At 44.2% G+C, this 44,212-nt stretch carries 42 protein-coding genes, 1 tRNA gene, 2 rRNA genes, 1 other RNA gene and 2 riboswitches; of the genes, 13 read left to right on the top strand and 33 right to left on the bottom strand.

Features of this window, described 5'->3' with window-relative positions:
• The 15 genes from UQ64_RS13070 to rpoE all read right to left on the bottom strand — a co-directional run.
• A 16S ribosomal RNA gene (locus tag UQ64_RS13070) occupies window positions 1-194 on the bottom strand; the annotation flags it as partial.
• Window positions 195-494: 300 nt separating this feature from the next.
• The gene (locus tag UQ64_RS13065) at window positions 495-752 is read right to left on the bottom strand and encodes a pro-sigmaK processing inhibitor BofA family protein (protein WP_425339594.1); all 258 of its coding nucleotides are present in this window, start codon (window positions 750-752) and stop codon (window positions 495-497) included.
• 41 nt (window positions 753-793) lie between these two features.
• The gene (locus UQ64_RS13060; RefSeq protein WP_060623906.1) at window positions 794-1,045 is read right to left on the bottom strand and encodes a DUF2508 family protein; all 252 of its coding nucleotides are present in this window, start codon (window positions 1,043-1,045) and stop codon (window positions 794-796) included.
• Between the two features lie 136 nt (window positions 1,046-1,181).
• Window positions 1,182-1,781 carry a recombination mediator RecR gene (gene recR / locus UQ64_RS13055; protein ID WP_042123249.1) on the bottom strand — a complete coding sequence of 200 codons (600 nt, stop codon included), beginning with the start codon at window positions 1,779-1,781 and terminating at the stop codon, window positions 1,182-1,184.
• Window positions 1,782-1,819: 38 nt separating this feature from the next.
• Entirely contained in the window at window positions 1,820-2,131 is a 312-nt protein-coding gene (locus tag UQ64_RS13050; RefSeq protein ID WP_036679924.1) for a YbaB/EbfC family nucleoid-associated protein, read from the bottom strand.
• A 48-nt stretch (window positions 2,132-2,179) separates the two neighbouring features.
• Window positions 2,180-3,943: a DNA polymerase III subunit gamma/tau gene (gene dnaX / locus UQ64_RS13045; protein ID WP_060623905.1), complete on the bottom strand. Its 1,764-nt coding sequence runs from the start codon at window positions 3,941-3,943 to the stop codon at window positions 2,180-2,182.
• Between the two features lie 137 nt (window positions 3,944-4,080).
• An RNA gene (gene ffs, locus UQ64_RS13040) (signal recognition particle sRNA large type) lies at window positions 4,081-4,349 on the bottom strand.
• 117 nt (window positions 4,350-4,466) lie between these two features.
• Window positions 4,467-4,664: a 50S ribosomal protein L31 gene (gene rpmE, locus UQ64_RS13035; protein WP_042123239.1), complete on the bottom strand. Its 198-nt coding sequence runs from the start codon at window positions 4,662-4,664 to the stop codon at window positions 4,467-4,469.
• 131 nt (window positions 4,665-4,795) lie between these two features.
• Window positions 4,796-6,073 carry a radical SAM family protein gene (locus UQ64_RS13030; RefSeq protein WP_060623904.1) on the bottom strand — a complete coding sequence of 426 codons (1,278 nt, stop codon included), beginning with the start codon at window positions 6,071-6,073 and terminating at the stop codon, window positions 4,796-4,798.
• A 25-nt stretch (window positions 6,074-6,098) separates the two neighbouring features.
• A complete protein-coding gene (gene rho, locus UQ64_RS13025) occupies window positions 6,099-7,451 on the bottom strand; it encodes a transcription termination factor Rho (protein ID WP_042123234.1) in 1,353 nt (450 codons plus the stop codon).
• Window positions 7,452-7,614: 163 nt separating this feature from the next.
• The gene (locus UQ64_RS13020) at window positions 7,615-8,868 is read right to left on the bottom strand and encodes a UDP-N-acetylglucosamine 1-carboxyvinyltransferase (RefSeq protein WP_060623903.1); all 1,254 of its coding nucleotides are present in this window, start codon (window positions 8,866-8,868) and stop codon (window positions 7,615-7,617) included.
• 188 nt (window positions 8,869-9,056) lie between these two features.
• On the bottom strand, window positions 9,057-9,911 hold the full coding sequence (fba, locus tag UQ64_RS13015; RefSeq protein WP_060623902.1) for a class II fructose-1,6-bisphosphate aldolase: 855 nt from the start codon (window positions 9,909-9,911) through the stop codon (window positions 9,057-9,059).
• A 209-nt stretch (window positions 9,912-10,120) separates the two neighbouring features.
• Window positions 10,121-10,507 (bottom strand): response regulator, encoded by a 387-nt coding sequence (locus UQ64_RS13010; RefSeq protein ID WP_060623901.1) that lies wholly within the window; start codon window positions 10,505-10,507, stop codon window positions 10,121-10,123.
• A 291-nt stretch (window positions 10,508-10,798) separates the two neighbouring features.
• Entirely contained in the window at window positions 10,799-12,406 is a 1,608-nt protein-coding gene (locus tag UQ64_RS13005; RefSeq protein WP_042183974.1) for a CTP synthase, read from the bottom strand.
• 326 nt (window positions 12,407-12,732) lie between these two features.
• The gene (gene rpoE / locus UQ64_RS13000; protein ID WP_060623900.1) at window positions 12,733-13,284 is read right to left on the bottom strand and encodes a DNA-directed RNA polymerase subunit delta; all 552 of its coding nucleotides are present in this window, start codon (window positions 13,282-13,284) and stop codon (window positions 12,733-12,735) included.
• A gap of 459 nt (window positions 13,285-13,743) precedes the next feature.
• On the opposite strand from rpoE, the gene UQ64_RS12995 reads away from it, so the two are divergent.
• Entirely contained in the window at window positions 13,744-14,913 is a 1,170-nt protein-coding gene (locus tag UQ64_RS12995; RefSeq protein WP_060623899.1) for a S8 family peptidase, read from the top strand.
• Window positions 14,914-15,040: 127 nt separating this feature from the next.
• On the opposite strand, the gene argS is transcribed toward UQ64_RS12995, so the two are convergent.
• The 3 genes from argS to UQ64_RS12980 all read right to left on the bottom strand — a co-directional run bounded on the left by argS (window position 15,041) and on the right by UQ64_RS12980 (window position 18,677).
• On the bottom strand, window positions 15,041-16,726 hold the full coding sequence (argS, locus tag UQ64_RS12990; protein WP_060623898.1) for an arginine--tRNA ligase: 1,686 nt from the start codon (window positions 16,724-16,726) through the stop codon (window positions 15,041-15,043).
• Window positions 16,723-17,166 (bottom strand): YwiB family protein, encoded by a 444-nt coding sequence (locus UQ64_RS12985; RefSeq protein ID WP_060623897.1) that lies wholly within the window; start codon window positions 17,164-17,166, stop codon window positions 16,723-16,725. Before UQ64_RS12985 ends, argS begins: the two co-directional genes overlap by 4 nt.
• A gap of 326 nt (window positions 17,167-17,492) precedes the next feature.
• On the bottom strand, window positions 17,493-18,677 hold the full coding sequence (locus UQ64_RS12980; RefSeq protein ID WP_060623896.1) for a beta propeller repeat protein: 1,185 nt from the start codon (window positions 18,675-18,677) through the stop codon (window positions 17,493-17,495).
• Window positions 18,678-18,901: 224 nt separating this feature from the next.
• On the opposite strand from UQ64_RS12980, the gene UQ64_RS12975 reads away from it, so the two are divergent.
• Window positions 18,902-20,962 (top strand): transglycosylase domain-containing protein, encoded by a 2,061-nt coding sequence (locus tag UQ64_RS12975; RefSeq protein WP_060623895.1) that lies wholly within the window; start codon window positions 18,902-18,904, stop codon window positions 20,960-20,962.
• Window positions 20,963-21,164: 202 nt separating this feature from the next.
• On the top strand, window positions 21,165-21,638 hold the full coding sequence (locus UQ64_RS12970) for an AbrB/MazE/SpoVT family DNA-binding domain-containing protein (RefSeq protein WP_060623894.1): 474 nt from the start codon (window positions 21,165-21,167) through the stop codon (window positions 21,636-21,638).
• 103 nt (window positions 21,639-21,741) lie between these two features.
• Here UQ64_RS12970 and UQ64_RS12965 read toward each other — a convergent pair whose 3' ends face one another.
• Window positions 21,742-22,248: a YwhD family protein gene (locus UQ64_RS12965; RefSeq protein ID WP_042183958.1), complete on the bottom strand. Its 507-nt coding sequence runs from the start codon at window positions 22,246-22,248 to the stop codon at window positions 21,742-21,744.
• Window positions 22,249-22,351: 103 nt separating this feature from the next.
• Between UQ64_RS12965 and UQ64_RS12960 the strand changes: the two genes are divergently transcribed.
• The 6 genes from UQ64_RS12960 to UQ64_RS12935 all read left to right on the top strand — a co-directional run bounded on the left by UQ64_RS12960 (window position 22,352) and on the right by UQ64_RS12935 (window position 28,294).
• The gene (locus UQ64_RS12960; protein ID WP_060623893.1) at window positions 22,352-24,358 is read left to right on the top strand and encodes a M1 family metallopeptidase; all 2,007 of its coding nucleotides are present in this window, start codon (window positions 22,352-22,354) and stop codon (window positions 24,356-24,358) included.
• An 11-nt stretch (window positions 24,359-24,369) separates the two neighbouring features.
• Window positions 24,370-25,200: a hypothetical protein gene (locus tag UQ64_RS12955; RefSeq protein WP_156417539.1), complete on the top strand. Its 831-nt coding sequence runs from the start codon at window positions 24,370-24,372 to the stop codon at window positions 25,198-25,200.
• A gap of 214 nt (window positions 25,201-25,414) precedes the next feature.
• Window positions 25,415-25,553: riboswitch (cyclic di-AMP (ydaO/yuaA leader) on the top strand.
• Window positions 25,554-25,606: 53 nt separating this feature from the next.
• Window positions 25,607-26,035 (top strand): C40 family peptidase, encoded by a 429-nt coding sequence (locus UQ64_RS12950; RefSeq protein WP_060623911.1) that lies wholly within the window; start codon window positions 25,607-25,609, stop codon window positions 26,033-26,035.
• A 357-nt stretch (window positions 26,036-26,392) separates the two neighbouring features.
• Window positions 26,393-26,534, top strand: a riboswitch (cyclic di-AMP (ydaO/yuaA leader).
• Between the two features lie 5 nt (window positions 26,535-26,539).
• A complete protein-coding gene (locus UQ64_RS12945) occupies window positions 26,540-27,031 on the top strand; it encodes a C40 family peptidase (protein ID WP_060623891.1) in 492 nt (163 codons plus the stop codon).
• A gap of 293 nt (window positions 27,032-27,324) precedes the next feature.
• Window positions 27,325-27,810, top strand: a complete 486-nt coding sequence (locus tag UQ64_RS12940) for a GNAT family N-acetyltransferase (RefSeq protein WP_060623890.1) — start codon at window positions 27,325-27,327, stop codon at window positions 27,808-27,810.
• 127 nt (window positions 27,811-27,937) lie between these two features.
• On the top strand, window positions 27,938-28,294 hold the full coding sequence (locus UQ64_RS12935; protein ID WP_060623889.1) for a c-type cytochrome: 357 nt from the start codon (window positions 27,938-27,940) through the stop codon (window positions 28,292-28,294).
• Window positions 28,295-28,375: 81 nt separating this feature from the next.
• Here the strand turns inward: UQ64_RS12935 and UQ64_RS12930 are convergent, their stop codons facing one another.
• Both UQ64_RS12930 and UQ64_RS12925 read right to left on the bottom strand, forming a co-directional pair.
• Window positions 28,376-28,663: a 4a-hydroxytetrahydrobiopterin dehydratase gene (locus tag UQ64_RS12930; RefSeq protein WP_060623888.1), complete on the bottom strand. Its 288-nt coding sequence runs from the start codon at window positions 28,661-28,663 to the stop codon at window positions 28,376-28,378.
• Between the two features lie 229 nt (window positions 28,664-28,892).
• Window positions 28,893-29,186 carry a hypothetical protein gene (locus tag UQ64_RS12925; RefSeq protein ID WP_060623910.1) on the bottom strand — a complete coding sequence of 98 codons (294 nt, stop codon included), beginning with the start codon at window positions 29,184-29,186 and terminating at the stop codon, window positions 28,893-28,895.
• A gap of 206 nt (window positions 29,187-29,392) precedes the next feature.
• Between UQ64_RS12925 and motA the strand changes: the two genes are divergently transcribed.
• Window positions 29,393-30,196, top strand: a complete 804-nt coding sequence (motA, locus tag UQ64_RS12920) for a flagellar motor stator protein MotA (protein WP_042123206.1) — start codon at window positions 29,393-29,395, stop codon at window positions 30,194-30,196.
• Window positions 30,180-30,995 carry a flagellar motor protein MotB gene (motB, locus tag UQ64_RS12915; protein WP_060623887.1) on the top strand — a complete coding sequence of 272 codons (816 nt, stop codon included), beginning with the start codon at window positions 30,180-30,182 and terminating at the stop codon, window positions 30,993-30,995. The genes motA and motB overlap by 17 nt, the downstream gene beginning before the upstream one ends.
• A gap of 106 nt (window positions 30,996-31,101) precedes the next feature.
• Here motB and rluF read toward each other — a convergent pair whose 3' ends face one another.
• Window positions 31,102-31,803, bottom strand: coding sequence for a 23S rRNA pseudouridine(2604) synthase RluF (gene rluF, locus UQ64_RS12910; RefSeq protein ID WP_060623909.1), 702 nt, complete (start codon window positions 31,801-31,803; stop codon window positions 31,102-31,104).
• A complete protein-coding gene (locus UQ64_RS12905; protein WP_060623886.1) occupies window positions 31,793-34,120 on the bottom strand; it encodes a sensor histidine kinase in 2,328 nt (775 codons plus the stop codon). The genes rluF and UQ64_RS12905 overlap by 11 nt, the downstream gene beginning before the upstream one ends.
• Before the next feature lie 432 nt (window positions 34,121-34,552).
• On the opposite strand from UQ64_RS12905, the gene tadA reads away from it, so the two are divergent.
• A complete protein-coding gene (gene tadA / locus UQ64_RS12900; RefSeq protein ID WP_156417540.1) occupies window positions 34,553-35,038 on the top strand; it encodes a tRNA adenosine(34) deaminase TadA in 486 nt (161 codons plus the stop codon).
• A gap of 1 nt (window position 35,039) precedes the next feature.
• Window positions 35,040-35,609, top strand: coding sequence for a GNAT family N-acetyltransferase (locus UQ64_RS12895; protein WP_060623884.1), 570 nt, complete (start codon window positions 35,040-35,042; stop codon window positions 35,607-35,609).
• Between the two features lie 107 nt (window positions 35,610-35,716).
• Here UQ64_RS12895 and UQ64_RS12890 read toward each other — a convergent pair whose 3' ends face one another.
• From UQ64_RS12890 to rrf, 10 genes are all read right to left on the bottom strand, one after another.
• Window positions 35,717-36,808, bottom strand: a complete 1,092-nt coding sequence (locus UQ64_RS12890) for a hypothetical protein (protein WP_060623883.1) — start codon at window positions 36,806-36,808, stop codon at window positions 35,717-35,719.
• Window positions 36,809-36,910: 102 nt separating this feature from the next.
• A complete protein-coding gene (locus UQ64_RS12885; RefSeq protein ID WP_060623882.1) occupies window positions 36,911-37,063 on the bottom strand; it encodes a small acid-soluble spore protein P in 153 nt (50 codons plus the stop codon).
• 12 nt (window positions 37,064-37,075) lie between these two features.
• Complete coding sequence (locus tag UQ64_RS12880; RefSeq protein WP_060623881.1) at window positions 37,076-37,417, bottom strand: hypothetical protein; 342 nt, start codon at window positions 37,415-37,417, stop codon at window positions 37,076-37,078.
• Between the two features lie 173 nt (window positions 37,418-37,590).
• Window positions 37,591-37,679, bottom strand: a tRNA-Ser gene (locus UQ64_RS12875).
• A 68-nt stretch (window positions 37,680-37,747) separates the two neighbouring features.
• On the bottom strand, window positions 37,748-39,034 hold the full coding sequence (gene serS, locus UQ64_RS12870; protein ID WP_060623880.1) for a serine--tRNA ligase: 1,287 nt from the start codon (window positions 39,032-39,034) through the stop codon (window positions 37,748-37,750).
• Between the two features lie 73 nt (window positions 39,035-39,107).
• Window positions 39,108-39,704, bottom strand: coding sequence for a pyridoxal 5'-phosphate synthase glutaminase subunit PdxT (gene pdxT / locus UQ64_RS12865; RefSeq protein ID WP_060623879.1), 597 nt, complete (start codon window positions 39,702-39,704; stop codon window positions 39,108-39,110).
• Window positions 39,705-39,723: 19 nt separating this feature from the next.
• Window positions 39,724-40,605 (bottom strand): pyridoxal 5'-phosphate synthase lyase subunit PdxS, encoded by an 882-nt coding sequence (gene pdxS / locus UQ64_RS12860; protein ID WP_042123186.1) that lies wholly within the window; start codon window positions 40,603-40,605, stop codon window positions 39,724-39,726.
• Between the two features lie 111 nt (window positions 40,606-40,716).
• Window positions 40,717-42,063, bottom strand: a complete 1,347-nt coding sequence (locus UQ64_RS12855; protein ID WP_060623908.1) for a D-alanyl-D-alanine carboxypeptidase family protein — start codon at window positions 42,061-42,063, stop codon at window positions 40,717-40,719.
• A gap of 161 nt (window positions 42,064-42,224) precedes the next feature.
• Window positions 42,225-43,682: an IMP dehydrogenase gene (guaB, locus tag UQ64_RS12850; protein ID WP_060623878.1), complete on the bottom strand. Its 1,458-nt coding sequence runs from the start codon at window positions 43,680-43,682 to the stop codon at window positions 42,225-42,227.
• A 434-nt stretch (window positions 43,683-44,116) separates the two neighbouring features.
• Window positions 44,117-44,212, bottom strand: a 5S ribosomal RNA gene (gene rrf / locus UQ64_RS12845); the annotation flags it as partial.

Below are 44,212 nucleotides of genomic sequence, written 5' to 3'. Positions count from 1 at the left end.
AGAAAGAAATTATCCGGTATTAGCTACCGTTTCCGGTAGTTATCCCAGTCTAAGGGGCAGGTTGCCTACGTGTTACTCACCCGTCCGCCGCTAAGTTATTTTGAAAGCAAGCTTTCAAAATAACTCCGCTCGACTTGCATGTATTAGGCACGCCGCCAGCGTTCGTCCTGAGCCAGGATCAAACTCTCCAATTAGTATTGAAAAGAGCGATATGCTCATTTTGAAACATCTGACGAGAAAATTAATTCTCTATTTTGGATTTCACTTTCGTGATTTCCTACTCACTCGTTGTTCAGTTTTCAAAGATCAATGTCTCATCTTTCGTCGTCGTTGCTTGTCAGCAGCGACCTTTATAATATATCACAGCACCTTTGTTTTCGTCAAGCGTTTTTTTAATTTCTTTTTTCGCTTACCGTTTCAGCAAGTTGTCAATCAACATCTTGTCCAAAGGGGCGAGACTTAATGTATCATATTTTTCAAACCTACGTCAAGCATTAAAACAAAATTATTCTTAATCCTATTAACATTACCACTCCCGGAAGACCAAGAACCGTTACTGCGCCTATGGTTGCCGGATTCAATGGAATATGAACCTGTGTGATCAAGCCTGAGAAATTGACAACATATATTGCGAGCGCAGCCAGTACCAAATGAACTCCGAACAGACTAAGCCAGCCAAAGCCAAGTTTTTTCCGAAATACAATTATACTCAGCAACACAACCGATATGACCAGTACTCCTATAGCTAACATTCTTAGCATATTGATCCCTCCTATTTCCTTTTGACTAGCGCCTACATCTGACTGCTATTTAATCCAATACTCTTTGCATGCTTGAGATGTATCTGATATTTACGCTCTGCTGCCTCCAGAATATAAATAGCGTAATCAATTTGATCTTGACCCAACGCTTCATCAAACATTAGGTACGCTCTCTCCCACTCCGATTGCGCCTTACGAACCTCCAGCAACGTTTCCCAGCCCTCCGTATCTTTTCTACTCTGTTCTTCGTCTGTCCCCCGCCAAAATGATCTCCACCATCCCATTACCCATTCCTCCTTAGAATAATTTCGATGCAAAATTACATCTCGTTATTCTCATTCATATCGGGATAGGGACAAACTTAGAACAAAAAAAGGAGGCCCAAGGGGCCTCCTTTTGAAAAACACGACTTTAGAGCTACTAGAATAGCTCACGACGACCTTCCAACGCTTTGGACAAGGTAACCTCGTCGGCATATTCAAGATCGCCACCAACAGGCAAGCCATGGGCTATTCTGGTGATTTTAATCTCAAAAGGCCGAACTAGACGAGAAATATACATCGCCGTTGCCTCACCCTCAATGTTGGGATTGGTCGCCATGATAAGCTCACTTACTCTTTCATCACTCAGGCGAGTCAATAATTCCTTCAAGCGAATATCATCAGGGCCTATACCTTCCATAGGTGAAATTGCACCCTGAAGAACATGATAATACCCATTAAACTCTTTGGTGCGTTCTATTGCCACCAAATCTTTAGAGTCTTGGATCACACAGATCACTGAAGGATCTCTGGTTTTGTCCTGACATATCTTACAGGGGTCCGTATCCGTAATATTACAGCAGACGGAGCAATAATGAAGATTACGTTTGACGCTTACTAGCGCTTTAGCAAAATCGATAACGTCATCCTCTTTCATGTTAAGCACATGAAAAGCTAACCGGGCGGCTGTCTTCGGCCCTATCCCGGGCAAGCGCGTAAAAGCATCGATCAGCTTGGCTAGCGGTTCGGGATAATACAAATTAATTATTCTCCTTTAGACGAAAGTGGAATGAGTGATTAGAACAAGCCTGGGATCTTCATTCCGCCAGTAAATTTACCCATATCATTGTTCGCAAGCTCTTCAGCTTGAGTCAAAGCATCATTAACCGCAGTGATTACTAAATCCTGCAGCATTTCAACATCTTCCGGATCAACAGCTTCTGGCTTAATTTGAATAGAAAGCAACTTCTTGTGACCATTCACTTGAACTGTAACTACACCGCCACCAGATGAGCCCTCAATTACTTTGCCACCTAGCTCTTCTTGAGCTTTAAGCATTTGCTCCTGCATTTTCTTAACTTGCTTCATCATTTGGTTCATATTATTCATACATCGTCTCTCCTTTGGAATGCGCAAATTTGCGCTAGTATGTTTACATTACTCTTTTATGACAACAAGGTCTTCTCCAAAAAGCTGGATAGCCTCATCAATCCATGGTTCAGATTTCGCTTCTGCAGTGTCATGTTCATGCTCTAGCCGTAATTCTTCTTTGCTAGGCTGTCCCACTGACTTCTGAGCAGCTTCGTTCCAATCGCGCTGCATTATAGTAACCAATCTATAAGGTTTACCAAGACGTGCTGCAAGCACATTCTCAATGACCTGTCTATTTGCTGGCTTCTCCGTTGTATCGCGATGAATCGTGTTCTTGAATGCAACAAGCACCGCATCGTCCATTACAGATACAGGCTCACCGTCTACAAACCACGCATGAACCGTTACCTTCTCCTCTTTTACCCCTTGCAAGACAAGACTCCACTGTTTGTAGATAGCTGCAAAATCCGGACTATCCTTACCAGCAATAAACTTATCTACATTTGGAGGCATTTTGGAGGGTGCAGAGATTCTCGGTGCAGAGCTTGGAGCTGAATTTGATTTCGCAGAAGAAGCACCATCTCGCCCACCTCCGGAAATACCACCGGACTGCAATGCCTGTTCCAGCTTTTTCTCCAGCGCAACAATCTGTCTCTTGAGCAGATCCAGTTCACCAGAGTGGACTGCAGGAGCATTCGCCCCTGATCCAGCCTGCAATGCACCTAACGGAGTCTCACTTTCCTCTTGCTGCAAGCTACAAAGCTTCATCAGCGCAACCTCAAACAACGTCTGCGGATGAGTAGCATACTTCATTTCACCTAGGTACTTATTAAGTGTATCTACGATCTGAAACAGACGATCCCGAGAAAATGCGGTGGCCATATCTTTAAATTCGGCGGGATTAAGCACTCGCTCAGTCAGTTGATCGGCCCCGGGTACCATCTTAATCATCAATAAATCACGGAAATAATACATAAGATTCTCTAGACATTTATCAGCACTCTTACCTTCATGCATAAGCTGTTCAACAAGCTCCAGTAGAAGACCCATATCACCTTCCAAAATGGCAGTGGCAAGACGTGCAAATTGCTCAGAAGGTATCCCTCCGGTCATCCCTAGCACTTGTTCATACGTAACTTTGCCATCTGTAAAAGATGAAATCTGATCCAGCAAACTCACTGCATCGCGCATTCCCCCATCAGAAAGGCGGGCAATATACTGCAATGCGTTAACATCGGCTGTAATCCCTTCCTTCTCACAGATAGCGCTTAGATGTGCTGTCTGCTCTTCCAAAGCTACTCTACGGAAGTCAAAGCGCTGACAACGAGAGATGATCGTCGCTGGCAATTTATGAGGCTCCGTAGTCGCAAGGATGAACATTACATGTGAAGGCGGTTCTTCCAATGTCTTTAATAGCGCATTAAATGCTTCTGTTGTCAGCATATGCACTTCATCAATAATATACACTTTACGGCGCACCTCGGTAGGTGCATATTTCACCTTGTCCCGGAGGTCGCGAATCTCTTCTACGCCCCGGTTAGATGCCGCGTCTATTTCCTGCACATCCATCACATTACCCGCAGTGATTCGCAAGCAAGAAGGACACTCGTTGCAAGGCTCCGGACCTGGCCCACGTTCACAATTGACCGCTTTCGCTAAAACTTTAGCAGCACTTGTCTTACCAGTTCCCCGCGGACCACTGAACAGATAGGCATGCGAAACCCGCTGTTCACGAATTGCGTTCTGCAGCGTTTGGATAATGTGCTGTTGTCCAACCATGTCTTGAAACGACTGCGGCCGCCAAGCACGGTACAGCGCGATATGTTCCACTATGCATTACCCTCTCTTAGGCTGCCTCTTTCCCGGCATTTGTCGCAAATTTATTATACTATATTCATCGGCTATTGACCAAAAACAAAAAGCATCTTTGCTTGTGGCAAAGATGCTGTTATAAACAGAATTATAAACCGTGCACCTGTTATTGATGACTACGATCCAAGCGGCAACCCTACATGACTGCTCGAGCTAGGCCACCCTCCGGCACAAGAGTAAACTTACTTATGGCTGCTTCCTTCCGGACCTGACCAGGTTCATAAGCACTCATTGCGGAGGACCCAACCGTCAACACAGCCCGTAGGAACCAAGGCCTCACATCGATAGCACCTCTAACAGGAATTCAACCTCGCTACAGCGGATTGCGAGTTACAGGGCACCGCTACCTCCCCGTCTAGCACGGCGAACTTAAGTATAGCTTACGCTCGGACAAAAATCAACTCCAAGACATAAAATGAGCCCCTCAGCGAGAAAGCTGGGGGCTCGATCTAACCATTAAGCCGCTAAGCGACTATTCCAATTAGATACCGTATTTCTTCTTGAATTTATCAACGCGACCGCCGGCATCCAGGAACTTCTGCTTGCCAGTGAAGAAAGGATGGCAGCTGGAGCAAATTTCAACACGAAGCTCTTGTTTAACAGAGCCAGCTTCGAAAGAGTTGCCACATGCGCAGGTTACCTTAGTTAAGTTATACTTTGGTTGAATTGCTGCTTGCATTTTGAATTTCACCTCTCATGCCCTAAGCCTCATGCGGACCCAGAGTTATATGATTACACTGTGGTATTTTAGCACGAAAAATTCAATTGATCAATATGTTTCATTGGTAATTCATTGGTACATTTACTCTATTAAACGTTGAGCTGCCGTTGCTTTACCCGAGCCATATTTGCTGGTGGTACATGCGTGTAAGAACCAATAACAACATCCGGCAATTCGTCCCGGAAAATTTCCAGCATCGTCTTCATGCCGAGAATTTCACCCTTAGCAGGAGGAATTAACTCCAGATAACTCTCTGGATCAATGTTCAGATTACGCATCTGAATAAGCTTCAAATCCGTACGTCTTACAAACTCCACCATCGCCTCAATCTCTTCTTCGCGATCAGTTACTCCAGGGAAAATCAGATAGTTGATCGATGTGTAAACACCCTGCGAGGCAGCATATTTCAAAGACTTCTCTACATTAGCCAATGTGTAGCCACGTGGTTTGTAATAAGCATTGTAATGATCATCTAGAGCACTGATCGTGCTGACACGCATCAGATCCAGCCCAGCATCGACAATTCCACGAATATGATCGCTTAAGCCAGCATTGGTGTTGATATTGATGTAGCCCATGTCAGTAATCGAGCGTACTTCACGAATTGCTTCTATAATAAGTTTTGCCTGCGTAGAAGGTTCCCCTTCACAGCCTTGTCCAAAACTGATAATCGATTCAGGGGTCTTCAAATGCTCCAGCATAACTTGTGAAATTTCATTGACGGTTGGTCGGAAATTCATCCGAGTCTGTGGAGACACAAAACCACTATCATCAGGTTGCTCAGAAATACAGCCAAAACATCCAGCATTACATGAATAAGAGACAGGTACACCGCCCTCCCAACGCCCTAAAAAGGTATTGGAGGAAGTGAGGCATTCATAACCAAGCGCACAGTTAGAAAGATGCTCATAGAGACGGTTATCAGGATATTTGGCGGTCAATTCGCCAACGCTTACCTCAAGATCCTGTTTATCACAGTTCAGCGGATTCCACTTCTCCGGATTATCGGTTGGGTCCGCCGCTACATAGAACCCGCCATCCTTCCACACAACAGCTGAATACCCAAATAAAGGAAGCTTGTAAGACTTGTCTGTCTTCACATAGCCAGGAAGACATAAGCGAGTATAGCCCTGAGGCAGCAGCACTCCTACAGCCTGTGATCCTTCTGGCAGCGACATCATTTCACCGGTCTCAGGATCCATGCCCACCGCCCGTGTACTAGGCAAGCCCACAAGAGTAGCACCCTCAGGTAGCGGAATCAACTCTTCCTCCAGCATTTCAACGATCATATCCCCACTACGGGCTAGCCCGTACAGTTCAGGATGATCATATACGTTTCCTTGCCCGTCGGCATATACCAAATACATGTTAGTCTCCTCTTATTATCAATTCTCAAGTTGTAGGCACTGAAGAAGTCTTCGCACGTGTTGTGCGACGAGCAGCCGTACCACTGTTGGACGTTCCCCCGCTACTTGCTGTTCCATTTGGCGATTGTTTAGCTCCGGCAACGTCAAATGATGCTAAGAATTCAGCATTAGTCTTTGTATCACGCAGCTTTTTGATGAATCCCTCTACAAAATCATAGGATTCATTCATGTTTTTGCGAATCGCCCAGATCGTATCGAGTTCTTCTTTGCTCAAGAGTACTTCTTCACGGCGTGTACCTGAACGACGAATATCAATAGCAGGGAATATACGGCGTTCCGCCAATTTGCGGTCCAAATGAAGCTCCATATTACCGGTACCCTTAAACTCTTCATAAATAATATCATCCATACGTGATCCGGTATCAATTAAAGCAGTTGCTAAAATAGTCAGTGAACCGCCTTCTTCCACATTACGTGCAGAGCCAAAAAACCGCTTCGGCCGATGAAAGGCTGCTGGGTCAATCCCCCCACTAAGTGTACGTCCAGATGGTGGAACCACAAGATTATACGCACGCGCCAGACGGGTAATGCTATCTAAAAGAATAACTACATCCTTCTTGTGCTCAACTAAACGAAGAGCCCTTTGCAACACAAGTTCGGCCACTTTAATATGATTCTCTGGAAGCTCATCAAACGTCGATGCAACCACTTCGCCTTTTACAGAACGTTGCATATCGGTTACTTCTTCTGGACGTTCATCTATTAGCAATACAAAGAGCTCAATTTCAGGATTATTAGTGGAAATACTATTGGCAATTTCTTTCAAGAGGAGCGTTTTTCCTGCTTTAGGAGGTGCTACAATCAAACCCCGCTGCCCCAAACCTACAGGAGCGAGCAAATCCATTATTCGGGTAGACAAATGAGTAGGGGATGTTTCAAGCGGTAGCTTGTCTTGCGGATAAAGTGGTGTTAATGCTGGAAAATGAAGTCGCTCCGCTGCGCTAGCAGGGTTCTCACCATTAACGGCATTGACTTGAAGCAGTCCAAAATATCGTTCATTTTCTTTCGGTGTCCGGCATTTCCCAGACACAAGATCTCCGCTTCTGAGATCAAACTTCCGAATTTGTGAGGCTGAGATATAAATATCTTCAGCGCTGGGCAAATAGTTAATCGGCCTTAGAAATCCATAGCCCTCGGGTAGAATTTCCAGTACGCCTTCCATAAACATAAGACCGCTTTGCTCTGCCTGTGCCCGAAGGATCGCAAAGATCAGTTCCCGTTTCTTCAGCTGTCCGTAGTAAGGAATCTGGTATTTCTTGGCCAGCTTATACAACTCGGTCAGCTTCATTTCTTCCAAATCGGAAATTTGAAGATCCATGTAATAACCACCTATTCAATTTTTAAATGAGTTCCCCTAGTCTATCTACTAGGCAAAATGATGAGTCTATTAAAATGCCCATTAAGATATTAATACCCATTTTGGAAGGATATATGCGGTAAATAAGCAAAATAAAACTCCTTCCAAACGGGATATCCTAATTTTATTCGTTCTCACGCCAAACATGAGCACCAAGTTGTCGAAGGTTGCTCACTAAATTATCATAACCACGGTCAATATATTCTACGCCGGTCACCTCGGTGATTCCATCCCCTACCGTCAACCCAGCAATGACAAGAGCAGCACCTGCCCGTAAATCAGTCGCTTTCACTTTTGCAGCGTTAAGTTTACCACCCTCAATAATTGCAGAACGGCCTTCAACGCGGATCTTTGCGCCCATTCGTACCAATTCTGGCACATGCTTAAATCGGTTGCTGTAGACAAAATCGCTAAGTACACTAACACCTTCGGCCTGCGTCAACATACTTGTCATAGGAGATTGTAAATCTGTAGGAAAGCCAGGATAGGTCAGCGCTTTGACATCTGCGTGCTCATATTTAGCTCTACCTATAACGCGAATACTTTCATCAAGCTCTTCAATATCAACGCCCATCTCTAAAAGCTTGGCCGTTAAAGCTTCCAAGTGCTTAGGAATAACGTTATCTATCAACACATTACCACGCGTAGCCGCAGCGGCAATCATATAAGTTCCTGCTTGAATCCGATCGGGAATAATGGAGTGACGGCAACCGTGCATCTCCGAAACCCCTTCGATTCTGATGGTTTCTGTACCAGCGCCTTTAATAACAGCGCCCATAGAGTTCAATAGGGTTGCTACATCTATAATCTCAGGCTCTTTAGCCGCATTTTCAATAATTGTGGAGCCTTTGGCACGTGAAGCCGCCAGCATGATGTTAATAGTGGCACCTACGCTTGATACATCTAAATAAATCTTCGCACCGCGTAGTTCTTTAGCATATAAGTGGATAGAACCATGTTCGTTGGTAACTGTTGCTCCCAGTGCCTCGAATCCCTTGATATGCTGATCGATTGGACGAGGTTCGAAATTACAACCACCAGGAAGACCTATTGTTGCTTCTTTGAATCTTCCAAGTAGAGCTCCCATCATATAATATGAAGCTCGAAGTTTCTTAACCGGACCATTAGGCATAGGTATAGATACAATACGCGAAGGATCAATTTTCATCTGGTTGCCTGACCAAGATACACTTGCGCCAAGCTCTTGCAAGATTTCGGAGTAAACGGCCACATCACTAAGGGACGGTAAATTATCAAGAACAACTTCAGATTCGGCTAAAATCGCCGCAGGAATAAGTGCAATAGCACTATTCTTTGCTCCACTGATGGTTACAACGCCCTCTAGCGGACGTCCACCGCCAATCATTAATTTTTCCATAGATTTATCAATTTCCCCCTACGTGTATTGCAGCTGTGCGGGCAATACGTGCTGTGGACTTTTTAGTGATGAAAATGGAAAGACACCGGCTAAGCGGTGTGCTTTCCTCATCAAACTATTCAACTGGGCAGAGCTACACCCTGCCCTTTACAAATTGCTTGTCCACCTGTGGCGGAAGCTAACAATGATTAGGCTTTGTTATTGGATCCAAATTCGCGGATTTTACCGATAACGGTTTCTTTGATCGCATCGCGACCTGGTGCGATGAATGTACGTGGATCGTAAGCATCAGGTTTAGCAGCCAGAACTTCGCGAACAACTTTTGCGAACACGATTTGGTTCTCAGTGTTTACGTTGATTTTGGAAGTACCCAAGGAGATAGCTTTCTTGATGTCATGTTCAGGAATACCTGTACCACCATGAAGAACCATTGGGATGTTAGTAGCGTCGCGGATTTCTTCCATCTCTTTAAATCCGAGGTTAGGCTCGCCAAGGTAAGGTCCATGAACGGAACCTAGTGCAGGAGCCAAAGTGTCGATACCTGTTTCTTTAACAATACGTACGCACTCATCAAGCTTAGCATACATGATGCCGCCGATAACGTCGTCTTCTTGTCCACCAACAGTACCTACTTCTGCTTCTACAGAAACACCTTTAGCGTGAGCATATTCAACGACTTTTTTAGTCATTTCAATGTTCTCATCGATTGGGTGGTGGGAACCGTCGATCATTACGGATGTAAATCCAGCATCAATTGCTGCTTTACATTTATCAAAGCTAGATCCATGGTCAAGGTGGATCGCTACAGGAACGGTGATATTCATATCGATAATTAGACCTTCTACCATCTTAACAACAGTAGTGAAGCCGCCCATGTGACGTGCTGCGCCTTCGGATACACCAAGGATTACTGGTGATTTTTCTTGTTCAGCGGCACCAAGAATTGCTTGTGTCCACTCCAAGTTGTTAATGTTGTACTGACCTACTGCGTATTTTCCTTCAAGTGCTTTCTTCAACATGTCTGTCATAGATACTAATGGCATGGTTTCATCCTCCTAAGAATGTTGGCTGGCTTTGTTTTTAAACCGACATCACATACAGGCTTATTATAACACATCCTGAGTCAAATACTAAATAGGATAAACAAAAAAATGTCCCGGTGGGACGATTTTTATCCAGCCCATATAGCAATTAGACCCGACCTGTTTTATAATCACCATAACCAAATAGGATCCATACAGAAAATATCACTTTAGCTGCATTGATCTACTGACTTACTATGAAGATGCATATTGACCGCTACCCGCATTTCATCGATGTCAAATGGCTTTGTGAAATGCATCAGTGCGCCCAGCTTGGTTGCTTCCTTAATCATATCCAGCTCCCCATAAGCGGTCATCATAATGACCTTAATGGACGGATTTAGCTCCTTCAAATGCTTCAAAATTTCGAGTCCATCCATTCCCGGTATTTTCATATCCAGCAGAACCAAGTCAGGAGACTCGCTACGAACAATGTCTAATGCCAATTTTCCGTTAGCTGCTTGAAATGTCGTATATCCTTCGCTATTAAACACTTCCATAAGAAGAATCCGGATCCCATTCTGATCATCAACAATTAATACTTTCTTTTTTTCCATATAACACCCTCCCAGAGATTAAGCCTGATTGACTATACCGCGCTCTCCACAGCTAACGGCCCCTTCAGAAACTAACTCCATACGAAACCTATTATTCGTGCTTCACAGCCCAAATCCTTCTAATTGGATAAAATGGGTAAATAAAGAGTCTAAATTGTAATGATGTCATTTTCGGAGCTCTTCAAAATGGGTAAACAAGTTATACTTTCAAATATTCAAAAAAAAGAGCCTCCAATAGGAGACTCCTCAGATTTGATTAAGAACCCGTAGGTTCCGATAATGTTTACAAAATTACTGCTGTTCGGAATGAGTCAAAGAAGCTTTGACGAAATCACGGAACAACGGTTGTGGACGGTTCGGACGTGAAGTGAATTCCGGATGGAATTGAACCGACAAGAACCAAGGATGTCCCGGAAGCTCAACGATCTCAACTAAACGGCCATCTGGAGAGGTTCCGGAAATGACCAGACCTGCTTTTTCAATCTCATCACGATACGTATTGTTGAACTCATACCGGTGACGGTGACGCTCGTATACCAGTTCATCATCGTAGCAAGACATTGCCAGGGAACCTTCAGCAATCTTACAAGGATACAAACCAAGACGCATAGTTCCGCCCATATCTTCAATATCCTTCTGCTCAGGAAGCAGATCGATCAGTGGATATGGTGTGTTCGGATCGATTTCGGAGCTATTCGCACCTTGTAGACCTAGAACAGAACGGCCATATTCGATTACGGAAACTTGCATACCTAAGCAAATTCCGAAGAAAGGTATCAATTTCTCACGGGCATAACGAATCGCGGAGATTTTACCTTCAATTCCCCGATCACCGAAACCACCAGGAACAAGAATACCACCAATACCACGCAGCATTTCATCCACGTTCTCATCCGTAATTTCCTCTGCATTCACCCAGCGAATCTTAACCTCTGCATTAGCAGCAAAGCCTGCGTGTGAAAGTGATTCAACAACGCTCAAATAAGCGTCATGGAGTGCTACGTACTTACCAACAATCGCAATTTCCACTGTTTTCTCTAGCTTCTGAATCCGTTCAAGCATACTTTCCCATTCACGCATATCTGGCGCAGGTGTTGTAAGCTTCAAATGATTAACAACAATCTCGTCCAATCCTTCATCACGAAGATTCAATGGAACTTCATACAACGTTGAAGCATCGCGGCATTCCACAACAGCATTAGCATCAATATCGCAAAAGAGTGCGATCTTCGCTTTCATATCTGCGGAAAGCTCATATTCCGTACGGCACACGATGACATTCGGTTGAATACCGATGCTGCGCAGCTCTTTAACACTGTGTTGTGTCGGCTTTGTCTTCACTTCTCCAGCAGCCTTGATATAAGGAATCAAGGTTACGTGGATATACATCACATTTTCCCGTCCGATATCACTCTTGATCTGGCGAATGGCTTCCAGGAACGGAAGACTCTCAATATCACCTACGGTTCCACCAATCTCTGTTATTACAACATCAGAGTTAGTCTCGCGACCTGCGCGGAACACGCGTTCTTTGATCTCATTCGTAATGTGTGGGATAACTTGTACAGTTCCGCCCAAATACTCTCCACGACGTTCCTTGCTGATTACGGATGAATAGATCTTACCTGTCGTCACATTGTTGTTCTTTGACAGATTAATATCAATAAACCGTTCATAATGTCCAAGGTCAAGGTCAGTCTCCGCACCGTCATCTGTTACGAATACTTCACCGTGCTGATAAGGACTCATCGTTCCAGGATCTACGTTAAGATACGGATCAAATTTCTGAATCGTTACCTTTAGACCTCTGTTTTTGAGCAGCCTGCCCAGCGAAGCGGCGGTAATGCCCTTGCCCAGGGAAGACACAACGCCACCCGTTACAAAAATATACTTTGTCACTGTAAAACCCTCCTAAATAAAGTCCAGACATAAAAGCGGCGCATGGTGTTTATCGTAACCCGTTTTACTATCATCAAAACAGGGGAAATCAAAAGTTTGATTCACTGGGGAAAACACTTGGCGTCGTCCCGCGAATTACATAAAACTACAGCTACTTTGCATCTAAAAAAACAAAAAAGTGACACCCGTAGAACCGGGGCACTTTTTATTTTAAAAAACGCGTTTATTAACTTACATGATAAGCCCATGCAATAGTTTACTCTGACGATCCCCCACTGTCAAGGGAGGAATTATACCATTAGCAAGACTCTTTGAAATTATTTATCTTACTTGTCAGCTTCTGCATCGTCTACATCTGAGTCATCTTCTGCGTCGTCTTCATCTGAGTCATCTTCGTCTATGTCATCTTCATCGATCACGACATCTTCATCGACTTCTTCTTCGCTGTCGTCGTCGGAATAGAGGTCGTCGCGATCTTCGTCGATAGCGTCGAAATCCTCTTCTTCAGCAGCGTAGTTTTCTTCTTCTTCAGCAAAGTCGTCATCTTCCAAATCATCGTCTTCATCGTTGATGATACGCACGCGTTTGGTGTTACCAACCGGATCATCGGAGCGCTCTAGAGGATACCAGCGTTTCAGTCCCCAAAGGTTGGTTCCGACACAGGCAAAACGCCCGTCAATGTTAATCTCGGTATATAACTGGGCAATAGTATCTTGGCTTTCTTGATCGGTCATGCCGCGTAACTTGGCTACCTCGACCATCAGATCACGGTAATAATACGGCGTATTAGCTGCTTTAAGTACCAGAAAGGCAAGATCCACCATTGGCATTTCTTTAACTTTCTCAGGGTCTAGCTTTAAATTGAGTGGCGTACTCACTAAAGGACACTTCCTCTCACGCATTGTTCACATTACGGTTTATTTCAATAATATCCATTAACAAAACTAAGTAAAACCTATTTGAGAACAAATTGCAAGTCAAAAGCGGTAACAGCTAACAGAAAGAGACCTCTGGCTCTTATCCCTAGCAGAAACCTGTCTCTATCTTGAAGAAGAATAAATCCGAAACATATGTACCCGCGTGAAACTTATACTTACTTTTAATTTTAAAAAAGGCGGAGGAAATCCTCCGCGCATGACTGTATCCACGCCAAGGATCGGCTCCTTACGTGATGTTACAAAGAGAGTGTTAATCTCTTCTGTCTATTTTATGTAAAGCGCCGTCTTTTGACACGATGGGCAGCCCATTTCGTTAAAAAAGGGCAAGTTCCCATTCGGACCCCCTCTTCCACTCATACAATATGGCAGCAGGGCACCGAGGAGGGGACAGCGAAACCTATGGACTATTACAAATTTTGGAACATGCTTCTTGAAGAAATATCGGTTGCCCCCAACAATGGTGAGCGGCGTATTCTTACCTTCAATGATCCCCGCCAGTATGCCGGAGCATTTACACAATGGAAGGCTCTGAAAGCGAAGCAGCCTGAGCTGCGGCAAGTGCAGGTATCTCCGCTGATTCGGGCCTTCTTTGTGCCTGCTGCCGGCGCCGGAAAACTAATGAGACGATTTGCAGACCTCCTAAATGTCGAAGAGGATCTACAAATGCAAATCCATTCCATAGCTAACGAAAAGAGCGGTACCGCCACACTCCCTTGGGGAGTAAAAGCCATTCATGCTCCTCAGGCATGGTCCAAATCAACCGGAGTTCACGTCAAAATCGGCATAATCGACACAGGTGCTGATTACCGCCATCCCGATTTGAAGCATTCATTAGCCTCTGGGGTCAACCTACTACACCGCGGTATGTTGCCGCTAGATGATAATGGACACGGGACTCACATCGCTGGCACTCTAGCTGCAGCAGGAGGAACACGCGGTATGATGGGAGTAGCACCGCGAGCGCTGCTATACCCAGTCAAGGCCTTTGATCATAGCGGCTCCGCCTATGTATCGGATATTGTGCTGGGCATTGATTGGTGTGTACAGAACAGAATCGATATCATCAATATGAGCTTCGGAATGAAAACCAGAAGCAAAGCACTTCACAATGTGGTTATAAAAGCGTACCGAGCCGGAATCGCTATCATTGCCTCCTCCGGGAATGATGGCAAACGTGGGGGGGACTATCCTGCACGATATCCTGAGACGATTGCCGTGGGCGCCATCGACAAAAGACATCGTGTTGCCGGCTTCAGCAACCGCGGTTCTTATATCGATGTATATGGCCCCGGCGAAGGGGTGTCCTCCTGCTGGCTGAAGGAGGGTTACAAAGAGATGAGCGGCACCTCCATGGCGACCTCGCATGTTACGGGAGCCGCTGCACTACTGCTCGCGCTGCGACCGGGTATCTCGCCAAGGGAGCTGAAGCTGCTCTTGCGCCGCACAGCTTCCCCGGTACGGCTGCGCAAGGGCCAGCGACGCGCATCCCTTGGCGGCGGCGCTGCCGATGCCCTACGCCTGCTGAAGGCAGGAGTGAGGGCCAAGCGGGCGGTCTCCGCGAACGTGTAGACCCCACCCGGTGCCCGGGTGGGGCACTCTGACGTGAGCGCAGCTTGTGCCGGTGCGATGAACGGCACAAAATAAAATCCGCCTCCGAGGGAACCGGAAGGCGGATTTTTTGTCGTTTGATGTTGAATTACATGCGATCCGGTGCAGAAACACCGACAAGACGCAGGACATTAGCAATGGTAGTACGAGCAGCACCAAGCAATGCAAGACGCGCCACAGTTTGAGCAGCATCCTCAGTAATTACACGTTCAGCTTTGTAATAACTGTGGAACATCGCAGCCAGCTCATATACATAACGGATGAGGCGATGTGGAGCATAACCTTCAGCCGCAACAGCGATTTCTGCTGGGAGCTCACCAATTTTGCGCAGCAGGTCATATTCGTGCACTGCTGTCAGCTTGGAGAAGTCAATCTCAGCGTAATCAGGAATGGAGATCCCTTGCTCCTCTGCCTGACGGAAAATACTGCAGATACGCGCATGCGCATATTGAACATAGAATACAGGGTTCTCATTAGAAGTAGAGATCGCTAAATCCATATCGAAATCAAGATGGGAATCCATGCTACGCATGGTGAAGAAATAACGAATCGCATCGATTCCTACTTCCTCCATCAAATCTTCCATCGTAACCGCTTTGCCGGTACGCTTGGACATTTTAACCTTTTCACCATTCTGGAACAGACTGACCATTTGAGCAATTAAAACCACTAGCTTCTCAGGATCATTGCCAAGAGCTGACATCGCCGCTTTCATACGCGGAATATAGCCATGGTGATCTGCACCCCAAATGTTAATCATTTTATCGTAACCGCGGCCATACTTATCGCTGTGATAAGCAATGTCCGGTGTAAGGTAGGTGTATGTGCCATCGTTCTTAATCAGAACGCGGTCTTTATCATCGCCATACTTAGTCGTTTGCAGCCAGGTTGCCCCATCCTGCTCATATACTTCTCCACGATCACGAAGCTCGTCTAGCGAGCGCAGCACTTCCCCATTCTCATACAGCGAAGTCTCACTGAACCAGATATCGAAGTTTACGCGGAATAGGCCCAGATCGCGTTTGATTTTATCGAGCTCTTTATTCAGTCCATAGTTCCGGAAAAATGCTGCGCGGTCACTTGGGCTCATCTCGAGTAGTGTATCGCCCTTTTCAGCCACAAGCTCCTTAGCAAATCCCTTAATATCTTCACCATGGTAACCGTCTTCAGGCATTTCTGCTTCTTGACCCAGCTCCTGCAGGTAACGAGTCTCAATGGATTTGCACAGGTTGACTACTTGATTACCGGCATCATTAATATAATATTCCCGTGTCACCTGATAGCCGGCATAATCGAGCACGTTGCAAAGCGCATCGCCGACAGCAGCACCACGAGCATGTCCTAGATGAAGGCTACCCGTTGGGTTGGCGCTGACGAACTCCATTTCAACCTTCTGACCTTGACCGACGTTAATACGGCCATAATCATCACCCTGCTCAGCAACAAGGCTGATAACTGGGTACAAATAATTCTTGGACAATGTAAAGTTAATAAAGCCTGGTCCGGCAATCTCAGCTTTTTCAATAGAAGCTCTGCTAGTATCCAAATGCTCTATAATTGCCTCAGCAATCTGGCGCGGATTACGTTTTGCGATTTTGGTCAGCTGCATAGCAGCGTTCGTAGCCAAATCACCATGTGCCTTATCTCTTGGTACTTCCAGTACAATATCCGGAACCTCTTCCGGTGCAACAATTCCTGCATTCACAATTGCATCGGCAATGGCTTCTTTTACCCGTTCATTCACAAGCTCCAACGGATTCTTTCTCTGTGTCATAATTTCGGTTCCTCCTGTATATGCAAACTAATAGCAAACTTTCCTGATAATTCCTCGTAAACGTACAAATCATATTCCCATGCTACCGTTAGGGAACGCCCTTCGCGCACCACGTCCAGCTTATTCGTTTCTGTAGAAAGATTAAACTGTGTATATGGCGAACGATAGAATCCCGGCAAACGCCGTCCGGATTGAAAGCTCTGTTCCGACTGTATCCCACCGTGGCGGATTAGCTTTAGCTGATTGCCTGCAATTTTTATCGTTGTACGAACAGAAATTTCCTCTCCTCGAGGGCCCTGCTCTAACTCTTCATATTGAATATATAGATGCGGTCCTTTGGATACTACCTCTCCATTCGCTTTCATAACATTTCGCTGACCCTCTTGAAGGCTCACGAGCGTAATAGAGACGTCATATTTGTCAGACTGTAGTTCGGGCATCACACGTTCCTCCATTCTGCAAGCCTCTGCATTCTGCATAAGAAAAACGCCTGTCGTAAAACTTAAACATTTTTATATTCATTCAAAGGCCTATTCGCTTTCCCATTGTACACTATATCCAGTTCAAAGAAGCATTTCAATCTCAGATTCCATTAGATCTAGCTTAGCTCATAAAATTTTACCATATGGATGGATAAAAGCACACTTGGAACATGCAGTAAAACTGTACACAAGTACAACCAACTTCATAATCACAAAAAAACGGTTCCCTTAGGAACCGTTTAGATAACTAAACGCTATGCTCACTACCTTTACTAATTCATCAATTACAAGGACAACATTTTCAAAGAAAATCTAAGTTGCCAAGAAGCGCCGCCATCTTTAGTTACATATAACGATGAATAATCGCGTTCACGAACAGCTAACCAACCCTCTTTGTTACTAGTGAACGAGATTACCCCGTCATACCCAGCAATCGCCGGAAGATTGGTCCACTGCTTGCCACCGTTATATGAGCGTCCTACCGCTACTTTTTCCGCTGCGTCGGAATAACCCACCAAAAAGGTCGTATTGTTCCCTACCAGCTCCAAATTTCCGGGTCTCCCAGAAGCAGGCCCTTTATTTATTACAGCTTTTCCGCTACCCGGAGCAGGTCCACCCCCAGCAGTTTCCTGAGCAATCACTCTATTCCAGCTTTTACCCTTATTCGTACTTGTATATAGGGAGTACGAGGTTTGACTCATCCCTGATCCGCCATAGAGAACCACATCTACTTGATCTCCTTTTGCAGTGATTTGCCCATACTCAGGATTGGAAAAGGTTGACTTCAACGATAAAGTCCAATTTTTGCCTCCATCTGTAGTCTTCATTACCCGGTAGCCGGTTCCAGGCACAATCACAACGGCCCAGCCGGTATTACGATCACTGAAATAAGTACCGCGTGTATTGGATGGGGTTGAAATCTTGCTCCAGATAAGTCCCCCGTCCTTGGTGTAATACGTTGATGCCCGGTTATACCCGAAACCAATCTTACTGTCGATAAAATCGATTCTTTCAAAACTAACAGCTTTATTCGAAAGTCTTTTCCATTCTGAACCGCCATTAGAGGTCCCGATTAAATATCGAGCTTGACCCTCTTTTACAGAAGCAAGGGCAAAACCATGCACGTTATCGGGAAAATCAATCTGTTTAAAGCTCCATTGGCCTTCATAAATCTCTTGAAAATTGCAGCCTCCGTTAGAGGTGCCAATCATAAATCCATTGCCTGCCGCCCGTCCGATATCTCCATTCAAAAACTGAACATCAGAAAAGGTAAGCGGTGTGGAAACGTCCCCTGAATGCTTGTTTTGCAGAGACTGTAGTAGCCCATGATCTCCAGTGCCGCAAGCCGCGGGTGTGGCCGATGCCGCAGCATGTACAGAAGAAGCTGATGCACCCCAGCCTGAAACCATTATTAGCGTCGCCGAAAGGGCGGTTATTATCGTTCTATGAATCTTTTTCGTCCAGTTCATAGTGACACCTCCTATTGTATATATACCCTCGCTTTCAATCTCTACTCTTTTATACCTCCTGAAGCACGCATGATCCACCATTGAATAGTCACAAAATGGAAACAGTTTGTCATCTCCTATTTAAATCGCCTCCGTCGATAATCCTTTTAAAAGGTCGGCTAGTTATACAATGAATATCCTTCCATTTCCTTTCCCATAATACAAGGAGAAGGGAGTCTGGTGCCATGACACGTGAACCAACGAATCCACCCAAACGAAAAAGCCGCTTCCGCCGTTTATTCCGGCTGCTGGTAGCCATGACTATATTGTTTCTACTGACCACGGGAGCTCTGCTCGGTTACCTATACCAAAAAGATCTTCCCCCTATTGGCGATGATGTGCGTTCCAAGCTACTCGACTCCAGGGGCAATATTCTTGCCACCTTCACCTCAGACGGGCGTAGCCGTGAACCGGTCAAATTAAGTCAAATTTCTCCCTTGCTCATTGAAGCCACACTCGCCGTCGAGGACCGTAAGTTTTACGAGCATTCCGGATTTGATATGAAGGGGATGGCTCGGGCTGTGCTCGTCAATTTGGAAGAGGGAAACCGAACGCAAGGGGCTAGTACGCTAACTCAACAGCTCGCGAGAAATCTCTATCTATCTCACGAGAAGACATGGACGCGCAAGGCCAAAGAAGCCTTGTATACGATGCAGCTCGAGATGAAATACAGCAAAGATGAAATCTTGAACATGTATTTAAATAACATCTACTATGGTCATGGTGCCTATGGCATTGAAGCAGCCTCTCAGATGTATTTTGGCAAATCTGCAGCAGACTTAGACTTGGCAGAGAGTACCATGCTAGCTGGAATTCCAAAAGGACCGACCTATTATTCGCCGTACAATCATTTAGACAACGCTAAAAAACGCCAAAAAATCATTTTGACCGTCATGACTAATTTAGGAGAAATCACACAAGAAGAAGCGGGGCAGGCTGTTCAGAAGGACTTGAACTTAAAACCACAAGGCCAGAAAGATACCACTGTGGCTGCACCTTATTTTAGAGATTATATCCGCAATCTGGCCACAGAATCTCTTCACATCAGCAGTGATGAGCTGGAACAAGGGGGACTAAATGTTTACACTACCCTCGACCCTGACATGCAGCATGCAGCAGAACAAGCAGTCGACAAAGAGATGGATCAAAATAGTGATCTGGAGACTGCTCTTGTATCCATCGATCCTCGCACTGGCTATATTAAAGCAATGGTCGGCGGGAAAAATCATCGTACTAACCAATACAATCATGCGCTGGCCACCACACGTCAGCCTGGCTCGTCCTTTAAGCCGGTCATGTATTTAGCCGCACTCTCTTCTAAAGAGATGACTGGTCTTTCCGTTTTCAAAAGCCAGCCAACGATGTTCCATTATGATAATAATCGCAAAACCTACCAGCCTCGGAACTTCGGGGATAAGTATCTGGGAGAAATCAATATGCGGCAAGCCATTGCAGCATCCGACAATATCTATGCTGTGAATACAATCATGAAGATCGGCGCAGATAAAGTGAGCGAGATGGCAGCCAAGATGGGCATTGACAGTCCGCTTCAAAGCGTGCCGTCACTGGCACTCGGCACCTCACCGATCAGTCCGCTAGAAATGGCTGCGGCATTTGCTGTTATTGGGAACAGTGGTCAGAAAATTCCAACCACAGCCATTCTAAAAATAACGGATTCCAATGGTATGGTGCTGTATGAAGCACCACAGCCAAAGGGTGAAGCCGTCGTAGAACCTTCCGCCGCCTATGTACTGACCCGTTTAATGGAGGGGGTATTTGAGACTGGGGGAACGGGAAATCGCGTAGCTTCTATAATTAAACGTCCGGTAGCCGGCAAGACCGGAACTACCGATACAGACGGCTGGATGGTAGGCTTCACCCCCGAGCTATCCACTGCAGTTTGGGTTGGATATGACAAGGGGCGCGATATCTCAACTACCGATGGTAGACGCGCAGCTCCAATTTTCGCGGAGTTTACTGAAAAAGCGTTGGAAAATATCCCACCTAAGATTTTTCCCATTCCAGATGGCGTGGTCAGCGTATACATCAATCCGCAGTCCGGAAAGTTGGCTACAGCAGCTTGTCCCGAAAAAGAGCTGGAGACTTTCATTAGTGGAACTGAGCCCACCGAATATTGTGATCAACATGGCAAAGCACCCGCCGCCGATGATGTACAAAGCAAAGTAGATCCTGCTGAAGAAAATCGTTCCCTGTGGAAAAATATTAAACGCTGGTGGTTGAATTAACCTCTTCATCTAATGAAGAGGTTTTTCTTTTTTATTACTTATTTATTGTAGAATCCATAGGATGGCCAAACTCGATTTTCACTTCTCCCGCAAAGGATGTAACCGCTTCATTAATTGTATTCACCCCATTCTCTTAACTCACAATTACTGCTATAATAGTTAGTAGCAACCAAAATATAAAGATGTAAATGAGGGACATGGGATGAAGGATACAGGCATGATCCGGAGTTTAGACAGTCTTGGGAGAATTGTGGTTCCCGCAGAAATCCGTATGACTCGTAATATCGACATTGGTGATCCTATCGAATTTTTTATATTAAACGATAACACCATCATACTCAGGAAGTACACCTCGACAGAATGTACGTTTTGCAGAAGCCACGACCATGTCACCTACTATAAAGAGCAATTTATTTGCAGTAGCTGTCTAAAAGAAATTGCCGATCCTGAACGCATGTCTCAAGTGACTGAGGCGCGCCAAGATTTTGCAAGCGAAGTGTCAGAGCACAGCAGCACGATCCGGAAGACGAAGACAGAAGATATGTGCCAACGCCTGGAGCGGGCCATAGATGATCATCCATATGCCAATCAGAAAGAGCTTGCTGAAATCCTTGGAATCAGTCAAGCCAGAGTAAGTCAACTCAAACGCAAACTTAGTACGGCAGGCAAATTGTAAACTAATTCATTGTGTTCAATTCAAAAAGGCTTCGACCTTCCTATTTAGGATGTCGAAGCCTTTCTTCTGTTGTATCAGGTAATCTTGACCGAGTAGTTGTTTCCTACTCGGTCAGTGCAGCCTTAAGCTCATCGGAGGACGCAGTCCACCATGCCTCATTATGCGAGATCAAGAGGGATTTTAGGGCAGCTTTTTCAACTGCGCCAAGCCCTCCTACATCGATTTTGCGTTTTAGCGCAGCATCCAACTTATTGACATGCTCGGCGAGAATTTTCCAACCGCGACGTGCTTCCGTATCGATCCACATTTCGCAGGCCGTTATACCTCCATAGAATTGACTATCCTGGGTACGGTCCACCGCTACCCATACCACCCAAACCTGTCTACCATTAGGTACATCTTCACGGTTCATGGAGAATTTAATACCCTTTTCAACTTTACTCTTGGCATGCATGGCACCGATATCAATGACTGCTTCACCGCCATCAATAATGACAGGCGATACGTTATTGAGCTCAATAGAGCCTGCTCCAAAGCCTTTATGTTTACTTTTGGCATTCACAATATTTAAGGCAATCTGTTTCTTGCCCTCCGGTTGTATGTTGTCCACGAGTGCACACCCTTCCTCTTACGAATAATTTAATTTTAGCTAATAATGCGGCGATTGCAAACATATACATCCCGTAGATGCTTGTCACGGGAGGAATCATACTATGAAGTCACTGTCATTAAGGTACATCATCATCTTTGCGACCCTGGCCGCCCTCGTGCTACTAGGAGGTATATGGGTCTATTCAGGGGATAACTCCACAACTTCTGTTACTAGCTTTGTTTCAAAAGAGGCCAAGTCCTCAAGTGGCACGGCTCCTGCAGCTGCACCACAGCAAACTCTGCCTGATAGCGCCCCCGTTCCAGCAGAAGAGGCATTAAGTCAACGCGTTGTTGAGTATCACATCGATGTTCAGCTTGTTCCTGATACAGAAACTTTAATTGCTTCTGAAACGGTAACCTGGACACATCCCGGTGTTAAACCAGTAAGTGATCTATATTTTCATATGTATCCAAATGCTTTTGCTTCACCAGATACTACCTTTATGAAGGAGTCCGGAGGAACGCTCAGAGGTGACACCATGCCAGAGAACGGCTTCGGAAGTATGACATTAACCGATCTGCGCACAACAGAAGGAACGTCACTAATGCAAAGAGTGCAATTTGTACAACCCGATGATGGTAACGTCAACGATAAGACACTCCTAAAGGTACATCTCCCACAGCCGGTTAATGGTGGAGAAAGTGTCACGCTGAAACTCCAGTACGAGGTCCAGCTCCCCAAAATATTTGCCCGTATGGGCGCATCAGGCAATTTCGTGATGGCTGGGCAATGGTTCCCTAAACTTAGTGTATACGAGACTATGGGCACACGTGGGGTTAAGGAAGAAGGCTGGGATTTGCATCAGTATCATGGCACCTCTGAGTTTTACAGCGATTTTGGCATCTTTAATGTAACGATTGCAGTTCCTTCCGACTATACGGTAGCTGCGACCGGATTTCCTGTGAAGAATGCCAAGCTGAAACAAGATCAAAAAATATATCAGTTCTACGCTGACGATGTCCATGACTTTGCTTGGGCGGCTTCCCCTGATTTTACAGTAGCAGAAGAAGCCTTCTCTACGCCAGAAGTGCCTGGTGTACGGATTAAGGTGTATCTCGATCCATTACACAAAGACTTAAAGGAACGATACCTTCAGGCCGCTAAGGCCGCTCTGACCTACTTCAGCAAATGGTATGGTCCTTATCCCTACTCGACTCTGTCTATTATCGTTCCGCCTAAAGAGGGCAACGGGGCTGGAGGAATGGAGTATCCTACACTCATTACAGCGTTTGGAGCCACAGACTCTTCTCCTGACACCTCACTTGAAAGAACCGTCGTTCATGAAATTGGCCATCAATACTTCTACGGTATGGTAGCCAGCAATGAATTCGAGGAGGCTTGGTTAGACGAAAGCTTCACCTCTTATGCTGAAGACAGACTCATGGAGCAAGAATACGGCATCAAAACGAATCTCCCTCTTCAGTCCAGCTTGGTGACCAAATCAGAGCCGCTAAATTTAGAAACATGGAAATATGCCGGAGCAGAATCCTATAGCCGAAATGTGTATATCCGCGGAAAGCTAGTACTTAAGGATATTGAACGCCAAGTAGGCGCTAAAGCAATGAACAGCATCATGTCTACTTACGCACGTAAATTCCGTTTCCAGCACCCCACTACGTCTGATTTTCAAAAAGTCGTTGAGAAGGTAACCAAAAAATCGTGGCAGCCTTATTTCGAAGATTATATTTATGGTGGTGGTGCTCCTGATTTCTCAGTAGATACGATTACGATTAAAAAGAATGGCAACAGCGATGCTCATAGCTACGAATCCATCGTGAAAATTAGAAACAAAGGGAGCCATTACGTTGACGTTCCCATTAAATTCACATTCGCCGATGGCTCTGCGACAGAGCGGGTTTGGAACGGTGAAGGAGCAGAGACTACCTTCCAGTTGTTAAGCGATAAGCTTCTCCTCTCTGCTGAGATTGATCCTGAGCATACCGTTCTTTTAGAAAACAAACATCTTAATAACTTCAGACTGGCGGAAATAGAGCCCAAAATCCTCTCCCGCTGGACGTTAAGTGTAACTAAACTAGTTGAAACCGTGCTCGGAACTCTTGTCTGGTGAGGTGAATGATTGTGAGAACATCGATAACCCGCGGCTGGCAAAGCATGAAGGAGCAAATTTATATTCTGATTCTGCTCTTCATCTACCGACTGCTCTGGGGCTACTTTATGTACGGCTTCATCCGGTCTGCTATCGTTCCAATTCTAATACGCTATCCAGATAAAGACGCTGGAGGCAGCGGAATGGGCAGACTACTCTATTACGTCGAAGGGCAGTTCAGCTTGAACACAGATCCTGCGATACGTACTTGGTTATGGATGTTCCTAGGGCTTGTAATCTTGCGACTGCTACTCTCCCCCTTCATAAGGGCAGGATTACTGCATGAACTCCATCAGGAGCGAAAAGGAGAGCGTGGCCTGTTCTTTTTTCCCGGCATGAAGCTTTATGGATTGCCAGTGTTTATCTTTAGTCTAATCGAATGGGTAATGGCTCTACTTCCGTTATATTGGCTTGCTCCAAAAATGTACGGGCTATTCTTGTCCTCTTTTCTAGACTACTCTTTGTTACTACATCTAGTTCCATACGTATTGGCATGGCTTATATACATCTTTATCGTGCGCCTGTTCCTTCTATATATGCAGTTTGGTTATACCGGCGGCACGGGGATGTTCTCCTCCCTATTCATTTGTTTGAAGTCGCTGATTCCAGCAATAGGCATTTCAATCATACTTGGCGCAGCAGGCCTGATCCTTTTGCTAGTGTGCGGACTAACGGGTATCTCCTGTCCTGGTCTACCAGCACTTCTTATTCGTCAACTTTCATCACTGCCCTCAACACTCTTCAAAATGTGGGGGATTTCCGCTCAATATCATCTATGGCGCAGTAAAGCATTTCCACAATAATTCGAGTCATTACAGCACATAATATAAGAGTCCCGGTTCCTGAATCAGGAGCTGGGACTCTTTTGCGTTATAGACAAATCATGAGGATTTGCAAAATCGTAAAGACTTTGTTACAATAAGTCCTGTTCCATTGGTAACAAGTTTGTAATCATTTGAAACGATTTCTACATAACTTCATGTATTTGTCGTAGTCTTGTCGATAAGTCACTATCTGGTGCATAAAACGCCGAATTCCTTGCACCGGGAAGTGGGGGAACCATATTTTGGGTGAATTGATCTCGCTTTGCAGTGATCATAGGGGAACCTTCTACCGAACCCTTAAGCTAACCTCACAGGCATTGGAAGGGGTACAATTTTTTTGAAGAATTTAAGAAAAGCATGCGTCGCTGCGGCGCTAGGACTTGTAATGGCGTTCTCTATTGGTGGAGGAAGTGCCTTTGCAGACTCTAGGATGGACAGTGTTATTTCAAAGACTATTGGAGTTGCCTATAAAACCGGAGGCACTAGCACTGCCGGGTTTGACTGTTCTGGATTTACTACGTATGTATTCAAGAAGGTGGGTCTTTCTTTGCCCCGTACTTCAAAAGCTCAATATAGTGTCGGAACTCCTGTAGCCAAAAGCAAATTGCGTTCAGGTGACCTAGTTTTCTTTAACACATTGGGCAACGGCGTATCCCATGTCGGCATTTATGTTGGAAACGGAAAATTCGCACAATCATCATCTTCATATGGCGTGACCATCACTTCACTTAGCCAGTCCTACTGGGCCAATCGCTATGTTGGCGCTAAAAGAGTAATGAGTACTTCCTCATATCAAGCTGTAGCCTACGATTAATACTTCCTCACAACTATAACCTTACAATTACATTATATAGACCTGGGTTTGATTATTGACTTAATCGAATCCAGGTTTTTTTGCCTTATTCTATTCTTTACACCACTAGAACGGACTTTAAACACTTTTATTTGATAAAAATTTCAATAAATATAAAAATTAGTTTAATAATATCGCTTACATATGCATTTTGTTTTAAAAAAAACGAATTTTTCTGCATGATTATGTTAAAAACGATTGCCAAGCGGCACTCTGTTTGTTACAATAACTGCAGTAAGATTTTAGTAACATTTTTGTAATCATTAAGTTATTATTTACAAAGGTTTTGTCATGTATTGATTACAAGCTATTCCTAATCAACAGTATCAGCCGAGTTTCCTAACTATTAGGAAAACGGGGGAACCAACTTTGGGTGAATTGACCTCCATTTTTAGAGGGGTCATAGGGGACCTTCAACCGAACCCTTAAGCTAACCTCGTAGGCATCCGGAAGGGGTATAAACTTTTGAAGAAGAAGCTAGCAGCAGCAGTACTTAGCTTTTCCATTATTTTCACCATCGGAGCAGGAAGCGCTTTCGCGGATTCCAAAATGGATAAAGTGATTGACAAGACCATCGGAACTAAGTACGTATCCGGCGGCATCTCCACAAATGGATTTGATTGCTCCGGATTTACAATGTATGTATTTGATAAAATTGGTATCAATCTACCACACCAATCAGGTTCCCAGTATCAAATGGGTACTGCTATCTCCCAAGATGATTTAAGATCTGGAGATCTTGTATTCTTCAATACAAGTGGTAAGGGTGTCTCCCATGTCGGTATTTATGTCGGTGAAGGCAAGTTTGCACACGCTTCTTCCTCACGCGGTGTAACGGTTAGCTCCCTGAGTGATAGTTACTACGTGAAACGCTACATCGGCGCTAAACGGATTATGAGCACGGATGCTTATCATTCTGTTGCTTCTGAGACAGAAGATAATGATGATGTTCAATAAGTAAATCGTACATAGGCTCTTTTCCAAGATGTTGATTCTTGGGGAAGAGCTTGTTTTTTTGTCTTATTTAATATTTACCCCTCTCAGAATTTGTAAAACATTAATCCTCATAAAGTTTCTGAGTCGACCATCCCTCTTTTTGTATATAATTAGTTACAAGGATAAACGTCTTCCGGGTCCTTATAAGGACAATAAGCGTTTTAAGCGAGAAATTTAAGACATATAATATTGTGTGAAACTTATACTTTCTTATATTTTAAATTTCCCCCCCGTGAAAGGAGGTCTTTGACCTTATGATAAATCCCTCCGTTACTTTTCATGTAGCACCTATGGAGACCAGTCACGCGGAAGAGATTTGCAACTGGGATTACACTCCCCCTTATAATATTTACGGCTGGATGCCGTGGGGGCAAATGCAGGCTCTTGAAATCGAGTTCGGTGACCCCCAGTTACGGAATGAGCAATATGTCTCCATATTAAATGGGCAAGGAGCTTTATGCGGGTTCGCGCAATTGTTTCCGATGGAAGGTGTTGTTCGCTTGGGGATTGGCATGCACCCTGATCTATGCGGTCAAGGTCTAGGAAAATTATTCATGGATGCAATCGTGAAAGCAGCCTTGATTCGTTATCCTGAGCGTGAGATTGATTTAGAGGTATTGACCTGGAACCAGCGGGCAATCCGAACTTATCAAAAGTGTGGATTTACGATTACCGATACGTATGAGCGTCTGACCCCCACAGGAAACAAACCTTTTTATTGCATGGTCTATGACAAATAATATTAAATTCCAAATTTTTCATTGTATTGATAACATTATTGTTCATTTTTTTGTCACAAACCCTATGATAACGCTTCACCTTGAGCTATAATGTAGGGAGCAGCTTACATAGAAGGGACGAACTGGGATGCAGAAATGGATCATGAGCGGTTTGTTTTTTGCCGCCTGTGCCTTTGCGGTAGTACTTATGTTTACACTTCCAGGTAAAGAAGAGGTAGCTGAACAGAATAAGCCCACGATGCCGGTAGTTCAATTGGATGCGGCAAAGGCGGAAGCAACCGTGAAAGCCAGCTGTATCACCTGTCATGGCGATCAGCTTCAAGGTGGAGTTGGACCTAATCTTCAAAATGAAGGCGGTCAGCATGATGCTGAAGAAATCTACAGTATCGTCACTAAAGGACGCGGTCAAATGCCTTCCTTTAAAGAAAAGCTAGCCCCTGAGGAAATTGCAAACGTCGCCCTCTGGCTCTCAGAGAAAAAGTAACTACCTAAGCAACTAAAAACGCCCGTGCCAGGAGATAGTTCACTATCTGCGCACGGGCGTTTATTTATGAGTTTGGGTATACTACCGATTTTTCTCAAAGGCTTCATTAAATTCATGTACCTCTCGAATATCTAGAGCTGTAATACCGTCTTCCTCGTTTGATTTCAGTCGTAGAGTCACTGTCTTATAATCAATCGTAATATGTGGATGGTGATCAAAGGCTTCTGAAATGGTAGCTACTTCATCAACGAAAGCAATACCCTTCATATATTGGCTGAACATATATTTTCGCACCATGGTATTGTCTTCCAGCTTCCAACCTTCCAGCTTGCTGATCTGTTCACGCAGTTCTTCTTCCGTAAATAACAATTCGTTTCCTCCCTTACTAAAAATTGCAGTAAAATCCGCAGTTCCCTTTACTTGTCTTATTCGTTAAACAAAACATCCCTTAGCTTCTGAGGTCCAAGGGATGTGCCAGGATAAAGGCAATATTTTCGATTAAATGTATTCAAGAATCCCAGCGATTATAACTCGGCTATACTAATTTTAACACGGGCTACTAACTACGGGCAAATTACGCCTCGCCGCCCCCCTCTTCTTAAATCAAAACAACAGAGGCTAAATCCTCTTCTCCGACTAAAATGTTAATGCGGTGCGTGTCCTTATCGTAGATGATAACGCCGCTCCCCACCTCAATCATAGGTTCATTACCCAGCGCGAAGAAAAGATCCTCAGCCAGCGCCTCCCATACCTCCAGCTTGGATTCCTGCGGCAATTCTTGCCACTCTTCCGGATCCATTTCAAAAAATAAGTACCCGTCGGAAATTCGTCCGACAGCCTCGGTCAAATCCGTTAGGATTTCACCGTAATCTCTACCATGCTTTACACCCACATGTATCACTCCGTTTTCTCCACAGATGAATAATTACTTACCTTATCCATTATAGCCGAAAAAATGACTTCACAAAAAACGGAATGATGTCGATAAATAAGAATATACGTTATTCGGTTTCGAACAGAGTGCCTTGCCGCTGTTTCAAGGATGATATACGCGGCTTTGTCGGAACACATCTTATAATCTCATGGACGAGGTGCATAATGGAAATTTCAACAATACTCGGTTTAATTTTTGGTCTAGTTGCAGTAATTTGGGGTATGATCCTCAAGCACGCTCCTCTTCACGCTTTAGCCACACCCGCTGCTTACGTTATTATCTTAGTGGGGACGGCGGCCTCCATCTTTATGGCCTTTCCAATCTCGGAGGTCAAAAAGATTCCAAGTCTGTTTAAAATAATTTTTGTCAAAAAGAAATTAATCAGTAAATCCGAATTAATTACTATGTTCATGGAATGGGCTTCTATTACACGGCGTGAAGGTCTACTGGCTCTTGAGTCTAAAGTCGATGAAATAGAAGATAACTTCCTCAGAAATGGCATGCGGATGATTATTGATGGGAATGATCAGGACTTTGTCCGTGATGTTCTCATGGAGGACATCCACGCCACAGAGGATAGACATAAAGCGGGCGCACTCATTTTCACACAAGCAGGTATGTATGCTCCTACACTTGGCGTGCTCGGGGCTGTTATCGGACTTATCGCCGCTCTGGCTGATATGAGTGATATGAACAAATTGGCTGCAGCAATCGGGGCTGCCTTCATCGCAACACTACTCGGTATCTTTACAGGTTACGTATTATGGCATCCTATTGCCAATAAGCTAAAACGACTTTCCAAACGTGAAATTGAAGTTCGAATGATGATGGTCGAAGGTCTATTGTCTATACAATCCGGTGTATCCACTATTGCCATCAATCAGAAGCTTGCTGTCTTCCTGACACCTTCGGAACGAGCTAAGTTAAATGATGAGAAGGAGAGTGGATCGGGTGAGCAAAAAGACTAGACACGAAGAGCATGAAGAACACGCCGATGAATCGTGGCTACTGCCTTATTCTGATCTTATGACCCTTCTGGTAGCCTTGTTCATCGTAATGTATTCTATGAGTGCAACGGATGCCAAAAAATTCGAAGAGATGAGTCAAGCCTTCAGTTCCGCTCTTAATGGTGGTACAGGTATTCTTGAACAGCGGGCGGCAATGCCATCTAAGACTCAAGAGGATTTAGGAAAAAATGATCAAATGGATAAATCAGTAGCTAAGAAAAACGAACAAACAGAAATGGCTAAGCTGCGGCAAAAGGAACAAGAGGATTTAGAGAAGCTTAAAAAGCAGTTTGATCAATATATCAGCAAGAACGGTCTAACCGATCTTCTCAGTACTAAGCTCAATCAGTCTCAGCTCATGATTACGATAAGCGATAACGCGCTGTTCGCTTCCGGACAGGCTGTAGTTAAAGATGATTCTCGTCAATTAGCAAAGTCCATCTCAACCATGCTGCAGCAATTCCCGGATTATGATGTAGTCGTACAAGGACATACCGACAATATCCCTATCTCTAATAGCAATTATTCTTCCAACTGGGACCTGAGCGCGGATCGTGCCCTTCACTTTATGAAGATCTTGCTAACGAATACGAATCTGAATCCACGGAAATTTAGTGCGATTGGATATGGGGAATACCACCCCATTTCTGAAAATACTACAGCTGTTGGACGAAGTAAGAACCGCCGGGTTGAAGTATCCATTATTCGTAAATATCAAGAAACCAAAGAGTTCTCAGGTATCGCTCCTTCCGATGACTGATGGTTATCCTATTAAAGCATAAAGAGCTGTCCCAAGGTCTTAGACCGATGGAACAGCTCTTTTTTTGATAAACTGTATTCATGCCTAGACCACTATCTCTTCTAGACTACAGAAGTTTGTAGTTCAGTGTAGCTCCAAGTTCTTGCTTCTCTTCAGCAGACAACTCACGCCATACTCCTGTTTGTAATGCCCCTAGACGAATATTCATGATCCGAATTCGTTGCAGCTTTCTAACTTCGTAACCAAAAGCACTACACATACGGCGGATCTGACGATTCTTACCCTCTGTCAAAATAATACGGAACACACGCTCTGTAATACGGGTGACCTCACAAGGTAGCGTCTTCTCACCTAATATCTTCACACCACTGGACATGCCGGTAATAAATGATGGCGTAATTGGTCTGTCTACAGTAACTACATACTCTTTTTCATGCCGACCTTCGGCCCGTAAAATCTTGTTAACGATGTCCCCATCATTGGTAAGCAGAATCAACCCTTCCGAATCCTTATCGAGCCGCCCAATCGGGAATATTCGCTCATGATGACCTACAAAATCAACAATATTCCCCTTAATATGCTGCTCTGTAGTTGAAGTAATACCCACTGGCTTGTTTAACGCAATGTAAACCGTCTGGCTTGATGTTTCAAGCGCTGCACCATCTATTCTCACATCATCGCCGGGAACGGCCTGACTGCCAAGCACAGCAGGTTCTCCGTTGATCGTAACTCTACCACCTTCCACCAGCTTGTCTGCTTCACGGCGTGAACAGTAACCTGTCTCACTGATGAATTTATTAATTCTCACGTTGTCCTTCACTCCGTTCATCCTTAATATTAAGCCAAGGGGTAACCGTACCAGCTGCAGGCAGCTTGATCATAACGGTTGTCCCTTGACCCACTTCACTTTGTATCTCCAAATGACCCTTATGAGCCTGAATAATACGTTGGCTAATCATTAGTCCTAAGCCTGTTCCCGACTCCTTATTGGTGAAGAACGGTTCACCCAGCTTAGGCAACATATCCTTAGGGATTCCTTCGCCTTGATCTGAAATCAAAATAATGACAGAATCCAAGGTATTTCTTAACTCCATTGAAATCACACCACCATCAGGCATAGCTTCTATTGCATTTTTGACGATGTTAATAAACACCTGTTTTAGCTGGTTCACTTCACAATGTACGGTAGATGGATGTTCAGAGAACGTGGCACTAAACTGAATCCCAAACAAATGAGCCTGACTATCTAATAGAGAAACTACATCGCCAAGAATGTTTCGCACATCTTTTTCCTGGAAATGAACGGCTTGAGGCTTGGCCAAAATTAAGAATTCACTTACGATCAGATTAATCCGCTCGAGCTCGGACAACATCAGTTCAATATGGAGTGGGACCAAAATCTGTTTCTCTTGTTGAAGCTGCAGAAATCCCTTTAGCGTCGTAAGAGGATTACGAATCTCATGGGCTACTCCAGCAGCTAATTGGCCTACTGTAGTCAGCTTCTCAGAGCGTCTAAGCAGTTCCTCCATTCGATTACGTTCCGTCATATCACGTGAAACGTGAATAAAGGAATGAGGATACCCCTCTTCATCACGAATCACCGAGGTACTAACGCTAACTTCAACTATTGTTCCATCACGTTTAAGCCTAACGGTTTCAATTGGTGATAGAACCGCGCCACTCTTTAACGCATCAAGCCGCTCTTCCTCCTGCTTAAGCGCTGTCGCAGGCACAAGGTATGGCATATTGCCTAGCACCTCTTTAGCACTCCATCCATACAGTCCTTCGAAGGCTCTATTCGTACTAGTAATTCGGCCGTCCATATCGATCGTATGTATCGCATCAGAGGTTCCGTTAATAACGGATTCCAAATGCTCTTTAACCGCTCGGTTCTCTTCCAATGTCTGTTTGAGTCGATTGGTGCGCTGCATGAGGTGAGCTGTCATAGCGTTGATTCGTAGTGCCAATTGCCCTAACTCATCCCGGCTAGTTACCTTAAGTGGAGGTTCAAACTTCCCTTTGGCTACATCGTTCACTTTGGCAAGTATCGCCTGAATAGGACGAGTAACAAATCCAGACAGTATGTAACTACATAACAAAAATAATGTAAGCAATAACAGTGACGTTGTCAGATTATTAATTAATTGTTCATAAACCACAGATGAAATCACGGAGTAATCCAAAACGACTCCAATCACATAAGCTTTCAGTCCAGGAGATTGGATAGGAATGTAGCTTTTAAGCACTCTTTTTCCAAGCACTTTCGACTCCCGTGTAACCGGCTTCTGCTTCTCCTGAGCCAATAGAATCGCTGCCCTATCCTGCTCGACATTACCATAAGTATAGGTGCCGTACTTAATGGGGCGATTACCAAGATTCTTATTCAATGCGTCACTGCCATCAGCCTTCATACTTGCTGAACCAAATGTTACTGGGTTAAATCCTGTGATTTCTAAGATCCCCGGATTAGCTTCTTTGGTCTGCGCTGCGATTTGATCAGGATTGGTGATTTTGACATAATCGCCAGCTGCAGTATTGAGAATAACAGGATTTATGATGTAATTGCTCTCTTCATCATGATAATATCCCCACTTCTCAATGAAATCGGGATTGTAGGTTGAATATTCAAATGGGCCTGACCAAAAGTGATCCAGAGCCTGTCCATAACCCACGGATACCTCCTGATTATCGAATAACTCCAAAAAGGCCAGATACCAGTATCCCCAGTCCTTTGTGGACATCCCAATATCACTAGGTACCGAAGACCTTGCTACTACGACATCGTTATCAGTCTTAACCAGAATTGAAATATTAGACACGCCCACCTTGGAAGTTAGGGCCTTAAGTTCTTCATTCGTCACATTCTTATAGTCAGGGTCCAGTTCCTCGGAGGCAAAGATAGCCGCCATCCTTAAATTATGCGCAATTTGATATTCTACATAGTTAGAGCTATAGTTACTTTGTTCTACAGAAACGGCCATTTGCATAGCGGTTAGTTGCATATTATTAATGCTTTCATTCCGTAGATTGTTTTGGGCGGCATAAAGGTTAAATGTCAGGTTCAGTGCTAAAATTAGCAACACCGCCCCAAAAATAATAGCAGATAGTTTTGTCTTTATGGACAAACCGTTTTTTCACCTCTTATCCACTGGTAAATCCTTGCGGGGCCTACAATAAACATCATACCTTTTGCCTTCACATTTGAAAAGACATTTCAATGAAGCATTCCAATTCAAGGAATATTGAAATTCAAAAGGTCTTTCTCTACAATATACAAGTATAAATGCTTTCAGCGTCTATATAAGGACGGGAAGCGTTTAAGCGCTAAATATAAGGATAAAGTATAGTGTGAAACTTATATTTTAAGAAACCATCCACAACTTATGCACATATAAACAATTTATTATAGAGCGATGTGCACAAAAATGTGTATAAGTAGGCGGTTATCCACAGACTTATGCACATTTTGTTAAGAACGAATATTTGTTCGTTGTACAATGGATATAAAGAAAGGGAAGATGATCTTGAATATTAAAGCAGGTGAATCGCTAGATGATATGGGAGTGGTTCATGAACATTGGATGAGGCAGGCGATATCAGAAGCCCGCAAAGCTGAAGCATTAGGGGAGGTTCCTATTGGGGCGGTAATCGTACGTCATGGTGAAATTATCGGACGCGGGTATAATTTAAGAGAAACAACAATGGATTCTACAGCTCATGCAGAAATGGTTGCCATTCGGGAGGCCAGCAATGTCATGAACTCATGGCGACTGCTGGATTGCCAGCTGTATGTTACTTTAGAGCCTTGTCCAATGTGTGCTGGAGCGATTGTACAATCAAGAGTACCCCTCACTGTGTATGGCACTCCTGATCCTAAGGCTGGATGTGCTGGGACCCTCATGAATTTGCTAGAAGAGCCGCGGTTTAATCATCGTACCGAAGTCGTTCAGGGGATTTTACAAGAAGAATGTGCAGACCTACTGACCTCATTCTTTCGCCGTTTACGTCAAAAACCATCGAAAGAAGAAAAAGGAGAAACCTGAAATGACCCTTACTTTATATCATACCTCGCAAGGCATCTATATTTCTCCGCTAGAGCTAAAGGATACAGAGAACTTACTGGAGCTGCGTTTGAATAATCGGTTGACACACGAACCATTTGAACCAAAACGCGATGAGCAGTTCTACACTTTGGAGAGTCAACAACGGATCATCAATCAGCGTCTGGAGGATGCTCTGGAGGACAAAGCCTATATGTTCGGTGTCTATCTGCTTGATGGACAACTAATAGGTCAAATCACGCTATCTAATGTCTCAAGAGGTGTAGCTCAGTATGCTGACTTAGGTTATTTAATGGATCACCGGATGCAGGCAAAAGGTTACATGACCGCTGCGGTCGGATTAGCTCTAGGCTACGCTTTTCGAGCCTTAGGCCTTCATAGGGTGCAGGCAGCCATCTTATTGCATAATGAGGCTTCCAGGAGGGTGCTGGAGAAGAGCGGATTTAGACCCGAAGGCGTCGCCCGCCAGTATCTAAAAATAAACGGTCAATGGCAGGATCATCAAACCTACGCAATATTGGCCGAAGATGTGCTACCGGATGAACATAAATAGCTTTCTACTGACTCGTTCAGATTAAAAATCTTATTCTTCTGATACAAAAAGACCCGCATGGGCGTATATGATACGCACATGCGGGTCTTTCTCTCGTAACTTCTTAATTAATAAGTCCCCAAGCTACCGAATTGTTCCTCTAATTGATCCATTGTAATTACATCATCGCCTTGAGGAATGCCAATCTTGAACTCTGGCTTCTCGTTAATCTTTTCATATTGACCCGTTCCGTTTATAGAGAAGGCTACGTTCGTGCCATCTTCCGGATCATTTACTTTAATGTCCATCAATAGATCCTGATACACAGGGAATCCTTCTTTATTGATCGCTGTATTGTAGTGGAACTGATTAATCGTAAGATACTTATCAAGATCGGCCAAGCTCTTATCGAATTCTGTTCTAGTTTCACTTGATGTGATCTCTTCTTTAGCCTTAGCCAGATCAGCATCTTTAATCTGCAGCATCTCCTTGTATTCTTCCTTACTCACAATATCAATGATTTTAGGCAGGGCATTATTCACAAAGATGGTGATTGCTTCTTTAACATTATCGTTCGTCACTTGGAACTGAACGACTTGTTTAGCTTCAACACCCTCTGGTAAATTCGCTTCCTTTGGACTAAGCTCATTAAAATACTTTCCTTCATCATACTCAGCTAGTACAGTGTCCATCACTTCATTAGAGAACTTTTGCATTTTCTGCGTATCAAGAGCGCTTGGATTAAACTCAGCACCCTCTTGCTCTGCCAAAGCCTTCAGATCCACTTCTACAAACTTATTAACGATTGTCTCTGGAATCGGGAAGAACGGAATCGATGGAACCTTAACATACAACTTCTCAGTGGTCATCACCATAGGGACATTGAAGCTCATGCTCATATCGCCCTTGAGATTCAGAACCATAGTTAGCTCTGTCTGCATTGGATCAGCTTGATAAACCCCGTCAATAGTAATATCAGCGTTCTTAAGCATGCTGAGTACCTGTGTGGTCATTGCAGCAGATTCAGCATCAGCGGTCTCGATGGTTAGATCATTGATCGAGAATTTACTCTTCATCTCATATGAAGACATCGCGGTCGCTTTTGTAGCGGCTGATTTTAAAGCCTCTTTTGGCCCCTCCTGTTTACTTGCACATCCCGGCAGAATTACTGCTGCTGTAAGCAACAGTGCAGCGGCCGATAAACCCCATTTTTTGTTCATTATTTTTCTCCTCTCCCATGTAAAAAAAATCTCCCCCCCTTATGATAAACTATTTGTAAAAATCAAGAAACACTTCTTTATAATTATTATTGTTTTTATTTGTTATCCTTGCGGATTATGATGGTCAACATGATTAGCCTGCTTCACCTTTTTAGAGCCAGAAAGTGGCTCTGGTGCAGAAGAATTATGCTCCTTTCTACGCTCGCCATCGTTAGGCTGTGCCCCGGGAACTGGAATACTTTTTGGCTTTGACATTGTTCATTCCTCCTAAGGATTAGTCATGTTCTGTAGAGCCTGAGCACATTCATGAATTTGCCTTGTATATTGCTGTGCTAATTTCTGCACTGCATCACTACGCTCATCAATATGAATTCCACTCTGCTCCACATCAAGCAGATCAACAGCGACTTCCCTGCTATCTACATACTTACAGCGAAAATCAAGTGAGTAACCTTGACGCCCAGCAGCATTGAAATGAATAAGCAGACTATTCGGATCACCTTCGTCCGCTAGTACATTGAAACTGTCCCCATCCTCCATTAATGCAGGCAGACGTTCTTGCCAAGCCGTGACAAGATTATGCTGATCTACTTCCAATTGTCTGTCCATAATTATGATCATCCTCCTTCTCTAATACATTGCGGAGAAATCAATCTTTTTATTCTCAATGGACTTAGGTACATCAAACAATAACTAAAATCGTACTAGTTCAAGCACAACAAAAAAACCGTCCCCAGAGGAGACGGTTTCTATCTACTTATTTCTTAAAGTTCATAAAGGAATGGCGGAGAGGATGGGATTCGAACCCATGTGGGCTTGCACCCTAACGGTTTTCAAGACCGCCCCGTTATGACCGCTTCGGTACCTCTCCAAATGCATATAAATTTCACATGCATTAGTAATTATAACATATAGATCGGAGAAAAAGCAACTTTTTTCTTAAATAGCTTTAGGTTGGATCGATTTCACGTTGCGCATATACGGTTGTAGACATTCCGGAATCAGCACACTACCGTCTTCTTGCTGATAATTCTCAAGAATTGCTGCAACAGTACGTCCAACAGCCAAAGCAGATCCGTTCAGTGTATGAACAAATTCAGGCTTGGATTTTGGATCTTTACGGAAACGAATATTAGCCCGACGCGCTTGGAAGTCCTCCGTATTCGAGCAAGAAGAGATTTCACGGTACATTCCACTCTCAGGTAGCCATACTTCCAAATCGTACGTCTTAGCCGATGTAAAGCCCATATCAGCTGTACATAGCCCAAGTACACGATAAGGCAATCCCAGAAGCTGCAGCACTTGTTCAGCATCTGCTGTCATTTTTTCTAGCTCCTCATAAGAGGACTCAGGTGTAGTAAGCTTCACCAGCTCCACCTTGTTGAATTGATGCTGACGAATCAAACCGCGAGTATCACGGCCCGCTGAGCCCGCCTCAGAACGGAAACACGAGCTGTATGCTACATGGTACTTAGGTAGGTCTGCTGCTGTCAAAATCTCTTCGCGATAGTAGTTCGTTACAGGTACTTCCGCAGTAGGAATCAAATAGTATTCAGTGTCACGTAGCTTAAACAGATCTTCCTCAAACTTAGGAAGTTGTCCTGTTCCGTACAAGCTGTCTTTATTCACAATGTAAGGTGGCAGCATTTCTTCATAATTATGCTCACCACTGTGGAGATCCATCATAAAGTTAATTAGCGCCCGCTCTAGACGTGCTCCCAATCCTTTATAGAAAACAAACCGAGATCCCGTAACCTTAGCCGCAGCTTCAAAATCAATAATATCGAGCTGCTGTGCAAGCTCCCAGTGTGATTTTGGAGTAAATCCAAGTTCTTTGGGCTCCGACCAGCGACGCAATTCAACATTATCATCCTCGGACTTCCCTACTGGAACTGAATCATGAGGAATATTCGGAATACTCATAGTAAGTTCGGCAATCTGAGCTTCTAGTTCACGTACTTCGTCATCGAGCTCTTTAATTCGGTCAGATACCGTACGCATTTCTGCAATTAAGTCATCTGCTGGCTCACCATTCTTTTTCTTCTTCGCCACATCACCCGATACCGTATTGCGACGGTTCTTAAGACCCTCTGTTTCTTGCAGTAATTCACGTCTGCGTAGATCAAGTTGTGGAAAATCAGCAATCAAATCCAGTGATTTACCCCGTTTTTCTAAGGCTTGTTCAACTCGCGCGTAATCACTGCGTAATACTTTTACGTCTAACACAAAGTTTCCCTCCTGAAAACAGCCTAAACTCTTTCAAATTGCTGCTTACAGCTTTGAAAGAGTCAGGATGTTCTTATATGCGATTCTGTTGTTGCACTTGCTTAGTAGCCTCTACCATATCAGCAAAATATTGATGCAGTCTGAAATCATCGGTCAATTCTGGATGAAAAGAAGAAACCAGTAGGTTACCCTCACGCGCAGTTACAATCTCATCATTATAGACTGTAAGCACATCTACTCCCGGACCTACCTCGTTGATAAGCGGTGCACGTATAAAAACAGCACGCACTGGCTCATCAATTCCTTTTACCTCCAGATCACATTCAAAGCTTTCCCGTTGACGACCGAATGCATTCCGAGCCACCGTAATATCCATTAGCTCCAAATGCCCTGGTTCGCCGCCAGCAATTCGTTTGGCCAGAACGATCATACCCGCGCATGTTCCAAAAATCGGCTTGCCCTGATTGGAGAAATCACGTATAGCTTCGATGAAGCCGTATTTTCTCATCAGCTTACCAATCGTTGTACTCTCACCACCGGGGATAATGAGCCCATCAACCTCCTCAAGCTGCTCTACTCGCTTGATAGGTACGCCCTCTGCTCCGGTCTTCTCTATACTAACAATATGCTCCGTAACAGCGCCTTGAAGCGCCAGCACTCCTATTTTCATCCGGGAAACCTTCTCTCTATTAACGGCCACGCTCCGACATACGTTCAGCCGGGGTTAGAGTTGCAATATCAATCCCCTTCATTGGTGCACCAAGGTTCTTGGATACTTCTGCAATCAGTTTGTAATCAGTATAGTGTGTAGTGGCTTCAACAATCGCACGCGCAAATTTCTCAGGGTTGTCCGATTTAAAAATACCTGAGCCTACGAATACACCATCCGCACCCAGATGCATCATCAGGGCAGCATCGGCAGGAGTAGCTACACCGCCAGCAGCAAAGTTTACAACCGGTAGTTTACCAAGCTCATGTACTTCAAGCAGTAGCTCGTAAGGAACTCCCAGGTTCTTAGCTTCATTATATAGCTCATCCTTGGACAAATTGGTTACTTTGCGGATTTGACTGTTGATAAAGCGCATATGACGTACTGCTTCAACAATATTGCCTGTTCCTGGTTCACCTTTCGTACGGATCATGGATGCACCTTCGTTAATACGTCTCAAGGCTTCACCCAAGTCTTTGGCTCCACATACGAATGGAACAGTGAACTCACGTTTATTAATATGGAAGACTTCATCAGCAGGAGTAAGGACTTCACTCTCATCCAAATAGTCAACACCCAAGGATTCCAGGACCTTTGCTTCTACGTAATGGCCAATACGAGCCTTAGCCATAACAGGGATACTTACCACTTTGATAACCTCTTCTACAATTGTAGGATCGGCCATCCGTGCTACACCGCCAGCCGCGCGAATGTCAGAAGGTACGCGTTCCAAAGCCATAACAGCTACTGCACCAGCAGCCTCAGCAATTTTTGCTTGTTCTGCATTCATGACGTCCATAATGACGCCGCCTTTTTGCATTTCTGCCATGCCTCTTTTAACTCGCGATGTTCCAGTTTCCATGTCCTAGCCCCCCGAATGATCTATCTTAATCTAACTTGTAATTTTACCCCAATGAAGGGAAATATACAATCCACTTACCCGGATTTAACGCATTTTTCGACGTTAAATTCATTAGAACAAGTTTTTGATCCCAGTAAACAAATCGCCGAAGAAATCTCCAATGGCTCTAAGGAATAACTTAAACCAACCAGCCTTCTCCGCTTCTTCAGCAGTAATCAGATTTACCGTCTTCTGCTGAACATCAGACATGCCTTCAACTTGGTAGGTATAAGTGACCTTACCCACTTTAGCAGATGGTGCTATAGGAGCAACTAAGGTTGCTGGATCATTTATTTCAACGGTTGTTTTAATTTGAGGGGACGTTGTTCCCTTAGGGACCATAAAAGATACTGCTTCATCGGTAACTACAGGCACCTCTTTATTTTTCCCTTTGAGGACTGGCACAGTTTCGTTGCCGGCTATCACTGCTTTAGGGGCTACGACCTGTTTGATTTCAAAATTATTAAATCCAAAATCAAGTACTTTCTTCGTCTCTGTAAAACGGTGTGGCTCTGTATTAGCCCCCATTACTACACTTATCAGACGCATGCCATCACGTACAGCTGTCCCTGCAAAACAATATTTTGCTCTAGCGGTATGGCCTGTTTTCAAACCATCCAATCCCTCATAAGCATACGCCTTAAAATTCTGGATACTCTTGTTAGCTTCCAACATCCAGTTAAAGTTAATCATTGGTGCAGTATCACGTTCACGGAACTTATACGACTGAACCGTTGTAAATCTATTAAAATCAGGATGATCAGTAACGATATATTTGGCAAGAATAGCAGCATCCATCGCTGACATTACATTTTCTTTATCATCGGTTGAGCGGTATTTCTTGGGCATGTCAGCTTTGTCTAATCCAGTAGAATTAACAAAATAGGCAGTTTTCATCCCCATCTTCTGGGCAGTCTGATTCATTAGCTCTACGAATTCCAATTCTGATCCCGAAACTAGTTCTGCCAAAGCTACTGTAGCATCATTTGCAGATCCGACAGCCATTGCTATGTACAGCTCTTCAACCGTATGCTCGTCATTTTCCGCTAGAAAAATACGTGATCCAACCTGTTTAGACGCATTTTCCCCTACTATGACTTTTTGATCCCATGAAAGCTGTCCAGTCTTCACCGCTTCTGCTACAAGATACTCTGTCATCATCTTAGTCATACTTGCTGGAGGCAAAGCCTCATCTGCATTCATAGATAGAAGAATCTCACCTGTTGTTGGTTCTATTAGAACCGCTGACTTCAAATTTAGACCCAGTGATTCCACAGAAGGGATCTTTATTGCTTTCTGAGTTGTCTGGGTTGCAGTACCAGCTTTTATTGTCGTAGTCGTACCTTCCTCAGCGAATGCCGGAAGTGGAGTGGAAACTAACATATTTAAAAGTAGACCTACTGTGACTGTCTTAATCATAAATTGCTTACCGTTAAATTTCTGCTTGTGCTTCAATGATTACTACTCTCCTTTAAACCTCATATCAATAGCTTGTTCTATTCTAACACAGGGGTACCCGCAAAAAAAGACAGACAGGACGAAATAGTCCTGTCTGTCCAAAAAATAGTCTTTCTAGTCCATTACACGGAATAGTTTGGCGCTTCTTTCGTGATTTGCACATCATGTGGATGGCTTTCGCGAAGTCCAGCACTTGTGATGCGAATGAAAGAAGTATCATTCCGAAGTTCTTCAAGTGACTTGGTCCCACAGTAGCCCATACCCGAACGCAGTCCGCCAATCAATTGATGAACGGTATCCGAAAGAGGTCCTTTAAAAGCGATACGACCCTCAATTCCTTCAGGAACAAGCTTCTTATCGTCATCTTGGAAATAACGATCCTTACTACCTTGTTTCATGGCACTCATACTGCCCATACCACGATATACTTTAAACTTACGGCCTTGATAAAGCTCAGATTCTCCTGGGCTTTCTTCAGTACCCGCAAACATACTTCCCATCATTACTGCATGGGCACCAGCGGCAATGGCCTTAGTAATTTCCCCAGAGTACTTGATTCCACCATCAGCAATAATAGGAACTCCATACTCACGAGCAACTGTCGCACAATCATAAATGGCTGTAACCTGTGGTACACCGATACCAGCGATAACGCGTGTTGTACAGATAGAACCCGGTCCAATACCTACTTTAACTACAGAAGCTCCTGCTTCAATTAGTTCACGGGTTGCTTCACCTGTAGCCACGTTACCAGCAACAATCGTAAGATCAGGATACAACTCACGAATTTGGCGAACGGCTTCAATAATATTAATATGGTGACCATGTGCAGAATCGACAACGATCAAATCAACACCTGATTTCACTAATGCTGCAGTACGCTCGAATGTATCTTTAGAGATACCAACAGCTGCTCCAACCAGCAAACGGCCATGTGCATCTTTCGCTCCGTTAGGGAACTGAATAGCCTTCTCGATATCTTTAATTGTGATTAGGCCCTTAAGAATGTTATTCTCATCCACCAGCGGCAATTTCTCAATCTTATGACGTTGCAAGATCCCTTCTGCTTCTTGTAGTGTCGTACCTACAGCAGCAGTCACGAGATTCTCATGCGTCATAACTTCTTTAATTGGAATATTAAAGTCATGAATAAAGCGTAAATCTCTATTAGTTAGAATACCGACCAGTTTGTTGTCACTATCTACAATCGGTACTCCGGAAATGCGGTATTTACCCATTAGTAGTTCAGCATCAGATACTAAATGTTCTGCTGAAAGAGAGAAGGGATTAGTAATTACTCCGCTCTCGGAACGCTTCACACGATCCACTTCTTCCGCTTGCTGCTCTATAGGCATATTCTTGTGAATAATCCCGATACCACCCTCACGAGCAATAGCAATGGCCATAGCCGCTTCTGTGACTGTGTCCATACCTGCACTCATAAGCGGGATGTTCAACTTCACATTCTTACTTAGAACTGTAGTCAAATCTACTTCCTTCGGCAGTACCTCAGATTTACGCGGAACCAGCAGCACATCATCAAAAGTTAGACCTTCTTTACCAAACTTATCTTTCCACACCTGGGTCATTCCTCCTCGGTTGTTTTTAAATTATACCCGCCTACAAACTTTATAAAAGAAGAACCTTCGACTTTAAGTCCATTCACGACAGACATCTCTGTACATCTGGAAGTAGAACAAGTTCATATCTTCAATTTAGGTTTGTGATGCTTGTCCAAAAATATATTATTGCCATCTTAGCAAAGGGCATTTGGACTGTCAAGAACATTACATCATCAGAGTAGGTATTGAAAAAACGACTCCCGAGTAAGCGAATTATTGGACGTTAGTCCGTGCTGAGTGGACAATTTAGTGTGTAAAAAATTAACAATAGGCCTCTGTCCACTTCTAAGCCAACGCTTATCTCCATCATAGTATCTCAAAATAAAGCCTAATGAATTCTCCTTTTACATAACAAAAAGACCACTGTCGATGACTCAACAGTGGTCTTGCGTGCTTGGCAACGTCCTACTCTCCCAGGACCCTTCGGTCCAAGTACCATCGGCGCTGGAGGGCTTAACGGTCGTGTTCGGGATGGGTACGCGTGGAAC

Source organism: Paenibacillus etheri (assembly GCF_001012825.1).
In the GTDB taxonomy this organism is placed as follows: domain Bacteria; phylum Bacillota; class Bacilli; order Paenibacillales; family Paenibacillaceae; genus Paenibacillus_AQ; species Paenibacillus_AQ etheri.
This window is presented reverse-complemented; position numbering and strand designations above follow the sequence as displayed.

Coding starts and splice junctions, on each gene's coding strand:
- UQ64_RS13065 (WP_425339594.1), bottom strand. CDS start 752: ATGTTAGCTATAGGAGTACTGGTCATATCGGTTGTGTTGCTGAGTATA.
- UQ64_RS13060 (WP_060623906.1), bottom strand. CDS start 1,045: ATGGGATGGTGGAGATCATTTTGGCGGGGGACAGACGAAGAACAGAGT.
- UQ64_RS13050 (WP_036679924.1), bottom strand. CDS start 2,131: ATGAATAATATGAACCAAATGATGAAGCAAGTTAAGAAAATGCAGGAG.
- rpmE (WP_042123239.1), bottom strand. CDS start 4,664: ATGCAAGCAGCAATTCAACCAAAGTATAACTTAACTAAGGTAACCTGC.
- UQ64_RS13030 (WP_060623904.1), bottom strand. CDS start 6,073: ATGTATTTGGTATATGCCGACGGGCAAGGAAACGTATATGATCATCCT.
- rho (WP_042123234.1), bottom strand. CDS start 7,451: ATGGATCTTCAAATTTCCGATTTGGAAGAAATGAAGCTGACCGAGTTG.
- UQ64_RS13020 (WP_060623903.1), bottom strand. CDS start 8,868: ATGGAAAAATTAATGATTGGCGGTGGACGTCCGCTAGAGGGCGTTGTA.
- fba (WP_060623902.1), bottom strand. CDS start 9,911: ATGCCATTAGTATCTATGACAGACATGTTGAAGAAAGCACTTGAAGGA.
- UQ64_RS13010 (WP_060623901.1), bottom strand. CDS start 10,507: ATGGAAAAAAAGAAAGTATTAATTGTTGATGATCAGAATGGGATCCGG.
- UQ64_RS12995 (WP_060623899.1), top strand. CDS start 13,744: ATGGACTATTACAAATTTTGGAACATGCTTCTTGAAGAAATATCGGTT.
- argS (WP_060623898.1), bottom strand. CDS start 16,726: ATGACACAGAGAAAGAATCCGTTGGAGCTTGTGAATGAACGGGTAAAA.
- UQ64_RS12985 (WP_060623897.1), bottom strand. CDS start 17,166: ATGCCCGAACTACAGTCTGACAAATATGACGTCTCTATTACGCTCGTG.
- UQ64_RS12980 (WP_060623896.1), bottom strand. CDS start 18,677: ATGAACTGGACGAAAAAGATTCATAGAACGATAATAACCGCCCTTTCG.
- UQ64_RS12975 (WP_060623895.1), top strand. CDS start 18,902: ATGACACGTGAACCAACGAATCCACCCAAACGAAAAAGCCGCTTCCGC.
- UQ64_RS12970 (WP_060623894.1), top strand. CDS start 21,165: ATGAAGGATACAGGCATGATCCGGAGTTTAGACAGTCTTGGGAGAATT.
- UQ64_RS12960 (WP_060623893.1), top strand. CDS start 22,352: ATGAAGTCACTGTCATTAAGGTACATCATCATCTTTGCGACCCTGGCC.
- UQ64_RS12950 (WP_060623911.1), top strand. CDS start 25,607: ATGGCGTTCTCTATTGGTGGAGGAAGTGCCTTTGCAGACTCTAGGATG.
- UQ64_RS12940 (WP_060623890.1), top strand. CDS start 27,325: ATGATAAATCCCTCCGTTACTTTTCATGTAGCACCTATGGAGACCAGT.
- UQ64_RS12935 (WP_060623889.1), top strand. CDS start 27,938: ATGCAGAAATGGATCATGAGCGGTTTGTTTTTTGCCGCCTGTGCCTTT.
- motA (WP_042123206.1), top strand. CDS start 29,393: ATGGAAATTTCAACAATACTCGGTTTAATTTTTGGTCTAGTTGCAGTA.
- tadA (WP_156417540.1), top strand. CDS start 34,553: ATGGGAGTGGTTCATGAACATTGGATGAGGCAGGCGATATCAGAAGCC.
- UQ64_RS12895 (WP_060623884.1), top strand. CDS start 35,040: ATGACCCTTACTTTATATCATACCTCGCAAGGCATCTATATTTCTCCG.
- UQ64_RS12890 (WP_060623883.1), bottom strand. CDS start 36,808: ATGAACAAAAAATGGGGTTTATCGGCCGCTGCACTGTTGCTTACAGCA.
- UQ64_RS12885 (WP_060623882.1), bottom strand. CDS start 37,063: ATGTCAAAGCCAAAAAGTATTCCAGTTCCCGGGGCACAGCCTAACGAT.
- UQ64_RS12880 (WP_060623881.1), bottom strand. CDS start 37,417: ATGGACAGACAATTGGAAGTAGATCAGCATAATCTTGTCACGGCTTGG.
- pdxT (WP_060623879.1), bottom strand. CDS start 39,704: ATGAAAATAGGAGTGCTGGCGCTTCAAGGCGCTGTTACGGAGCATATT.
- pdxS (WP_042123186.1), bottom strand. CDS start 40,605: ATGGAAACTGGAACATCGCGAGTTAAAAGAGGCATGGCAGAAATGCAA.
- UQ64_RS12855 (WP_060623908.1), bottom strand. CDS start 42,063: ATGATTAAGACAGTCACAGTAGGTCTACTTTTAAATATGTTAGTTTCC.